The following is a 51386-nucleotide window of genomic DNA, read 5'->3' as shown; positions in this document are numbered from 1 at the left end:
GACATCGAGGTGTAGCGGATGCGGGTCGGGAACAGTTCGACCAGCATGGCGGCAATCGGGCCGTAGACCATGGTGACGTAGAGCACCAGGATGAACAGCAGGCCGATGACCGCGGCCACCTGCGGACGGAAGACATCGAACGGGTGCGACATCTTCACGATGCCGGCGTCACCCGGCTTCGGATAGCCCGCCGCCTGCACCGCCGCGAGGATTGCGGGGTTCGACGTCTTGGCGTCCGTATACGGCACTTCCTTGTCGTTGATCAGGATCTTCACCGGCGAGCCGGCCGGGCCCGGCACCGTCGAGTATTTCACCGACGATTGGGCAAGGAAGGCGCGGGCGGTGTCGCAGGGCGCGCTAAAGACGCGGGTGCCGACCGGGTTGAACAGATCGCCGCAGCCGGCAGGATCCGCAACCACCTGCACCTTGACCGTCTCATAGGCCTTCTCCAGCGCCGGATTGGCGTTGGTCGTGATCATCTTGAAGATCGGGAACAGCGTGAGTGCGCCGATCAGGCAGCCGGCCAGGATGATCGGCTTGCGGCCGATCTTGTCCGACAGCGCGCCGAACACCAGGAAGAAGCCGGTGCCGAGCAACAGGGACCAGGCGATCAAGAGGTTGGCGGTATAGCCGTCGACCTTCAGGATCGATTGCAGGAAGAACAGCGCGTAGAACTGGCCCGTGTACCAGATCACCGCCTGGCCCATGGTCAGGCCGAGCAGTGCGAGGATCACGATCTTGGCGTTGCTCCAGGTCGCGAAGGCCTCGGTCAGCGGCGCCTTGGAGGTCTTGCCCTCCTCCTTCATCCGCTGGAACACCGGCGATTCGTTCAGCCGCAGCCGGATCCAGACCGAGATGCCGAGCAGCAGCACCGACACCAGGAACGGAATGCGCCAGCCCCAGTCGGCGAAATCCTTTTCGCCGGTGAGGGTTCGCGTGAACAGGATCACCAGCAGCGACAGGAACAGGCCGAGCGTTGCCGTGGTCTGGATGAAGGAGGTGTAGTAGCCGCGCTTGCCGGGCGGGGCATGCTCGGCGACATAGGTCGCGGCACCGCCATATTCGCCGCCGAGCGCGAGGCCCTGCAGCAGGCGCAGCGAGATCAGGATGATCGGCGCCGCGATGCCGATGGTCTTGGCGTTGGGCAACAGGCCGACGATGAAGGTCGACAGACCCATGATCAGGATGGTGACGAGGAAGGTGTATTTGCGGCCGACGATGTCGCCGACCCGGCCGAACACGATCGCGCCGAACGGGCGCACCAGGAAGCCCGCGGCGAATGCCAGCAACGCGAAGATGTCGCGGGTCGCCGGCGGATAGTCGGAGAAGAACTGCGCGCCGATGATGCCGGCCAGCGAACCGTAGAGATAGAAGTCGTACCACTCGAACACGGTACCGAGCGACGACGCGAGGATGACGAAACGCTCATCCTTTGTCATGCCGGCGGGCCGCGCCGAAGTTGCAGTCATAGTGGACATCTGGATTGCTCCCCCCGAAATATTGCTGCCATGCTCGCCCCCGGCTGGCGGGTGAGGCCCGAATAGGCCCTCGGCTTGAGATGAAGGTAACATCGCAGTGAAACCCGCCCCAATAAGACTTTTGGCCTTTTCAGGATCGAACCTATCTTCAGAAGGAAGAGCAGGATGGAACGCCTTCGCAGGCGTCTATTGCGGCGCACAAGCTGCGCGGGTTAACCGCGTTGGCATCTGGTATTATCAAGCGCTTGCGTGATACTGCCGCGCGGGCGAAAACCGAGCGACGCGGGTTTGCCTAAAGCCCGCTTGTGGGACTGAGATGACTACTGCTGCCAATACTCATCTTGTCATCGCCGACGACCATCCGCTGTTCCGCGATGCGTTGCGTCAGGCGGTGTCGAGCGTCGTGAGATCGGCCACGATCAGCGAGGCCGGATCGTTCGAGGACCTGACCGCGCTGTTGGAGCGGGACTCCGAGGTCGACCTGATCCTGCTCGATCTGAGCATGCCGGGGATCAGCGGCTTCTCCGGCCTGATCTATCTGCGGGCGCAATACCCTGCGATCCCGGTCGTCATCGTCTCCGCCAGTGACGATGCCGGAACCATCCGGCGCTCGCTCGACTTCGGCGCCTCCGGCTTCATCCCCAAGCGCTTCGGCGTCGAGACGTTGCGGGATGCCATCATGAAGGTGATGGAGGGTGACGTCTGGGTGCCACCGGACACCGATCTGTCGGCGGCCGGCGATCCCGACATGACGCGGCTGCGCGACCGGCTGGTCACGCTGACCCCGCAGCAGGTGCGGGTGCTGATGATGCTGTCCGAGGGGCTGCTCAACAAGCAGATTGCCTATGAGCTCGGCGTCTCCGAAGCCACCATCAAGGCCCATGTCTCGGCGATCCTGCAGAAGCTCGGCGTCGAAAGCCGCACCCAAGCCGTGATCGCCGCCGCCAAGATCGCCGGCGGCCAGTGGCGCCAGGGCACTCCGCCGACGTAGTCCCGAGCAACTCCAGCTGTGATTGCCGGGCTCGGGCCACGGCATTGCGAGCCGATGGGTGGCGCGAAAACGCGCCCGATGGCACGCTTCCGCGAAGCCATCCAGATCCCATTCAAACTGCGCATCGGTCGAAAACCGAGTATCCTGTCCGGCATCGGCCCGTGAGAGGCCGCGTGCTTTTGGGGAGAACGCCATGATTTCCGTCACTCGCGCCGCCGGACTATCTCTGGCTGCGGCAATCCTTCTCGGTACCAGCTCTTTCAATTGCGCTCAGGCCAAGCCCCTGATGATCGTCGGCCTGGACGAGAAGCTGTTGTGGGACGACGACGGCAAGCCGGTGCTGTCAGCGCCCGGCAAGGATCAAGTGCTGATCGTCGATCTCGCCGATCCCGAGAACCCGAAGATTGCGGCTTCTCTCCCATTGAAGAACTCGGTAGTCGGCCCCCCGGTCAACGTCGCGATCGATCCGACCGGAACGGTGGCGCTGGTCGCGGATTCGGTCGACGTGGTGAAGGAAGGCGACGCTCTGAAGCAGGTGCCGGATAACAAGATCTATGTGATCGATCTCAAGGCGACCCCGCCCAAGCTGGCAGCGACCATTGCCGGCGGAAAGCAGCCATCAGGCTTGAGCTTCAGTCCCGATGGCAAGATGGCGTTGGTTGCCAACCGCGGGGACAATTCGATCAGCGTACTTTCGGTCAACGGCACTGACGTCAAGATCACCGACACGATATCGATGCCTGACAGTGTCGCACATGTCGCGTTCGCGCCAGACGGCAAGCACGCGCTGGTCGCGCGTTTTCCCGGGCACAAGATATCGGTGCTCGATATCGCCGGCGACAAAGTCACCTACAACAAGATAGACCTGCCGGTCGGCCAATGGCCTTACAATGTCGCAGTGACCCCGAACAGCAAGATCGCGTTGACGTCGGACAATGGCAACTCAGGCGCGTCGGACGGCAGCGTCGACACGGCCAGCGTCATCGATCTCGAAGCGAAGCCGCCGCGCATCATCGATCGCGTGGTGGTCGGCGATGGACCGGAGGGGCTTGGCGTCAGTCCGAAGGGGGATCTCGCAGTCTCGGTGATCCTGCGCGGCTCGAACATGAAGAATGCGTTCTTCCACGAGAAGAACGGCAGCGTCTCGGTCCTGAAGATCGACGGCAAGAAAGTTACCAAGACCGGAGATATCGAAGTCGGCGGACTGCCTGAGGCCGCGGTCTTCACGCCCGACGGAAAATACATCCTGGTCGGGAACTACCTCAGCCAGGATTTCTCGATCCTCAAGGTCGACGGAACCAACGTTACCGACACAGGCAAGCGCTTTCAGGTGCCAGGGCACCCGGCGTCGGCCGGAATGGGACCGAACTGAACTGACGCCTGGCGATCTTGCTGGAGCATGTGATTTTCGGTTGAGCCGGCCACTCCGCGGCTGGCTTTACCTCTCGCGCTTACGGGAGGGAGCGCAGTGTCTTTGCGGCGCCTTTATGATGCGATTCGATCCAGTCGCATCATGATCCAAAGCGAGATGCGCGCCCGGATTGCGCCGCCGCGCGCTACTCCGCCGCCACCATCTGCTGGGTGCGCCATTGTCCGAGCAGGGCGCGCAGCGAGGCGGGTTTGACCGGCTTGTTCAGCACCGCGATGTTCTCCTCGCGCGCGGCGGCGCGCACCGCGGGGCTGCGGTCGGCGGTGATCAGAATCGCCGGAATGCCGTCACCGAAGCGGCGGCGGATCTCGCGGATCGCGGCGACGCCGTTGCCGCGGTCGAGATGGTAGTCGACCAGCACGCCGGTGACGCGGCCGCCGGCGGCCTCGATCGCGCTGATCGCGCCCTCGGCGTCGAGCACCGCGATCACCTCGGCGTCCCACGCCGTCAGCAGCGTCTTCATGCCGTCGAGGATGGCGGGATCGTTCTCGATGCAGACGATCAGCGAACCGCTCATCGGCGTCTTCGATAGCGGCGTCGCGGTGGTGACCGCCGCGGTATGGTTGACCGCGGTCGCGACCGGCACGGTGACCGAGAACGCCGAGCCGCCGCTGACATTGGCCGAGATCGCGATGCGGTGGTTGAGCACCCGCGCCAGCCGCTCGACGATCGACAGGCCGAGGCCGAGGCCGCGCGCGATCCGGGCGCCCTGCTCGAGGCGATGGAACTCCTTGAATATCTCGCCGCGCTTCTGCACGGGAATGCCGACGCCGGTGTCGAAGATGCTGATCTGGAGCGTGGCGCCGCGGCGGCGGCAACCGATCAGGACGCGGCCGCGCGGGGTATATTTGATCGCGTTGGAGATGAAGTTCTGCAGCAGCCGGCGCAGCAGCGAGCGGTCGGATTCGACCGGCAGCGAGCAGGCCACGAAGCGCAGGTCGAGGCCCTTGTCGCGGGCGATCGGCATGAACTCGATCTCCAGCGAGCGCATCAGGTCGGCCATCCGGAAGCTCGTGATCGCCGGCGTCATGGCGCCGGCATCGAGCCTGGAAATGTCGAGCAGCGCGCCCAGGATGTCCTCGATCGCCTCGAGCGAGTCGTCGATGTTCTCGACCAGGCGGGAATCCTCGCCGCCGTTCTGGCGCTCGACCAGGCTCGTGACATAGAGGCGCGCCGCGTTGAGCGGCTGCAGGATGTCGTGGCTGGCGGCCGCCAGGAAACGCGTCTTGGAGGCGTTGGCGTCTTCCGCGATGCCCTTGGCGAGCGCGAGCTCCGAGTTCAACCGCGTCAGCTCCTCGGTGCGGTCGCGCACCCGCTTCTCCAGCGTCGCGTTGGCGCGCTCCAGCGCCTCCGCCGCCTCGAAGCTCGGCGTGACGTCGGAGAAGGTGATGACGAGCCCGCCGCCCGGCATCCGGTTGGCACGCACCTCGATCACCAGATGGCGGTCGGTGAAACGTTCCAGATAGGGCTCGCCCTCGGTGGTGTAGGCGCGCAGGCGGGCCTGCAGCAGGCTGTCGCCGTCGCCGGACGCGGGCGGACTGATCGCGCCCATGAATTCGAGGATCTCGGACAGCGGGATGCCGAGCTGCACCAGATGCTGCGGCAGCCCCAGCAATTCGGAGAACTGGCGGTTGGAACAGATCAGCTGCAGATCGGCGTCGAACACCGCGATGCCCTGGCGCACGTGATTGAGCGCGGTCTGCAGGATCTCGCGGTTGAAGTGCAGGGCGGCGTGGGAATCGTCGAGCAGTTTCAGCGCGGCCTTGGCCGACACCGTGCGCCGTTGCAGCAGCAGCGACATCACGAGGCGCGAGGACGCCGCCCCGATCGAGGAGGCGATCAAGCGCTCGGCATGCTGCAGCAGCTCGAAATCGGCCGGTGCCGACGCCAGCAGCACGATGTTGCGGTCGACGGCGAAGGAGGCGAAGGCCTCGCGGGTCCGGTCGGGGCCGAGATATTGCGTCACCGTGCTCTGGATGTCCTCCACCGTCACCGTGGTGCGCCAGCGCCGGAAGCTGGGCGCGATCGGCGCCAGCGCGTTGGGCACGAACACGTCGGCCTGCAACAGCTCGATCGAGGACGGCGCGCGCGCCAGCGAGAACAGCACATAGGTGAGGATGTTGAGCGCAAGGCTCCACAGCACGCCGTGCAGCAGCGGTGGCAGGTCGGCGTCGAACAGCGCCTGCGGCCGCAGCGCCTCGATCCCGAACGGCCCGTGCTGCAGCAGCATCAGGCCGGCGGTCGAGGTTTCCAGGAAACTCGGGATGAACAGCGTGTAGAGCCACGTCGCGAAGCCGACCAGCATGCCCGCCATGGCGCCGCGGGCGGTGGCCCTGCGCCAGAACAGGCCGCCGAAGAACGCCGGCGCCAGCTGGCTGATCGCGGCAAACGACAACAGGCCGATCGCGACCAGCTGGGTGTTGCCGAGCGCGCGATAGTAGAAATACGCCAGCACCATGATGGCGAAGATCGAGAAGCGGCGCGCCTTCAGCAGGAAATCGCCAAAGTCCTTCTGGCCGGCGCTGGCATCGTCGCTACGCGGCAGGACCAGCGGCAGCACGATGTCGTTGGAGACCATGATCGACAGCGCGACGCATTCGACGATCACCATCGCGGTCGCCGCCGACAGCCCGCCGACGAACACGGCGAGGCTGAGCAATTGCGAATTGCCCTCGATCGGCAGCGCCAGCACGAACATGTCGGCATCGACCGCGCCGAACGGGAAGATGACGAGGCCGGCGATCGCGATCGGAATCACGAACAGGTTGATGGCGATAAGATAGAGCGGAAACAGCCAGCGCGCCCGGGTGACTTCGGCGGGCGTCGAATTCTCGACCACGCTGACATGGAACTGGCGCGGCAGCAGCATGACCGCGCAGAACGACAGCAGCGTCATGATCAGGAAATTGCCGATCGACGGCACATATTCGATCGCGCGCACCGCCTCCGGCGTCTTCAGGGCGCGCTCGTAGAGCTCGACCGGAGAGAACATCCAGAAGGTGACGAAGGCGCCGGCGGCGATGAAGGCGACCAACTTGACGATGGATTCGGCCGCGATCGCCAGGATCAGGCCGTGCTGGTGCTCGGTCGCGTCGGTGTGGCGGGTGCCGAACAGCACCGCGAACACCGCCATCGCCAGCGTCACCATCAGCGCGATGTCGCCAATCACGGGGATTTTCGAGAACGCCTGGTCCTCGCTCAGGATGGTCTCCAGCGACGCCGCCACCGCCTTCAGCTGCAGCGCGATGTAGGGCACGGAGCCGATGATCGCGATCAGCGCCACGGTCGCCGCCACCGCCTGGCTCTTGCCGTAGCGCGCGGCGATGAAGTCGGCGATCGAGGTGATGTTCTGCGACTTGGCGAGCGCGATCACCCGGCGCAGCAGCGGCGTGCACAGTCCGACCATCACGATCGGGCCGACATAGATCGCCAGGAAGTCGATGCTGGTGCGGGTGGCGAAGCCGACCGAGCCGAAGAAGGTCCAGGAGGTGCAGTAGATCGCCAGCGACAGCGGATAGATCCACTGGCTGGCACGGCCGCGCTCGCCCGGCGACGTGCGGTCGCCGCGGCTGGCAATGAAGAACAACAATCCGATGTAGGCGAACGCCGTGGCGATTACGCCCCAGTCGTGCAGCATCGCTGCTTATCTCCGTCCAGGCCGGGGAAGGGGCCGGATACCGGATTATATAACGCAAAGGGCCGGCCGCGCGATGCACGGCCGGCCCAAATTCGGGGTCGGAAACGAATAGGGTTACTCGGCGGCCAGCGACTTCTGGCGCAGCGGCAGGCCGAGCCGGTCCCAGACCTGGAGCAGCGCCTCGGCCAGCGCGTCGATCAGGCCGTCGTCATGGTAGGGCGAGGGCGTGATGCGCAGCCGCTCGGTGCCCTTGGCGACCGTCGGATAGTTGATCGGCTGGATATAGATGCCGTGGTCCTCGAGCAGCAGGTCGGAGGCGCGCTTGCACTTCTCGGGATCGCCGACGAACAGCGGCACGATATGGGTGTCGCTCGACATGACAGGCAGGCCGGCGGCGGTCAGGATCGCCTTGGTGCGGGCGGCGCGGTCCTGGTGGCGCTCGCGCTCCCAGTTCGAGGTCTTCAGGTGCCGGATCGCAGCCGTCGCGGCCGAGCAGATCGCCGGCGGCAGCGCGGTGGTGAAGATGAAGCCCGGCGCATAGGAGCGCACCGCGTCGATGACCTCGGCGCGGCCTGCAATGTAGCCGCCGAGGCAGCCGAACGCTTTTGCCAGCGTGCCCTCGACGATATCGATCCGGTGCATCACGCCGTCGCGCTCGGCGATGCCGCCGCCGCGCGGGCCGTACATGCCGACCGCATGCACTTCGTCGAGATAGGTCATGGCGCCGTATTGCTCGGCGAGATCGCAGATCTTGCCGAGCGGCGCGACGTCGCCGTCCATCGAATAAAGGCTCTCGCAGACGATCAGCTTCGGCCGGTCGGGACCGGCGGCGATCAGGAGCTCCTCGAGATGCGCGACGTCGTTGTGGCGGAAGATCTGGCGCTCGCAGCCGGCCTGGCGCACGCCCTCGATCATCGAATTGTGGTTCAGCGCGTCCGAAAGGATCAGGCAGTTCGGGATCAGCTTGGCGAGCGTCGAGATGCCGGTCTGGTTCGAGACATAGCCCGAGGTGAACAGCAGCGAGGCTTCCTTGCCGTGGAGGTCGGCGAGTTCCGCCTCGAGTTGCACCAGCGGGTGATGGGTGCCCGCGATGTTGCGGGTGCCGCCGGCGCCGGTGCCGACCCGGGTCGCGGTCTCGACCATGGCACCGACCACCTTGGGGTGCTGGCCCATGCCGAGATAGTCGTTGGAGCACCAGATCACGACGTTGCGGCTGCCTCTCGGCGAATGCCAGGTCGCGTGCGGGAAGCGTCCCGCGATCCGCTCGAGGTCGGCGAACACCCGGTAGCGCCGCTCGTCGTGCAGGCGGTTGAGGGCGGCATTGAAAAACTGGCTGTAATCCATCGGCAAACCCAGAAAGCGGAACCTGACCGGAATGATTGCTACTTCTTAGAGCTTTTCCAGCTCTAATGTCCATGCATTGACCCACATCTGGGCATGCGCCGCAGTTGGGCAAATTGCCCTAGCCGGGGCCGTTCGGCTTGATTTCGGTCAAATCGCTGGGCGATGCCTTGCCGCCCGGCCGGGTTCAGGTCGTCTTGAAGCGCAGCATGCCGTCGGCGTGCATCTCGGCCGTCAGGCGGCCCTCGACCAGCATGTAGTTGACATGGGCGACCAGCTCGCCGGCGGCGAAGCCCATCTGGTGCTCGTCCAGCACGTGCTTGTGGAACACCACCGGCACCAGCTCCTTGGAGGTCTGCGGCACCTCGCGGCAGGCCTCGGCGATCAGCCGGCAGCGCTCCTCATGGTGATCGGCGAGCTGCTTGATCCGGGTCTTCAGCCCGTAGAACGGTACGCCGTGGCCGGGCAGCACCATCACGTCGTAGGGCAGGGTGGTGGTCAGGCTCGCCAGCGACGCCAGATATTCGCCGAGCGAGTTCTGCTCGGGCTCGACCGCCCAGACGCTGACATTGGGCGAGATCTTGCTCAGCACCTGGTCGGCGGACAGGAACAGCTTGTCGGCCGCGCAATACAGCATCACCTGGTCGAGCGCGTGGCCGCCGCCGGTAATCACCTTGAAGCGCCGCGTGCCGATCACGACCTCGTCGCCATGGGTAAGGCGGTGATAGGACGGCGGCAGCACCGACACGCGCTTCAAATAGTCCTGGCCGCGGCCGAGCAGTTTCTCGGTCAGGTCCTCGTCCATGCCGTGGCGGCGGAAGAACAGCCGCTGCGCGTTGCGCCGCTCCTCGGTGCCGCGATTCTGGTGATAGACCGACTGCAGATATTCCACCTGCGACATGAACAGCGGACAGCCGAAGCGCTCGGTGATCCAGCCGGCGAGACCGACATGGTCGGGGTGCGAATGCGTCACGATCAGGCGGGTGACCTTGACGTGCTTCAGCGGCCCCTCGAACAGCGTGGTCCAGGCCGCGATCGATTCCTCGTTGCCGAAGCCGGCATCCACCATGGTCCAGCCGTCGCCGTCGGCGAGCAGATAGATGTTCACATGGTTGAGGCGGAACGGCAGCTTCAGCCGCGCCCACAGCACGCCGGGAGCCACCTCCACGACCTGGTCGTGGCCGGGATGGTTCTCCCAAGGGTATCGCAGTGCCTCCGCCGAGGAGTGCACGGGGTCGGTCTTCGTATGCATGCTACCGGCTTAGCGGCACACGGGCCGCCGCGCCAGCCGAAAAATCAGATAGTCGTCCGGAGAATACGCTGGGAAGTCGCCGGAATTCCGTAGCCCGGATGAAGCGAAGCGCAATCCGGACAAACCTCCCCTTGAAAAGGGGAGGTCGCTTTGCTCGCAGAGCGAAGCGGGTGGGGATCTGCTCTCTCCACATGGAGCGTCGCCTGCGGCTGAACCCCCATCCCGACCTTCCCCCTTTCAGGGGGAAGGGGAAGACAAATCGTGGTCCCGGATTTCGCGGAGCCTGTCATCGGGCGCGCGTTCGCGCGACCCGTTGGCTTCATCCGGGCTACGGGATATCGTTGCTACGCCGCGCGGATGTTCGACAGGAAGCCGTCGATCTCCGAGCGCAGCACGTCGGCCTCGCGGCGCAGTGCGTCGGAGGCGCTCAGCACCTCGCCGGCGGCGGTGCCCGCCTCGGCCGAGGCGGTCGAGACGCCGACGATGTTACTCGACACCTCGCTGGTGCCGCCCGCCGCATGCTGGATGTTGCGGGCGATCTCGCGGGTCGCCGCGCCCTGCTGCTCGACCGCGGCGGCGATCGCGGTGGTGACGTCGTTGATCTCGCCGATCGTGCTCGAGATGTTGCGGATGGCGGAGACGGCCGTGGTCGTCACCTCCTGCATGCTGACGATCTGCTGGCGGATTTCCTCGGTCGCCTTGGCGGTCTGGCTCGCGAGGTTCTTCACCTCGGAGGCGACCACGGCAAAGCCGCGGCCGGCCTCGCCGGCGCGCGCCGCCTCGATGGTGGCGTTGAGCGCGAGCAGATTGGTTTGCGAGGCGATGGTCTGGATCAGGTCGACCACGACGCTGATGCGTGCGGCATTGTCGGCGAGCCCCTGCATCGTGCTGTCGGTGGCGCTGGCTTCCTCCACCGCCTTGCGGGCGATCTCCGCCGAGGTGACGACCTGGCGGCCGATCTCCTGGATCGAGGACGACAGCTCCTCGGTGCCGGCCGATACCGTCTGCACGTTGACCGAGGTTTCCTCGGCGGCCGACGCGACGGCGTTGACCAGCGCGCTCGACTGGTCGGCGGTCGCCGACATGCTCTGCGCGGTCGATTGCATCGAGTTCGCCGCGGTCTGCAGGCTGCCGAGCGCGCTGCGGACGTTGGATTCGAACGTGACGATCTGCGCTTCCATGCGCGAGGCGCGCTCCGCCTTGGCGCTGCGGTCCTTGTTCTGGTTTTCCGTGAGCTCGCGGCTCTCGACCATGCTCTCGCGGAACACCTGCAGCGCGTCGGCCATGACGGCGATCTCGTCGCGCTGGCGGCTCTGCGGGATCTCGGTGTCGAGGTCGCCGTCGGACAACAGCTGCATCGAGCGCTGCAGGCCGCGGATGCGGCGCAGGATGTTGCGTCCGACATAGAGCCAGACGAACAGGAACGAGCCGACCAGCGTCAGGGCGCCGAGGCCGATCATCACCATGGTCGCGAGCGAGATCTGCTGCCGCGCCTGGAAAGTCGAACTGTCGGTCTCCTTCTGCACCGCGTCGACCAGCTGCTGGACGCTGATGCCGAGCCCGACATTGAGCTTGCGCGTCTCTTCCAGGATGGTCTGGCCGTAGTCGATCGCGTCGAGCTCCTTCTGGCGGATCTTGAACACGCCGGTCTTGCCTTCGCCGAGCACCAGCAGCCTCGAGGCGGTGTCGCGCACCGCAACGATCGCGGGATTGTTCGGCAGGTCCTCGAGGTTGGACTTGACGCGTTCGCGCCCGGCCTTGAACTCGGCCTCGATCGCATCGAGGGTTTCGCTGGAATTGGCCGACAGCGCCGCGGTCATGTCGGCGGCCATCAGATTGCCGGCGGCGAGCACGTTGCTGATCTGGCCGACGGTGCGGGCCGCTTCGGTGGCGTCGTCCGCGGACACTTCTGCCGCGGCGAGGATGGCGTTGAGGCGGGTCTGCGCGTCGAGCATCGCCGGACTTGCGGCGGAGACGAACGCCGCCTGCGCCTTGCGCAGCGCGTTGTACTGCTTGTCGCGCAGCGCGCCGACCTCGAGCCGCTCGCGCGCCGCCGAGATCAGGCTCTTGGTCGCCTCGTCGGTGTTCTTGACGTTCTCCTGCAGCGCGCTGACCACGGATTTGTCGGCGCCGAGCTCGATGATCTCGCCAAGCTTGGCGTTGGTAAGCCGCGCGACGTCCTGCACCTTCTTGGTGCGATCGTTCAGCGCGTCCTCGCTCTGCACGGCGAGCAGGCCGGGACCTTGCGCCGCGAGCGAGGCGCTTTGCGCGGCAAGTTGCAGGCTCGCGGCAAGCCGCGGAATGTCGCGGCCGGAGAGATCGGTCATGGTGCCGCCGAGCTGATGCAGCACGATGCCGGCCCCTGCGCTGATCACCAGCGCCATGCCTGCGATGACAGCGAACGCTGCGAACAGGCTGCCCCTGACGCCCATCTGCGGCAGATGGATACGCTTGAGATTTGATTTGCCGAGCTTGAACCGAAACGCCATTGCCCCTGTGCCCCCTGGCCCACTACGCTTGGCCACTATCCTTGGCCACTACTCTTGGATGTTTCCCCGGCGCGGGAGTATCGGTGCGGCCGGTTAACAAAATCGGGAAAATTGCGGCGATCTGTGGGATTTTTCAGGGCTGCCGCGCAGCAGGCCGTCCTGGTTCGCTGTGCGGAATCGATGCACGCGATCGGACGCAAAAAGGCCGGCGTGAGCCGGCCTTTTCCACTATCGGTTGTGGGCAGTATTCTCAGTAGCGGCCGTAGGCGGGGCCGCCGAGGTTGCCGAGATTGAAGCGGTAGTTGAGGCCCGCCTTCACCGTGTGCTCGTCATTGTGGAAGCTGCCGACCGGCACCAGCGCACCAGGCGCGGTGAAGCGGCTGTCGCCGAAGTCGTAGTACTGGTATTCGACCTTGGCCGACCAGTTCGGCGCGAACATGTATTCGGCGCCGCCGCCGATGGTCCAGCCGTTGCTGTGGTTGTCGCTGAGCGTGAAGCCGACCGGCGCGCCGCCAAGCGTCACCGTTTCGTTGTTGTCGGAATAGGCGTAACCGCCCTTCACATAGATTAGGCCCGGACCCCAGGTGTAGCCGACGCGACCGGTGATCGAGCCGATGCCGCGCTGGTTGTTGTTGTAGACGTAGCCGCCCGGGAAGATCGCGTTGAGCTGATGGCCGCCGACCCAGGAATACTGGCCTTCGAGGCCGATCACCCACATCGGCGACAACTGCCAGTCGTAGCCGCCCTGCACGCCGCCCATGAAGCGGGCGTCGGAGTCCGACAGCGCGAGGCCGTTGAAATTGTTGTTCTGGGAGAACACGCCGCCGAGATGGCCGCCGAGATAGAAGCCGGTCCAGTTGTAGAGCGGCGCGGCGTAAACAGGCGCGGGCGCCTTCTGATAATAGCCACGGTTAAAATCGGCGGCGTTGGCGGTCGCGCCAAAGGCAGCGACGGCAGCCGCGGCGGCTGCGGTTGCGAGCAGGAACGTCTTCATGGGGGCAGTCTCCGGACAAGTCATGAGGCGCAGCGTGAATGGGCGCCATCCATGGCGGATGGGTTAGACCGCATTTGAATAAAATGCAGTCACCCGAATGCTGCTCGGAGCGTTAAGTCGCAGCCTTTGCGGCGAAACGTTTTGTTGTGCCTAACGAACGCTTAAGGTGGAATGAACCAAGGCTTTAACGCGGTGCGCGCGGCGCGCATTTCCCGTTAACCAAGCCGTCGGCTAGAGCATGATCCGGAAAAGTGCGAAGCGGTTTTCCGAGAAGATCATGCTCAAACAAGGAGCTAAAGCGCGATGATGATTCAACCTAATCTCATCGCGCTTTAGGCCAGTCGCTTGCGCACGTCGTCGCGCATCTGCTCGCGGAACGCCTGGCGACGCGCGGCGCGATCCCTGACCGGAACGTCGTGGCGATCGAACACGTCGAACTTCTCCAGGATCGGATAGCGCTCGCTCGCCATCGCCAGCACGCGCAGCAGGGCGGCAACCTTCGGGGTCGGGCCGGTGACTTCCCACCTGCGCAGCTTCTCGGCGCCGCCGGCAGCCGACAGCCCGCACAGCTTCGCCATGTCAGCCGCCGTCAGCTCGCGGCCGAGCGCCTCGCCGAGATGTTCGCGCAATTTCTTCAGTTCTGGGCCGGTCACGCTGGGTCCGCTCCGCGATGGCAAAATGTGAAGTGAGTCACATGACGTGCTCGAGGTGCGGGCTATACACCGCGCATGCGACTTCTAGAGCTTTTTCCGTTCCGATTGAATCGGAACGGGGCCCTGGATTCTTGTTTTGACGCGTTTTCATCACGCGAACCGGTACCCGCTTCGCTCGAAAACGCTTCTGAAGGAAACCATCATGCACGGCATCATCGAAGGCCTCAGCCCCGAACACGATCAGATCGATTGGAAATGGGTCGGCAGTGTGTTCGCGTTCTACGTCGTGCTGACGATCGGCGGGGCGGGCGTGCTGCTGGCGCATTGATCCAGCGCACGCGGGTGCACCGCGTGCCTACGACTGCCATCGTTTGCGAAGATCCTGGTGCTGCCAGACAGGATTGAACTGTCGACCTCTCCATTACCAATGGAGTGCTCTACCACTGAGCTACGGCAGCATGCCCGGGAAAAGTTGAATCGGCCCCAAGGGCCCGTCCAAGCGGGCGGTTCTTGCCACAGGCCTCCCTTTGGCGCAAGCGAAACAGCGCCCCTGTCGCCCTTGAAATCGGCACAAATCGACGGCCTCGCCGATGATTTTGGCCAATTCGGCCGATTTCGGCCGGATTGGGTTCCCGATCTCGCCGAAACTATCCCGATCCGCGCTTGCCGCCGAATCATATCGCCGCAACTGGCCGACCGGGCAGGGTGCGCGGGCATCCGCCATTGGCTATGCTCGCCTCGCGCAGGGCGACGGCGGTTCGAGAGTTTTGCATGACAGGCGATCAGGACAGAGGCGGCGGGCAGGCCGGAGCCCGTGTGAAGGATTCACGACAGGATCGTCTCAAGCTGGCGCTGCGCGAAAATCTGAAGCGGCGGAAATCGCAGGCGCGCGGTCGCGAGGATGTGGCTTCCGAACCAGCCGATGGCTCGGTAGATGACGCTGGCGGAAACGAGCCGCGCCGTTAACCCGGTTCGTGCGCATTGTTATAAGGAAGCGGGTCGCCGAGATGGCTGTAGACGAGACGACGATCGATCGGCTGAGCGCAACCGCCTACGCCTTCCCGCGCCATGAGCAGACCTTTCCGACCCTGACCGCGCACGAGATCGAACGGATGCGCCGCTTCGGCGAGCCGCGCGCATACCAGGACGGCGAGGCACTGTTCGAGACCGGCAAGCCCGGGCCCGGCATGTTCGTGGTGCTGTCGGGCAATGTGTCGATCACCCAGCGCGACGGGCTCGGCCATGTCGCGCCGATCATCGACCAGGGACCGGGGCAGTTTCTCGCTGAGATCGGCCAGCTCTCCGGCCGCCCGGCGCTGGTCGACGGCCATGCCGATGGGGTGGTCGAGACGCTGCTGCTGCCGCCCGACCGGCTGCGTGCGCTTCTGGTTGCGGAGGCCGATCTCGGCGAACGCATCATGCGCGCGCTGATCCTGCGCCGCGTCAGCCTGATCCAGGGCGGCGCCGGCGGGCCGGTGCTGATCGGCCCCGCCTCGGTCGGCAACATGGCGTCGCTGCAGAATTTCTTGGCGCGCAACGGCCAGCCGCACCACTTCCTCGACCCCGAGACCGACAAGGATGCCGCCGACCTCGTCGCGCGCTATTCGCCGACGCGCGCCGAGCTGCCGCTGGTGGTCTGTCCCAACGGCACGGTGCTGCGCAATCCGTCCGAGACCGCGCTTGCGATGGCGCTCGGCATGATCGGCAACAGCGCGCATGAAAAACTCTACGATGTCGCCGTGGTCGGCAGCGGCCCGGCCGGGCTTGCCACCGCGGTCTATGCGGCGTCGGAAGGCCTGTCGGTCGCGGTGTTCGATTCCCGCGCTTTCGGCGGCCAGGCCGGCGCCAGCATGCGCATCGAAAACTATCTGGGCTTTCCGACCGGCATCTCCGGCCAGGCGCTGGCCGGACGGGCCTTCAACCAGGCGCAGAAATTCGGCGCCGAGATGCTGATCCCGGTCTCGATCAAATCGCTCGACTGCACGAAAGCGTCCGGCGCATTCGTGCTCGACACCGCGTGCGGGCATACGCTGCGCGCGAAATCCGTGGTGGTCGCCAGCGGGGCGCGCTATCGCCGGCCCGAGATCGACAATCTCGATGCCTTTGAAGGCCGCGGCGTCTGGTACTGGGCCTCGCCGATCGAGGCGCGGCTCTGCGCCCAGCAGGAGGTCGTGCTGGTCGGCGGCGGCAACTCCGCGGGGCAGGCGGCGGTGTACCTGTCGGCTCACGCCCGCAAGGTCAACATGATGATCCGCGGCGGCGGGCTCGGGGCCAGCATGTCGCGCTATTTGATCGAGCGCATCGAGGCGACGCCGAACATCGAATTGATGTTCAACACCGAGGTGATCGGGCTCGACGGCGCCGAGACGCTGCAGCGGGTGCGCTGGCGCAGCCGGCTCGCGCCCGACGAGTTCACCATGGATATCCGCAATCTCTTTTTGTTTGTCGGCGCCGATCCGGCGACCGGCTGGCTCGAGGGCTGCGGGGTGCAGGTCGACCGCGGCGGCTTCGTGATGACCGGCGTGCAGACCGGCGAGGGCGCGCGCGCCGTGCCGCTGCTCGAGACCACGGTGCCCGGCGTGTTCGCGGTCGGCGACGTCCGCTCCGGATCGGTCAAGCGCGTCGGCGGCGCGATCGGCGAGGGCGCGCAGGTCGTCGCCGCCCTGCACGGCTATCTCGCCGACGCGGGCAGTCCGACGCTGTAAGGACGATTGATGCGGCAAACGCCAACGTTTCCCCGTCATCCCCGCGCAAAGGCTTCGCCTTTGCGCGGGGATGACGGGTTAGAGAGGCGCACAAGGTAAGAGGTCGCGAATGTCAAAAGGCTGCACCCATATCGCCGGCATCCAGGACGTCACGCCGAGCGCGCTCGGCTGCGAGGAATGCCTGAAGAGCGGCAGCCGCTGGCTGCATTTGCGCATTTGCCGGACCTGCGGCCATGTCGGCTGCTGCGACGATTCGCCGAACCGGCATGCGACGGCGCATTTCCACGCCACCGGCCATCCCGTGATCGAGGGCTACGATCCGCCGGAAGGCTGGGGCTGGTGCTATGTCGACGAGGTGCTGTTCGACCTGTCGAAGCGCAAGACGCCGCATAACGGACCGATCCCGCGCTATGATTGATTCAGCTTCGCACAGGGCGCACGATGCCGCATCGTGTGACATACGTGCGAAAATTTTCAGCAATCGCCGGCGCCGGCAAAATTTTTGATGAGATGTCGGCCGTCCTGCCATCGAAGCATGTAGCAATTTTCCGTCACGCATCGTAACCTCGCATGCGGGTCTCAGCGGGGAGTGCGCCACATGACGACATTGGTGCTTGTGCACGTCATTATCAGCCTGATTGCAATCGTCGCCGGCGTGCTCGTGATGTTCGGGCTGCTCGGCTCGCGTGCGATGCCGGGGCTGACCGCGATCTTCCTCCTGTTCACGATCCTGACCAGCGCCACCGGCTTCGTGATCCCGCCGCTGGTGACCGAGAAGCTGCTGCCCTCCCACATCATCGGCGGCCTCTCGCTGGTGCTGCTCGCGATCGCCTGCATTGCGCTGTATGCGATGCAACTGAGAGGCGCCTGGCGCCCGATCTATGTCGTGACCGCGATGGTCTCGCTCTATCTCAACGTCTTCGTGCTGATCATCCAGAGCTTCCTCAATGTGCCGGCGTTGCAGGCGCTGGCGCCGGCCGTGCCGCCGAACCCGCCGTCCGGGCCGGTGTTTGCGGCGGTGCAGGGCATCGTGCTGGTGTTCTTCGCCGTGGTGATCATCGGCGCCTGGCGCCGGTTCAGGCCGGTCACGTTCGCCTGATCTGACGCGCGCGACATCATTTCGCGGCGACACGCGGCATAAAACACGATGCACGATCGTGCGGCGTCGGGCGCTCATGCCTGACGCGCCGAGAACCGATACATTTGGCAGAAGAGGAGCGATCAAATGCCCACCATCACCACCAAAGACGGCGTCGAGATCTTCTACAAGGATTGGGGCTCGGGGCAGCCGATCGTGTTCAGCCACGGCTGGCCGCTGTCGTCGGACGACTGGGACGCGCAGATGCTGTTCTTCGTGGGGCACGGCTTTCGCGTCGTCGCCCACGACCGCCGCGGCCACGGCCGCTCCGCCCAGGTCGCCGACGGTCATGACATGGATCACTACGCCGACGACCTCGCTTCCGTCACCGCGCATCTCGACCTGAAGAACGCCGTTCATGTCGGCCATTCCACCGGCGGCGGTGAGGTGGTGCACTACATCGCCCGTCACGGCGAGAGCCGGGTGGCGAAGGCGGCGATCCTGAGCGCGGTGCCGCCGTTGATGGTGCAGACGGCGAACAATCCCGGCGGCCTGCCGAAGTCGGTGTTCGACGGCTTGCAGGCCCAGCTCGCCGCCAACCGCTCGCAATTCTACCGCGACCTGCCGGCCGGGCCGTTCTACGGCTACAACCGGCCCGGCGCAAAACCGTCGGAAGCCGTGATCCAGAACTGGTGGCGGCAGGGCATGATGGGCGGCGCCAAGGCGCATTACGACGGCATCGTCGCGTTCTCGCAGACCGACTTCACCGAGGATCTGAAGAAGATCAACGTGCCGGTGCTGGTGATGCATGGCGACGACGACCAGATCGTGCCCTATGCCGACTCCGCCCCGCTCTCGGCCAAGCTTCTGAAGAACGGCACGCTGAAGACCTACAAGGGTTTTCCGCACGGCATGCCGACGACGGAGGCCGAGACGATCAACAAGGATCTGCTGGCGTTCATCAGGGGCTGAGGCGCGGGGCTGCGTGCTGCACCGCGCCGGTCTAACGCGTCCTCGGCGAACAGGATTCGCTCTGGACGTCCACCAACTCGTCATGCCCGGGCTTGTCCCGGGCATCCACGTTTTGGTGCTACGTGAAGAAAGGCTTGATGGCCGGGTCAAGCCCGGCCACGACGATATGTCGGAACTCCGTCGACGCTGTATGCAACTGCCGGGCGGCGAAGGCGCCGTTTGGGCGGAGCCGGTTCCTCCCAGCACGAATTCCATTGGCCGTCTGGTACCTCCCGGGCCGCGAGGCGTTATAACCACCGTCATGTCCCCGCCCGCGCCGCTGAAACTGATCGCCCTCGATGCCGATGACCTCGCGGTCATCTCGGCCCATGTGCAGGACGCCCGCGTCCAGCCCTCCGACATCGTCTGGCGCCAGGACGAGAAACGGCTCGTGGTCGGCCTGAACCGGCTGGACTGGGAGCAGACCCTGTCGGGCGGCACCTGCTCGCGCCGGCTGATCGCCGCGCTCAGGTTCGACCGGGTGCTGGCATGCAAGTCGCGCAATATCGACCTGGAGGCCCCGGAGGCCACCCTGGAACTGCTCGGGATCGAGTTCTATGCCTCCGACCCGCCGGGCGGCAGCGCGCTCCTGATGTTCGGCCATGGCGGAGCGCTGCGGCTGGATGTCGAGTGCCTGGAGTGCGAATTGACCGATCTCGGCACCGACGATCTCGGCGTGGCGCCGGGGTAGTTATGCCGTCGTCCCGGCCTGGTGCGCAATTGCGCCCCAGGCCGGGACGACAGCAATTTCAGCTCCCCCCAAGGGTTGACGGCCATTATCCGCCGCGCCATTGAGCAGGGACCCGAATTCCTCCTAAGAAAGCCGTCATGCCCGTTCGCCTGGACCGACAGAGCGCCGATTTCGAGCAGCGATTCCGCGATTTCCTGGCGGCCAAGCGCGAGGTGTCGGCCGACGTCGAGCGCGCCACCCGCGCGATCGTCGACGACGTGGCGGCCCGCGGCGATGCGGCGCTGCTCGAGGCGACCAGAAAGTTCGACCGCCTCGATATCGACGCAGCGGGCCTGCGCATTACCGCAGCCGAGATCGACGCCGCGGTTGCGGTCTGCGACCCCAAGACCGTCGAGGCGCTAAAATTCGCGCGCGACCGGATCGAGACCTTTCACCGCCGCCAGCTGCCGAAGGACGAGCGCTTCACCGATGCCGCCGGCGTCGAGCTCGGCTGGCGCTGGAGCGCGGTCGATGCGGTCGGGCTCTATGTGCCCGGCGGTACCGCGGCCTATCCGTCCTCGGTATTGATGAATGCGGTGCCGGCCAAGGTCGCCGGCGTGCCGCGCGTGGTGATGGTGGTGCCGGCGCCGGACGGCAAGCTCAACCCGCTGGTGCTCGCCGCCGCCCATCTCGGCGGCGTCTCCGAAATCTACCGCGTCGGCGGCGCCCAGGCGGTGGCGGCGCTGGCCTACGGCACCGCGACGATCGCGCCGGTCGCCAAGATCGTCGGCCCCGGCAACGCCTATGTCGCCGCGGCCAAACGGCTGGTGTTCGGCAAGGTCGGCATCGACATGATCGCCGGTCCCTCCGAGGTGCTTGTCATCGCCGACGACACCGGCAATGCCGACTGGATCGCGGCCGATCTCCTGGCGCAGGCCGAGCATGACGTCAGCGCGCAGTCGATCCTGATCACCGACAGTGCACGGCTCGCCGCCGACGTCGAGCGTGCGGTCGAGGCGCAGCTGGCGACCTTGCCGCGCGCCGAGATCGCCCGCACCTCGTGGAACGATTTCGGTGCCGTGATCAAGGTGGCAAAACTCGACGACGCGGTCGAGCTCGCCAATGCGATCGCGGCCGAGCACCTTGAGATCATGACCGCGGACGCCGAGGGCCTGTCGAACAAGGTCCGTAACGCCGGGGCGATCTTCCTCGGGGCCCACACCCCGGAGGCGATCGGCGATTATGTCGGCGGCTCCAACCATGTGCTGCCGACCGCGCGCTCGGCGCGGTTCTCGTCGGGCCTCGGGGTGCTTGACTTCATGAAGCGAACCTCGATCCTGCGGTGCGGGCCGGATCAGTTGCGTGCGCTCGGGCCCGCCGCGATGACGCTCGGCCAGGCCGAGGGTCTCGATGCCCATTCACGTTCCGTCGGATTGCGCCTCAACCTCTCATGAACAAGCCACCAGACGACGAGGATTCCAACAATCGCATCGTCGCGGTGACGCTCGACGAGGAATCGATCGGCCGTTCCGGGCCCGATATCGAGCATGAGCGCGCGATCGCGATCTACGATTTGATCGAGCAGAACCTGTTCGCGCCCGAGGGCGCCGCCGGTCCGGGGCCCTACACCCTGCATATCGCGATCACCGGCAACCGGCTGATGTTCGATATCCGCAAGGAGGACGGCGCGCCGGTGGTCGCGCATCTTTTGTCGCTGACCCCGTTCCGCCGCGTCGTGAAGGACTACTTCATGATCTGCGACAGCTACTATCAGGCGATCCGGACCGCGACGCCGGACAAGATCGAGGCGATCGACATGGGCCGCCGCGGCATCCATGACGAGGGCTCGCGCACGCTGCAGGAGCGGCTCAAGGGCAAGGTGCGCGTCGATTTCGAGACCGCGCGACGGCTGTTCACGCTGATCACTGTGCTGCACTGGAAGGGTGAAGGCGCATGATCCCGAAAAGTGGATACCGGTTTTCGGATCAGATTATGCGCCAGAAGAAGAGGCGCATGATCGGTGACGCGATGATTGACGGGGGCGTGCCCCGATCGAAAAAAGCCTGATCGCATGGAAGCGCCGCGCGCGCGCAACCCCCAGGCCGTGCTGTTCGCATGCGGCCTGAACAGCGTGCGGTCGCCGATGGCCGAAAGCCTGCTGCAGCAGATGTTTCCGCAAGGCCTCTATGTGCGCTCGGCCGGGGTGAGGAAGGGTGAGCTCGATCCGTTCGCGGTCGCCGTCATGGCCGAGCTCGGCCAGGACATTTCCAGCCACAAGCCGCAAACCTTCGAGGAGCTCGAGGACTGGGAGGGGCTGAACTTCGATCTCATCATCACGTTGGCTCCTGAAGCCCATCACAAGGCGCTCGACCTCACCCGGACGCTCGCGGCCGACGTCGAATACTGGCCCACCGTCGATCCGACCGGCACCGAGGGCTCGCGCGAGCAGAAGCTGGCCGCCTATCGCGAGGTCTGCGACGGTCTCCTGCTGCGCATCCGCCGCCGCTTTGCCAAGGCCGGCGCGGCAAACCTGTGAGGCTCCGTGAGGTGACGGGACCAGCGTGTTCCGATTCGCAGAACCGCCGCTTGTCGCCAGACTGACAAACAGCTGTGCTTATGGGGCCTTGTCTCCAGGCGGGGGCGCGATTCGCGGCCGGTTCCAAGGTTGTGCATCCATGCCCCATCCGATAGGTTCCGCCCGCGTCCGTCCCCCCGATTCAGCCCAAAAGCCCGCATGCTAGGCCGTCCCAAATTCGTTCTTGCTTCCGGTTCGCCGCGGCGGCTGGCCCTGCTCAACCAGGCCGGCATCGAGCCCGATGCGCTGCGCCCGGCCGATGTCGACGAGACCCCGCGGCGGGGCGAGTTGCCGCGCGCCTGCGCCAACCGCCTGGCGCGCGCCAAGGCCGACGCGGCGCTGAAATCGGTGCATCTTGACGACGACCTGCGCGGCTCCTTCATCATTGCCGCCGACACCGTGGTGGCGGTCGGCCGCCGCATCCTGCCCAAGGCCAATCTGGTCGACGAGGCCGCGCAGTGCCTGCGGCTGCTGTCGGGCCGCAATCACCGCGTCTACACCGCGATCTGCGTGGTGACGCCGCGCGAGGCATTCCGTCAGCGCCTGGTCGAAACGCGCGTGCGCTTCAAGCGGCTCAGCGAGGACGACATCCAGGCCTATATCGGCTCCGGCGAATGGCGCGGCAAAGCCGGCGGCTACGCGGTGCAGGGCATTGCCGGATCGTTCGTGGTCAAGATGGTCGGCTCCTACACCAATGTGGTCGGCCTGCCGCTCTACGAGACCGTGACCCTGCTCGGCGGCGAGGGCTTTCCGATCCGCCACGGGTGGCTCAACTCCGTCGCGGTGTGAGGTATCCACTTTCGCGCATCGAAGATGCGATACGGGTGGGGCTCTTTCCGCCTGAACGACTCGCGGTGAGACCCCACCCCAACTGCTCCACATCGTCATAGCCGGGCTATGGAACGAGACCGATAGCCGGACGCGATAGCTTGCCGCAGGGGCGCGCTGCCAAAATATCGAAAACAACCCCATGCAAAGGAGCCGGCGGCCCGGGCTTCGCCACGGCAGCTTGACTCGTCGGGCAAATCAGCGGCATTCTTCCATTATCCAGAAATCGCGGAGACGCCCTACGCTCCGAGGCTATCGCCCTGCGCTTGCGGGCGAGGTCGCCGTCTCGAGCCACGAGGCCAAGCACCTGCGCGGCCGGCGAAGACGCATATGCGATTGCCCTACCCGCAAGCCGAGAGGGAGCGCAGCGGAACATGCGGCCGCCTCCGCAATTGCCAGATGATATAGACTTCGTCCCAGCCATGACTGACCAAGCCCGAACGCCCAAGGCCATACCTTCTGCCACCCCGCGCGCCTGCCCGATCTGCGGCAAGCCCGTCGAGCAGGCCTTCCGCCCGTTCTGCTCGCCGCGCTGCCGCGACGTCGACCTCAACCGCTGGCTGACCGGCCGCTATGTCGTTCCCGGCCGCGAGGACGACGCGGAAGACCCGGAATAGCCAAGATTTCCCAACAAGTTGGGGAAAGAGTGCCGGGCGGGCCGCGCCCGGCGAAGCGTTTCGCGAAGCCGGGTGGACACGACGCTCCGACCTCTCTATAAACCGCCCGCTCGCTCCGGCCTTTTCGGCCCCGCGGGTATGCCCAGGTAGCTCAGTTGGTAGAGCATGCGACTGAAAATCGCAGTGTCGGTGGTTCGATCCCGCCCCTGGGCACCATTTCCGTTTGACAAGCGCCCGGTGCTCCCCGCTGCGCCTCAACCCGCGTACAGATAGTTCGGCAGCCACAGCGTCATGCCCGGCCAGAGATACATGATCACCATGCACAGGATCACGATCAGCATGTAGGGCATCATGCCGGCGAAGATCTGGTTCAGCGTAACGTGCTTCGGGGCGACGCCCTTGAGATAGAACGCCGACATCGCGACCGGCGGAGACAGGAACGCGGCCTGCAAGTTCACGAACACCAGCGTGCCCCAAAGGATCGGATCGATGTTGAAGTGCTTCAGCATCGGCAGGAAGATCGGCACAAAGATGATGATAATCTCGGTCCATTCGAGCGGCCAGCCCAGCACGAAGATGATCACCTGCGACAAGATCATGAACTGCACGGGCGTCATGTCGAGCGAAAGCACCCAGCTTTCCAGCAGCGCCTGACCGCCGAGAATGGCGAACACCGCCGAGAACAGCGCCGAGCCGACGAACAGCCAGCACACCATCGCGGTCGTCTTTGCGGTCAGGAACACCGCTTCCTTGGTGCGCTTCCAGTCGAGCGTGCGGGCGTGGAAAGCGAGGATGAAGGCGCCAGCGGCGCCGACGCCGGCGGACTCGGTCGCGGTCGTGATGCCGAACAGGATCACCCCCAGTACCACGACGGTGAGGATGCCGAGCGGCATCACCGACGACGTCAAGAGCTTCAACACTTCGAAACGTTCGCCGTCCATGCGCAAGTAAGAGCGCGCCGTCCACGCAGCCAGCACGGCGGCTGATATCGCGAACCAGATGTAGAACTGGGTGTCCGGTCCCTTTCCGGCGGCCGACAGCTCCTTCGGCTCGACCGGGCTGCCGAGCTGCTGCAGGCCTTCGACGGCTCCGCTCGCGGCGCCGGGCTGCTGGTGGATCACGACGTACCACCAGACCGTGCCAAGCGCGGCTGCGGTCATCAGCAACGGCACCAGCGAAATGAGGAAGTTCTGCACGATCGCGCCATAGCCCATCGGCTTGCCGTCGATCCGGAGCGTCTTCGCCTTTGCGGGCGAGAGCAGTGCCTTGAACAGGCCGACGAACAGGTTCGGCGAATACAGCGTCGCGAAATTTCTGATCCATTCGGGCACGTTGACGCGGGTCTGTTCCTCCGGCAGCGGCGGGGCGATCTTCGGGTTGATCATCGCCCAGCCCACGACATAGACGAGGTAGAGGAACGCCAGGAAGAAGCCGGGAAGCATCGCCGCCGCATAGAGCTTGACCACGGACTGGCCGGCGACCGCGGCATAGACGATGATCATCACCGAAGGCGGGATCAGGATGCCGAGCGTGCCGCCCGCGGTGATGACCCCGGAGGCGAGCTTCACGTCATAACCGGCGCGCAGCATCGGGTTGAAGGCGATCACGCCCATCAGCACCACCACCGCGCCGACGAGCCCGGAGGCGATGCCCCAGAACGTGCACACGATCAGGGTCGCAACCGCGAGCGAGGCGGGCAGGCGGCGGAAGGCGAGCTGGATCGAATAGAACATCTTGTCGACGAGGGCGCCGCGCTCCATCACATAGCCCATCAGCACGAACAACGGGATGGAGATCAGCACGTCGTTGGTCATCGCGCCGTAGGTGCGCTGGACCATCAGCTCGAAAACCTTGTTGTGCGTCCAGTTCTGCGACGGGTCGTAGAAGGCGATGAAGCCGAAGAACATGCCAAGGCCCATCAGCGTAAACGCCGTGGCAAAGCCCATCATGATGACGACGACGATGAGCGTCAGCATCAACAGGCCGAGCGCGGGATCGCTCATGTGTTCAGGTCCCCGCCCATGCCGCGCTGCCGCGCAATTTCATCGATGCGCGCGGCGCCCTCGATGGCGAGCTTGCGCGATTCCTCGTCCACGAATTCAGAGTGCGCGAGCTGCTCCCCGATGACGTCGGTCTCGGCGACGTCGGCAAGCCGGCTCGGCCATTCGCCGGTCTTCAGGCACACGATGCAGCGGATGATCTCGCCGATGCCCTGCAGCATGATCAGCGCGCCCGCGATCGGGATGACGGTCTTGAAGTGGTATACCGGCGGGCCGTCCGCCGTGACGTTGGAATGCTCGTTGATGTGCCAGGAGTCCGCGGCGTAGAAGTAGCCGGCATAGATCAGCGCGGCGATGCCCGGGATGAAGAAGACGAAGTAGAGAACGAGGTCGAGCGCGGCCTGCGTGCGCGGGCGCATCGAGGAGTACAGGAAGTCGCCGCGGACATGGGCGTTCTGCGCCAGCGTATAGGCGCCGCACAGCATGAACAGCGACCCATACAGCATGTTCTCGGCGTCGAAGATCCATGCCGTCGGCATGTTCACGGCATAACGCTTGAATACCTCGATGCAGACGACGCTCATCAGGACGATCATCAGCCAGGCGGTCGCCTTGCCGACCCAGGTGGAGATGCCGTCGATCGTGTGCAGCAAACGCTGTACGCTCATGTGATACGGTTCGGCATAAGAAACGATCCCAACATAGCACAGCGCCCCGTCGGGGGGCGGACGGCGCCTTGCCGGCTTTAGCTCGCCATCAGAGTTTCTTGGCCGCGGCGTTTGGCCCGAAATAGTGATCGTAGGCCATGCGGCGGCTCACCACCGTGTCCTGCTCCCACTGCGTCGCGCGCTTGGCGAACTCGATCTGCGACTGCACGATCTCCTTGAACAGGGGATTTTCCGCCGCCTTCTTCTTCACCACGCCATCATAGATCTCGAGCTGCTGCTTCAGGATGGCGTCGGGCGTCTTGTAGAACTTGACGTTGTCCTTGGTCTGCAACTCGACGTAGTCCTTGGAGTAGCGGTCGATCGCCTTCCACGACATATCGGCCGAAGCCGCGTCCACCGCGTTGGCGATGATCGCCTTCATCTTCTCCGGCAGCGCGTTGTACTTGTCCTTGTTGAACGTGATCTCGAACTGCTCGGCGTTCTGGTGATAGCTCTGCAGCATGCAGACCTTGGAGACGTCGGGGAAGCCGAGCACGCGGTCCGAGGTGGCGTTGTTGAATTCCGCCGCGTCCAAGAGGCCGCGGTCCATGGCAGCCACGATTTCGCCGCCGGGCAGAGCGTTCACGGCTGCGCCCATCCCTGAGTACACGTCGATGGAGATTCCGACGGTGCGAAACTTCAGCCCCTTGACGTCGTCGGGCTTGGTGATCGGCTTCTTGAACCAGCCGAACGGCTGGGTCGGCATCGGACCGTAGGGGAACGAGACGACATTGGCGCCGATCGATTCATAAAGTTTTGCGAGCAACTCCTTGCCGCCGCCATAGCGGTGCCAGGCCAGCAGCATGTTGGCGTCCATCGCAAAGCCCGGTCCCGAGCCCCAGAGCGCCAGCGCCGTCTGCTTGCCGTAGTGATAGACCAGCACGCCATGGCCGCCGTCGAGCACGCCCTTGGAGACGGCATCGAGCAGCCCGAAGGCGGGCACGACAGCGCCTGCCGGCAGCACTTCGATCTTGAGCTCGCCGCCGGTCATGTCGTTGACCTTCTTGGCGTAGTCGAGGGCGTATTCGTGGAAAATGTCCTTTGACGGCCAGGTACTTTGCCAGCGCATGCTGATCGGCCCCTGGGCGCTGACGACGCTCGGCGCAGCTACCGTCGCGGCGGCCCCCGCAGCAGCGACCTTGAGAAAGCCGCGGCGGCTCGAAGTGCTGCCCTTGTTTGATTTGGTCATGGCTGCCTCCTCCCCTTTGAAATAGCGGTCCTTTGCGGATCGGCCCTTTTTTATTGGAACAAGTCAAAGTCTTGCGCAGGGGTTTGGCAAGAATGTTCGGAATGATGCGACGCTACGACGCGGACTGCAGTGATGACGCGCCACACGAGGACCGACCACGGAGGCGTAGCCGCCTTTCGGAAGAGCAGATCATCGGAATTTTGAAAGAGCATGAGGCCGACGTTTCGGCCGCCGATCTGCCGCAAGCATGGCGTCAGCGACGCCAGCATCTACAAATGAAGAGCGAAGTTCGGCGGGATGGAGGTGTCGGAGGTCAAGCGGCTGAAGACGCTGGAGGACGAGAACACGGCTGAAGCGGTTGCTGGCCGACGCCATGGTCTGGACGGCATGTGTGGTCCACCCCGTCCATGCATGGTGTCGTGACGTCGTGGGTGACGATTTCAGTTGCATGAATGTATCCGGCCTCTCGCGAGTGGACTGCTGTTGCAGAGATCCCGGCACGCGGTTCATGCGCTGACGCCTTAAATTATATAGTTATTTCAATAGCATATGAGTTCAAATTTTTATTCCGAATGGCGCACCAATCCCCCGATGCGATCGTAGCCAGCCATCCCTCCACGCAGACGCTCGTCCCGGCGTAGCCCGAAGGGCGAAGCCGGATGGTTCGATTCCGCCCCCGGGGCACCAGAATTCCTACGCCCAACCTGTCGGTGGCTCGATTCCGCTCCCTGCACGAGATGTAGCGGTATTGGCGCAATGTGACACCTCTGTGTGAGTAGGATTTTGAGTAGGGCAGATTTTCCGCCGGGGCCGCCTACTCACGAAAGGGGTGGCGGGTCGATTCCCCTTTTGCAATCGAGCGGTCGCAGATTTTCTAGCGCATGCTTCAATGAGGGGCATGTACAGGTACGTCGTGTGCAGTCACTCGACAGCCGACGGATTCCAATTTGTCTTCACGCCCGCGAAAGAGCCGAGGCAGCACGATTTATTGCCCCGATGATCGTAGCGATCCAACCCACAAGGCCAAACACATTCAAATCCTTTCATGATTGCCCCTGGTGGCAAATCGAGCCGCCATGCATCGTACAACGTCTTCGACGACGGCTCCAAATCCGCTACAGAGCTACTTTCAGATAGGGTGCGGTCAAGCTGCCTTTTGCGTCGGCAACTTCACGCGGAACGCCGCCGGCGATAACGCGACCGCCGTCTTCGCCGGCCCCGGGGCCGAGATCGATGACCCAGTCCACCTGCGCGATGACCCGCATGTCATGCTCGACGACGACGACGGTGTTGCCGGCGTCGACAAGTCCCTGCAGTTGACGCATCAGGCGGTCAACGTCGGCGGGATGGAGGCCGGCAGTCGGTTCATCGAGCACATAGAGTGTACTGCCGTGCTGCGCACGCTGGAGTTCGGTCGCCAACTTGATCCGTTGCGCTTCGCCGCCAGAGAGTTCCGTCGCCGGCTGGCCCAACCGCAGGTAGCCAAGCCCGATCTCCCGCAACACGGTGAGCGGCCGCAACACCTGCGCTTCGTCGGTGAAGAACTGGCAAGCCTCGTCGACGGTCATCTGAAGCACTTGCGCGATGTTGCGGCCATGCCATTCGATCTCGAGCGTCTGCGGATTGTAGCGGCTGCCGTTGCAGGTCGAGCAGGGCGCATAGACGCTGGGCAGAAACAGCAACTCGACCATCACAAAACCTTCGCCCTCACAGGTCGGACAGCGCCCTTGCGCGACGTTGAACGAGAATCGACCTGCGCTGTAGTGGCGCTTTCGCGCCATGGGCGTGGCGGCGAAAAGCTGGCGTACATGATCGAACAGGCCGCTATAGGTTGCCAAATTCGAGCGCGGCGTGCGCCCGATCGGCTTCTGGTCCACCTGGACAAGGCGGCGGATGTGGTCCATGCCGCCAACAATGCGCCCTTCGGCGGCCGCCTGCGTCACCGCAAGCAGAGGATCAAGCTCGTCCTCGTCCGACGCGGCGAGCGGCCGCCCGAGTCGTTCGCTCACCAGTTCAGGGAGCGCCTGGCTCACGAGACTGGATTTGCCAGAGCCCGAAACGCCGGTGACCGCCGTAAAGCAGGCGACCGGAAATGCGACATCGAGACCATGCAGGTTGTTGCGCGTCACACCTTCCAGCCGCAGCCAGCCCTTGGGCGGTCGGGGCGTGCGCTCGACCGCAGCCGGTTTGCCGAACAGATAGCGGCGGGTGATCGAGGCCTCGACGTCTGCCAGCCCCGCAGGCTTCCCGCTATAGATGACGCGGCCGCCCTTCTCACCGGCTCCCGGGCCCACGTCCACCAGCCACTCGGCACGGCCTATGAGATCGAGATCGTGCTCGACGACGAACAGCGAGTTGCCCGCGGCCTTGAGGCGTTGGAGGATGGCGAGCAATGCCTCGCCATCCGCCGGATGCAGCCCGGCCGAGGGCTCGTCCAGCACATAGACGACACCGAACAGGTGCGAAGATAGCTGGGTCGCAAGTCGCAGGCGCTGCAGCTCGCCCGACGACAGCGTTGGCGTGCTCCGGTCCAGCGACAGATAGCCGAGCCCGAGATCGGTGAGCGGCGCAAGGCGCTCGAGCAATTCCGAAGCCAGACGTTGGGCGGCGATACGCTTTTCTTCGGAAAGATTCGGGGTGCGGCGGATGTCTGGCGCACTCTTGTGCGCCGATCCGCCTGCGGCGACCCGGCGCTCGATCGCAGCACTACGCGCCTTTTTGTCGAGGACGCCGGCGTGCGAGTATTCTTGCGCGCCCGTCTGCTCGCCGCGCGCAACGGGCGTCAGCAATTCCGCCAGTTTCAAGAACGACAGCTTCCCGAATTCGGAAATATCGAGCCCTTTGAATTTCACCGACAGTGCCGCGCGCGTCAGCCGCTTGCCGTGGCAGGTCGGGCATTCCTGGCCGATGATGAACTGCGTGACACGCTTTTTCATCAAGGGGCTTTTTGTGTTGGCGAACGTATCCAGCACATAGCGCCGGGCACCCGTGAACGTGCCCTGATAGCTCGGTTCAAAGCCGCGCTTGATCGCGACGCGCGTTTGCTGCGGCGTGAGGCCTGCATACACCGGCACGGTCGGTTGCTCGTCCGTGAACAGAATCCAGTCGCGGTCCTTTTTCGGCAGATGGCGCCAGGGCGTGTCCACGTCGTAGCCAAGCGACACCAGAATATCGCGAAGATTCTGTCCGTGCCATGCGGGCGGCCAGGCGGCGATTGCGCGCTCGCGAATCGTCAGCGAGCTGTCCGGCACCATCGTTTTCTCGGTCGCGTCGTAGATCCGGCCGAGTCCATGGCAAGTGGGGCAGGCCCCTTCGACGGTGTTCGGCGAGAAATCCTCGGCATAGAGCATCGGCTGATTCCGCGGATACTCGCCGGCGCGGGAATAGAGCATCCGCACCAGGCTCGACAGTGTCGTCACGCTGCCGACCGACGAGCGCGCGTTCGGCGAACTCCGCTGCTGCTGCAAGGCAACCGCCGGCGGCAATCCGTCGATCGAGGTCACGTCCGGAACGCCGGCCTGGTCGATCAACCGGCGTGCATAGGGGGCGACCGATTCCAGGTAGCGGCGCTGCGCCTCGGCATAGAGAGTGCCGAATGCGAGCGATGACTTGCCGGATCCGGATATGCCCGTAAACACCACGAATGCGTCGCGTGGAATGTCGACGTCGACATTCTTCAGATTGTTTTCGCGCGCGCCTCGTACCCTCACACAATCGGATCGCTCTGCAAGTTTGTCCCGAGCGGCGGTCAATACCGGGTCCGGATCTCCGTTCATGTCACGCCTTTCCGGGGCGGCATCCCGTTTGGGTGGTCGCTCGTCTTTTCGTGCTCATTCGAAAGATAACGGCCGATAAGAGACTTGAGGCGATCAAAAAAGAAACTGGAGGCACTGTAACAGGGAGCGATACGCGAAATACTGCCAGACGCGACGATTATTGCGGTTAACTGTCGCTCCGCGTTGTCGGAGATCCAGCCGATGAACCGCGTTTCACCGCCCTCCGGAATGCCTTCACCGCCGAGGCGCCATTTAGACAGGGGCTTCCGAGCGCCCGTAACCTGTCGCAGCTGCAAAGTGGTTGAATTTCGAGCGGAGGGCTCGTAAATTATAGTGTAATTTCAATGATATAAGAGTTCATAGTTTTATTCTGGAGGCGCACCATCCCCTTGACGCTACCGTAATCTGCAATCGCTCCACGCAGGCGCTCGTCCCGGCGTAGCCCGGAGGGCGAAGTCGGATGGTTCGATCCCGCCCCTGGGCACCATCCCCTTGATGCTTCCGTAATCGGCAATCGATGCGCTGACAACTCGCGCGCGAACGCGACCTTCGGCCGCGCCGCCGATGTCGCCGCGACCGACAGGAGATGAGCCAGGCGGCCCTTGCAGGCCGCCTGGCTGAGAGCAGACAAGCCTATTGGCAGAGATGCTGGAGTCCGTCGGACCCCTTGAAAGTGGTACCGGGCCTGCAGACGATCCCATTGTGCGAGGCGTAGCTGTTCCAGTCGCCGTTCCACGCGTAGTAGTCGCCATATGCGGCGGGTCGATCGTAGGTGTCGTATGCCGCGTAGGAATTGCGCCAGCCGCTGAAGGGAGCGGTCGCGATCGCCGCGGCTGTTCCGACGGCAGCGCCCGCCACGCCGGCGGCTGCCCCCACCGGTCCCACCGGTTCGCGATAGGCGGTTCGCCGCTGATAATAGCCTCGCCTGCTGTCGTACGGGCTCCCGGCTCCTCTATTGAGGCAGTTGGCGTTGGCGAACTGAGATGAACAGGCGGCCGGGTTGGAGAAGACCGCTTGCGCCGACGCGGGGCTCGAAACTGCGGACGCCACTATCACGGCCGCGCCAATGATTCTCAGGTTCATCATGCGTTGCTCCCTAGATTGGTTTGCTTGCGACAGGGCTCGCTAAAGCCACACCGGAACGTTCCCGGTTTTTCTCGCATCCAACCAAATGCAACCTCAGGAAGAGGTTCCTGCGCGCCTCGCACGACGCATCAAATCGACGTGACTGATGGACGATTGAAGGATGACTTCAGCGAAGCTGCACAGGCGCGGCGTAGTGCCGACTGAAGATGGGCCGAGCGACACGACAGGAATCAAAATGCCGCTCCCCGTCGGCGAAGGCGCAAAGCTGCGTTCGATGATGACGCCTTCGCATATACGGGGAAGTCTTCGCAAATACGGGAAAGTCCGGCCTTTGTATCAATTGGTAGAAAAGCGCTATGGGCGAGCGCGATGACGATCCTGATCGGTTTCGGTGATCAGGATCGCGCGGACTTCGACGCAGAGCGGCCCATTGCGGAGCGACGCCGCCACAGACCTCGTTGCCGAACTCGTTCGCGCAATCCGGGCCCAAGTTGATCAGGCGGTCCGCGATCTCGAACTCGGCGGAGATGTGATTAGCCCGGCATCGCGGACGCGGAGATGCCTAACAGACCCTCACACTCTGCTGGACATACGCGTAACCGTTCCACACGTTTCGCGTCTGATAGCAGGAGTTATAGGCCGTCGCGGCTCCGATGGCTGCGCCAGTCGCCAAACCGGCCGCGGCAGCTCCGGGGCCCCAACCGCCTCGATAGTAACCGCCACCGCGGTAATAGCCGCCGCCGGCCCAACGCGCGCGGCCGCCGTGCCAGCCGCCGGCATGCCATCGCGTGCCGCCGCCGTGCCAACCAGGCCGCATGCCTCCGCCGTGGAAGTGAGCCGATCGAGCGCCGGCTCCCCCGCGCCGGGCCTGTGCGTCATAAGGAAGTATCATTGCTGCCGATGCGATGAAGCTGAGAACCAGCAAAGCCTTGGTTGGTCGCATGTCCGGACTCCTTGCAAGGGTGTCCCGATCAATCCCGCTGAACGTGCTTCGTTCCGTTGGTTCAACTACGTGCCACGCTGGCACGAAATGCATAAGGCGGTGGTTGCAGCAGAGCATGGCAGCAGGCCTCTCTGCGACGCTGAACATCTCCTCATGCCCGCTCTTCGAAGACGTTCGACCGCAATTAAAGGAAAACATCAACCTCCAGGATGGACGGTCCGCGCGATCGCGCGCTTGAGCATCGGAACCGCTTCTGCGAAGTTCCGGCAAGCGCGAGGTGGGAACCTCGCCGATTGCCAGCTCGTTTGGCCTGGCGGTGCTTTTCCGGAGTGGCCAATTGACACTGTACTGTGCGAGCAATTCCGCGCCTGAAGGAGGCTTCAAGCATGGCCAGGAAATTCAAGGTCGGCGATCACGTCAGCTGGAATTCCGAGGCCGGCCGCGTCTCGGGCACCATCATCGCGGTTCACACCAGCGATTTCGACTACAAGGGGCACATGCACCGCGCCTCGGAGGCCGATCCGCAATACGAAATCAAGAGCGACAAGACCGATCACGTCGCGGCCCATAAGGGCAGCGCGCTGCATCATGCCTAGTAAAGACGTGGCGCTTCCGTTCTTCACGATCGGTCATTCCACCCGCAGCCTCGAGGATTTCATCGCTCTCCTCGGCACGGCTGCGATCGAGCGCATCGTCGACATCCGAACGGTGCCGCGGTCGCGCACCAATCCGCAGTTCAACAAGGATACGCTGCCCAAGCCGCTCAAGGCCGCGGGCATCTCGTATGAGCATCTGGCCGATCTCGGCGGGCTCCGCGGCAAGGCGCGAAGCGTGGCGCCGTCCGTCAATGGATTCTGGAGCAACGAGAGTTTTCACAACTACGCCGACTATGCGTTGTCGACGCAGTTTCATGCGGCGTTCCGGCATCTGCGCGAGGAAGGGCGGCGGCAACGCTGTGCGATGATGTGCTCGGAAGCGGTGTGGTGGCGCTGCCACCGCCGCATCGTCGCCGACTATCTGATCGCGTCCGGCGAGACCGTCGTCCACATCATGGGGGAGGGGCGCCTCGAGCCCGCCCGCCTCACCGAAGGCGCCGTCATCCAGGGCGACGGCACGGTGGTCTATCCGGCGACGGGTGAACTGGATTTATGAAAGGGGCGAGGCTTCCCGCTGCACCATCGCGCCGCGCCCACTCACTCCACGCTGCGCTTCCAGTAGCCGGTGCCGAGCTTGCCGGTGATCACGGCAGTTGAGTCGCGGATCTCGTAGGAGCCGCCGTCGCTGTAGTTCCTCAGTCCTCGCAGAGCATGCAGCGTCCAGCGGCCGTTGGCGAAGCTGACGGTGCCTTCGTGCGGACGCGCGGCGCGGGAGGGCTCGGCGTGGAATTGGTAGGTGCCGTCGGTCATGATCCGCCAGATCCAGCGCGACTGGCCGCGACCATCCGGCACCATGATCTCCCAGGTGCCGACCAGCGCGGGATCGATCGCGCCGGCTGACGTCGTCGATGGCGCCGACAATGCGGCGGCCGCCGGCGCGATATTCGTCTGTTTCGCGGCGGCGGCGTCGGCCGGCGGCGCGGCAACGAGATAGATCGCCTTGCGCGACAGCGAGCCGTACACAAACGGCTGCTGCGCGTTGCGCGTCGCCTCCATCACGTCGTCGCGGACGTTGCGGAACATGAAGGTGACCTCGACGCCCGGCGTCTCGATGTTGCGCAGCAGCGCCGCGGCGAACGGGCTGTTGCGGCCGTCGCCGTCGAGCGCAATGGTGCCGTCGCGGGCGGCATAGGCGACCAGCACGTTGCCGACCGGCTCGATGCGGCCGAGCCCGCTGCCGGCAGCGGCGCGGGTGGCGAGTGAGCGGCTCATCTTCGTCGCGAACGGATTGTTGCGGCAGGCATCGAGGATGACGAGGCCGAGACTTCCGGTGTTGGAGACCTGCAGCATCACGCTTTGCAGGCTGATCGCTTCATTGGCGGCGTCGGTATCGCGCTTCAGTTCGGCATCGATCGGGATCAGCCAGTTGTCGCCGTTGATCTCCATGCCATGGCCGGCGAAGTACACCGCCGCCATGTCGGCGCCGGCGGCATTGCGCCCGAATGCGATCAGCCCGCGCCGCATCTCGTCGAAGCCTGCATTGGTGATGAGCGTCACGGCAAAGCCGAGGCGCTTCAGCGCGGCGGCGATATCGCCGGCATCATTCGGCGGATTGGACAGCGCCGGCACGCTTTTGTAGGTGCCGTTGCCGATCACCAGCGCCACCCGCTTGCCGTCGGCTGCAGCCGGCGCGGCGAAGCCTGCAAGCGCCGCGGCAACGGCCAGTCCCGAGACAAACGCGCGGCGGTTCATGCTGGCCCCGATCGGAGGTGACGGGTGCAGCGTATCGCAGCCGTCGCGAGGTGGCCACGGAAATGGCAATCAAGCGTAGCCCGGATGAGCTCCGCGATATCCGGGGAAGACCGTTGGTGCGGGCCCCGCATGTCGCTGTGCTCATGCGGGCTACTAGCTGCGCGTGGATCAGGCCGCCTGCTTCGGCGTCCAGACGCCGGCGGGCACCGGCTCGGCCGGCAACAAGCTGGCGCCGGCGGCGCCCGCGATCGACATCGTGATCTCGTGGATGTCCTGCACCGACCGCTGCATCGAGAAGCGCGGATAGAGCTCGCGCAAGGTGGTCGCGGCCGCCGCTTGCGCCGCTGAGGGATCGGCCAGCACGGCCTCGACGGCGGCGGCGATGCTCATCGTGTCCTGGCCGAAGCTGAAGCGGGCGAGATGCGGCATCTCCGCGGCCGAGAAGCGGTTGGCGTCGAACACCGGCACGGTGCCGGCGCCGAGCGCGAAGAACACCCGGTCATGCACCGACAGATCGATATTGGGATTGAGCGAGACCGCGGCGAGGTAACTGCCGAGGCCTTCGCGCATCGCATCGAAGGTCATCGCGCCGAGCACGCGGGCCGGACGCCCGCTGACGGCGAGATCGCTCCAGCCGCCGCCGATGAAGTCGACCGGATAGTCGGCGAGCACCGCACCCACCTCGCGGGTGCGCACGCCTCGTGTGTAGTTGTCGAGCCGGGTCAGGATCACGTTGAACAGGTCGCCGCCGGGCTTCAGATAGACCAGATGCTGCTCGGCGACGTCGACGATGATCTTCGGAAACGCGCCGCAGGTCTTGCCGCGCGCCTCGGCGATTGCGTCGAACAGCAGCGCGAACAGCTTTGGCGGCATCGTCTTGCGCCAGCCGCGCTCGAGCGCCACCGGATTCCAGCCGGACTTGGCGAAGATCAGCCGGCCGTTGCGCTTCTCGGGCGGCAGGCCGCCGAAGAAGCCGGGATCGGGAATGCCCATATGGGTCGCGAACACGGCGCCATTGGCCCCCAGATGATCGCGGTTGAATGCGGCGTGGTCCGGAAACACGTAGCCATGCGCGGTGTAGCGGCTCTCGAGTCCGTGGCGCCGGGCGAAATAGCAGGGATGATCGCAGAACCAGGTGAAGACGGGGATCTGGGCCACGTCCCAGAACAATCTGCCGTCCTTGGTGTGGATATCCAGCCCGATGCCGGAGAAGCCGAGCGCCATGGTCTCGGCGCGCCGCGGCAGCAGGGCGTTGAGCCGGGCCGAGAAATCCGGCGCCAGCAGATCGAGCATCTTGACCTCGTGCCCGAGCCGGTCGAGTTCGGCGGCCGCCATCGCCAGGATGCCGCGCAGTGAATCATAGGTGGTGTTGCTGGAATACAGGACGCAGATCACGGACATGGGACCTCCGCGCTTGATGGGGTTGCTGCTCGCGCGGGCATTTCCGTCGCCCTGCATGCTGCCAGTTGAACGGCCGAGTCGGCCGTTCCGGGCTCGGAATTATCCTGATGGGCGGATTTATTTCGCCGGAAACCGCCGTGCCGTCACGTTGAAGCTCCGTCGGGCGCCGCCGCGATCCGACATGAGGGGCGAGAGCGCATGCAGCTAGATGGCTTCGACGTCGTCGTGGTGGGGGCCGGCTTCTTCGGCGCTGTGATCGCCGAGCAGGTGGCGAGCAGGCTCGGCCGCTCCGTTTGCGTGCTCGACCGCCGTCCGCATATCGGCGGCAACGCCTATTCGGAGCTCGACCCCGACAGCGGCGTCGAGGTGCATCGCTACGGCACGCATATCTTCCACACCAATTCCGAGACCGTCTGGCGCTATCTGCACCGCTTCACCGAGTTCACCGGCTACCGTCATCGCGTCTTCACGGTGGCGAACGGCCGCGTCTATTCGATGCCGATCAACCTTGCGACCGTATGCGCGGCGTTCGGGCGCGTCATGACGCCCGAGCAGGCCCGCGCCGTGATCGCGGCGGAGGCGGCCGCGCACGGCGCCGCGGGGAGGCATGGTGCCTCCGGGATCGGCAGTCTCGAGGATAAGGCAATCGCCTCGGTCGGCCGCACGCTCTACGATCTCTTGATCCGCGGCTATACGCAGAAGCAGTGGCAGACCGACCCGCGTGAGCTTTCGGCCGACATCATCGGCCGCCTGCCGGTCCGCTTCACCTTCGACGATCGCTACTTCGCCGACCGCTATGAGGGCATGCCGCTCGACGGCTACACCGCGATATTCCGCCGGATGCTCGATCATCCCGCGATCGACGTCCGGCTCGGCGTCGACTATTTCGACGTCGGCGATCGCATCAATCCGCGGCAGCTCGTGGTCTATACCGGCCCGATCGACCGCTTCTTCGGCTATGCCTGCGGCCATCTCGGCTGGCGTACCGTCGACTTCGCGCGCGAGGTGCACGACGTCGCGGACTACCAAGGCGCCGCGGTCATCAACTATGCTGACGCCGAGGTGCCGTTCACCCGCGTCCACGAGTTCAGGCATCTGCATCCGGAGCGCGCGCATGCGGAGGCGCGGACGACGATCTACCGCGAATATTCCCGCTTCGCGGGCCGGAGCGACGAGCCGTATTATCCGATCAACACCGCCGCCGACCGCGCCATGCTCGCGTCCTATCACGCCATGGCGGCGTCGCGGCCGAACGTCATTTTCGGCGGCCGGCTCGGCTCTTACAAATATCTCGACATGCACCAGGCGATCGGCGCGGCGCTGAAGACGTTCGAGCACGAGGTCGAGCCGTTCTTCGTTCGCGAAGGCATGCACCCGCGTGACGCGGCCGCGCGCCGCGAAGTCTTGTCGCCCTCGCCGGCGTGATCTAATCCTGCGAGCTGCGGGCAACGAACGCCATAACAAATCGCCCGCGGTCCCCCGGTGAGGAAACAATGAGAAAAACCGTCATTGCCGCGGCTGCCGCCGCCATAGGTCTTGCTTTCAGCGTCGCCGACGCCGCGCCGCTCCCGGAAACGTCGGCGCACCAGGTCGGTTTCTCGGAGCAGGGGCTGGCGCGGCTCGATGACTTCTTCGCGCGCGAGATCGCGGCCAAGCGCGTACCCGGCGCCGTGGTGGCGATCGCGCGCGACGGCAAGCTCGTGCATTACAAGGCGTATGGCCAGCTCGATCCGGTGAAGGGCACGCCGATGCCGATCGACGCGGTGTTCGCGCTGGCGTCGATGACCAAGCCGATGGCGGCGGTTGCTGGGTTGACGCTGATGGAGCAGGGCAAGCTGCCGCTGCAGGCCAAGGTCGCAGAGTTCTATCCGGCGTTCGCCGACATGAAGGTCGGCGTGCAGCAGGCCGACGGCTCGCTGAAGATGGAGCCGCAGGCGCAGCCGATCTTCATCCACGATCTCTATCGCCACACCTCCGGCCTGATGTATGGCGGCCGGCCCGACAGCTCGAGCGCACTGGCGCGGCTCTATCCCGACGGCACCGCGCCGGCGGTCGAGGGCGATACCCAGGCCTTCATCGAGCGCATTACCCAGCTGCCTCTGGTGCATCAGCCCGGCACCGAGTTCGAATATGGCTTCTCGATCGACGTGCTCGGCGCCGTGGTCGAGAAGGTCTCCGGCCAACGGCTTGGCGATTATCTCGCGGCCAATGTCTGGAAGCCGCTCGGCATGAAGGATGCGACGTTCCACCCGGCCGATGCACAGCGCGCGCGGCTGGCGCGTCCGTTCCCGAACGATCCGCTCACCGGCAAGCCGCAAGCCATCAAGCTGCTCGATACGCCGACCAGGTTCGATTGCGGCGGCGCCTGCTCGTTCGCCACCGTCGGCGACTATCTGCGCTTCGGACAGATGCTGCTCAATGGCGGCGAGCTCGACGGCAAGCGCATCCTCAGCCCCAAGACGGTGCAGCACATGACGTCGAACCATCTCGGGCCCGAGATCAAGAACAACGTCGCCGCGGTCGAACCGCATCGCGGCGGCTTCGGCTTCGGGCTGTCGGTCGCGGTGCGGACCGGCGAGGGGCTGTCGTCGGTGCCGGGCAATCCCGGCGAGTTCACCTGGAACGGCGCCTACGGCACGCAGTTTTTCTGCGATCCGAAGGAGCGCCTTGTCGTTGTGGTGGGAACCGCGGCGCCGGGCGAACTGCGCAAATATTATCGTGAGAATGTGCAGGACATCGTCTACGGCGCGATGGTGAAGTGATCGGCCTCGACGTTGTAGAAAAGCCTAGCGTCACGTGGAACGTGGAACAGCAAAAAGGCCCGTCGCTCAAGCTGAGCGACGAGCCTCAAATTCGCGTGGCTACCAGCGCCTGTAGACGCCGGTCAGCGTACCATTGTTGTTCCCTTCAGGACCCACGTCACCCTGGGTCGAGCTCGGCGTTGGATGGTTGGTGCCGTTGAATGAACCGTACCAGCCCGGCTCCGCCGGAGAGTACATCACATCAGGCTGCACGGCCTGATAGCGGGGGCCGCCGTAATATCTCGGACCAGGGTTCCCGTAAGGATAGTAGCCTTGTGCGAACGCGCCTGCCGTTGTTGCGATCAGGGACGCCGCGGCGAGGGACAATATCTTGGTCTTTCGTTGCATTCACACTCTCCTTGCTGGTGTCCCGACCAACGACCGCCATGGAGCGGCGTTCCTGATCTGCCATGCATCTCGCAAAGGCAAATCTGCGCGAGCGTGGGATCAGGTTCTTGTGAAGGGGCTTGCGCTCCGGAAAGGCACTGCCGGGCTCTGCCCGGCAGGATACATCCGTCGCCGGCCCGCGTTATGCTTCCATGTCTATAACGGCGCATGCGCGAGCGGCGCCTCGAAAAACCGGGACGGTTCGGAAAAGGAAGCCCGCCACTGCGGCGGGCAAGGTCCAGGGAGGAAAACGCCCTGACAAGGGAGCGTGCAGCCAGTCTCCCCGATTCGTGCGCGGCTGCGAAGATCGTATAACTACTGTCATCAGGACCGGCATTATGCGAATGCTGCTGGGGCCGCGGCCGGTCGGCAAGGGAATGACAAGGCGCGCTAACACGGCGCAAATACAGGGGAAGTTCATGAGCACGTCTGGAGTTTTTGCCCGCGTCGTCGCGGCGATCGGGGCCGGCGCCTTGGCGTGGCGGCGGATGCAGGGCGCGCAGCCCGCGCCCGCCTGGGGCAGCGCGCCGCAGATCCCGCAGGCCAAGCCCCAGGGCGCGATCCCGACGCTCAAAATGCCGACGGCGCGGGGCTGGGACAAGGACCAGAAGCCGGTCGCCGCGCCCGGGCTCAAGGTCAACGCCTTTGCGGCCGGGCTCGATCATCCGCGCTGGATCAACGTGCTGCCGAACGGCGACGTGCTGATCGCGGAGGCAACGCAAATCGCTGGCACGCCGCGCAGCGTCTTCCACTACGCGATGCAGGCGACGATGCGGCGCGCCGCGGCGCTCGGCGTCAGCGCCAATCGCATCACGCTGCTGCGCGACCGTGACGGCGACGGTGTCGCCGAAAGCCGCGGCGCCTTCATGGAAGGATTGAGCCAGCCGTTCGGCATGGCGCTGGTCGGCGACACCTTCTATGTCGGCAACACCGACGGCGTGGTGGCGTTTCCCTATGCCGCTGGCGCCGATCGCATCACCGCGCAGGGACGCAAGCTCGTCAGTTTCAAGCCCGACGGGCACTGGACGCGCAGCCTGCTGCCGAGCGCCGACGGCAAGAAGCTTTATGCCGGCGTCGGCTCGCTCAGCAACATCGCCGAGAGCGGTTTTGCGGTCGAGGAAGGCCGCGCCGCGATTTATGAGCTCGATCTCGTCGCGGGCACCAGCCGCATCTTCGCCGGCGGCCTGCGCAATCCGGTGGGCATCGCGTGGGAGCCGACCACCAATGTGCTCTGGACCGTCGTCAACGAGCGCGACGGCCTCGGCGACGAGACGCCGCCGGACTATCTGACCTCGGTGCGCGACGGCGGCTTCTACGGCTGGCCCTATTGCTACTGGGGCAAGACCGTGGACGATCGCGTGCCGCAGGATCCGGCGATGGTCGCCAAGGCGATCCAGCCGGACTACGCGCTCGGCGGCCATACCGCCTCGCTCGGGCTGTGCTGGATGCCGCAGGGCACGCTGCCGGGATTCCCCGACGGCATGGTGATCGGCCAGCACGGCTCGTGGAATCGCTCGACGCTGTCGGGCTACAAGGTGGTGTTCGTGCCGTTCGCGAACGGCCGTCCCGCGGGGCCGGCGCGCGACATCCTGTCGGGCTTCCTCGCGCCCGACGAGAAGGTGTCGTACGGCCGCCCGGTCGGCGTCGCGCTCGGCCCCGACGGCTCGCTGCTGGTGGCCGACGACGTCGGCAACGTGATCTGGCGCGTCACGGCGGCGTAGGCGCGGCGACCTCAGACGGATCTGATCTCGCCGCCATCCATGCGCAGCACGGTGCCGGTCATCCAGCGTGCCGGCGGCGACACGGCATAGGCGACGAGGTCGGCGATCTCCTCCGGCGTGCCGAACCGCCTGATGCCGGCCTGCCCGAGGAAGCCGGCCTTGGCGGCGTCCAGATCTACCTGCTTTGCCGCCGCGGCCTTCTCCAGCATCGCGAGGCGGCGTCCGGTCATCACGGCGCCTGGAGACACGCAGTTCACCTGCACGCCGTCGTCGATGCCGCGCTCGGCGAAGGCTTTTGCAAGTGCCTCGATCGCGGCGTTGATCGTGCCCACCGCCGCGGCGCCGACGCGCGGCAGCACGGCGGCATTGCCTGAGGTGAAGATGACAGCGCCTTGCGACGCTTTCAGCGCGTCCCAGGCGCGGATCGTCAGCCGCCTGCCGCCGTGGAATTTGAGCGCGAGGCCGGCGTCCCATTGCGTATCGGTCATCTCGAACAGATCGAGCCCAGGCACAGCGCCGGCGACATTGACCAGCGCGTCGATGCGGCCGAAGCGATCCAGCGTGGCCTTGACGACTTCATCGGCGGCATCAGGCCTGGCGAGATCGAGCTCGAGCGCCAGTGGTGTGCCGCCGCTGGCTTCGATCTCGTTGCCGACCTCGCGCAGCTTCTCGCCGCTGCGCGCGACAAGCACAATGGCGGAAAAATCCCGCGCGAGCCGCAGCGCTGTGGCGCGTCCGATGCCGGAGCTTGCGCCGGTCACGATGGCGACGGATTGGGTCATGTGTACTTCCTTGGAGTGGTCGGCGCGACTGAGTGCATGTGAGCCCGTCATTGCGAGGAGCTCGCGACAAAATTGCATAGCAATTTTGCGCTGAAGCGACGAAGCAATCCATCCTTCCGTTGTGCGGAGCTATGGATTGCTTCGCTTCGCTCGCAATGACGCGGATGGAGTTGTGGGTGCGGACATCCTTGAGTCAGCGGCTAAGGAACTCGCGGATGACCTGCGCGATCTCGTCGGCATGCGTCTCCAGCGCGAAGTGGCCGGTGTCGAGGAATTTGACGACCGCCTTCGGATTGTCGCGCCTGAAGGCCTCGGCGCCCGGCGGCAGGAAGAACGGATCGTTCTTGCCCCAGACCGCGAGGAACGGCGGCTGGTGGGTGCGGAAGTAAGTCTGGAAGGTGGGGTAGAGCGCGACGTTGCTCTTGTAGTCGCCGAACAGATCGAGCTGCACGTCGTGGGCGCCGGGGCGCGCCATGTAGTAATTGTCGAGGTTCTGCCCGTCCGGCGACACCGCCGCCGGATCCGAGGTGCCGTGGGTGTACTGCCAGCGCGTGGTGTCCGGCGACAGGAAGGCGCGCAGCGCGTCGCGGTTCGCCGGCGAGGGATTCTGCCAATAGGCCTTGATCGACGTCCAGCCGTCGCTGAGGCCTTCCTCATAGGCGTTGCCGTTCTGCGAGATGATCGCCGTGATCCGCTCCGGATGCTTGACCGCGATGCGGAAGCCGGTCGGCGCGCCATAATCGAACACATAGACCGCGAAGCGATCGAAGCCGATCACCTCGGTGAAGCGATCGATGACGCCGGCGATGCGCTCGAAGGTGTAGTTGAACTTGTCGCGCGGCGGCATGTCCGACTGGCCGAAGCCGGGCAAATCTGGCGCCACGATGTGGAATTTGTCCGCGAGCTGCGGGATCAGATCGCGAAACATATGGCCCGCGCTCGGGAAGCCGTGCAGCAGCAGCAGCTTCGGCGCGCCGGCCGAGCCGGCTTCGCGATAGAAGATGTTGAAGCCATCGACATCGGCGGTGCGGTATTTGACCTGAGACATCTGTCACTCCTTGTGATCGTGATGTGTGGTGTGGTTTTGCGAGTTCAGGACTTGGCCTGCCCGGCGACCGCGCCGACCGCCTCCCGGATGATGTCGGTGACGAGCTTCGGCGCGGTGACGATCGGGGTGTGATCGACGGGATGTGAGCGCACGGTCGCCTGCATCCGTGCCGCCATGCTGCGCTGTGTCTCGGGCGCGATCATCCGGTCGTCCTCGGCAATCAGGAACCAGGTCGGGACGTCCTTCCAGAGGGGGCGGCCGACAGGCACGGTGATGCAGGCCGGCGAGATCGGCCGCTGCACCGCGGCGAGCACCGCGAGGTCCTCGGACCGCGCGCCCTGCGCGAAGGCCGCTGCGAAAGCGGGCTCCGGCAGCCAGATCAGGCCATTGGCGTCGGGCGCGAGCTTGGGCGCGAACGGATGCGGCGGCAGCCGGTAGAACACGTCGGCGACCGTCTCGCCTTCATCCGTCGCCAGCGCCGCGACATAGACCAGTGCCTTGACGCGCGGCGAGCGGGTCTCGGCGATCACGGCGCCGGCATAGGCATGGCCAACCAGCACCACCGGGCCCGCGACGCGGTCCAGGGTGCGGTTCAGCGCGGCGACGTCGTCGGCGAGCGAGGTGAGAGGCAGCGGCGCCGCCACCGCCGCGATGCCCTCGGCGTCGAGCGCCGTGATCACCCGCGCCCAGCTCGAGCCGTCGGCCCACGCGCCATGGGCAAGCACCACGCTGACATTCTCGTTCGACATTGTCCGCTCCCTCGTTTCAGGCCGGTGTCGGCCGTAACCCTTAAAATGCAGTTTGATAGGTTATCTCGCTTATGGCTCATGACGCGTAACTTGTCAAATGCATTTTATCAGGTTACTGTTTCGTGACTGACGAAGCCGTCAGGAAGCCGTCAGGAGGCCGTCACCGTGCAATCCCATCCGCCCGCGATGTTCATCGCAGATAGCCTGGGCCTCGATTTCATCAATTCGATCGCGACGCCGGTCGATACGCCGGTGGACTGGATCGCCGATGGCGACGGCCTGCTGCGCTGGCTCGCGCAGGCGCAGCTGGTGCCGCCCGATGTGCTCGACGAGCTCAAGGCGCGCGCGACGCCTGGCGAGCTCGACAACGCCGCCGGTCAGGCCCGCGATTTGCGCGAATGGTTCCGCGGCTTCGTCCGCAAGCATATGGGCCGGCCGCTGACGCCGCGGGCGCTCAAGGAGCTCGAGCCGCTGAACCGGCTGCTGGAAAGCGATCAGGCGTTTAGCCGGATCGTGGCGCATCGCCAAAAGGACGGCGGTGATGGCCATGACGGTTTCGCGCTGGAGCGGACGCGGCGCTGGCGCTCGGCCGAAACATTGCTGCTGCCGATCGGGGAAGCGATGGCCAGGGTCGTCTGCGAGGAAAGCTTCTCCGACATCAAGGCGTGCGAGGGCCCGGCCTGCACGCTGATGTTTGCCGACCACACGCGGGCGCGTGCGCGCCGATGGTGCAGCATGGCGATCTGCGGCAACCGCGCCAAGCAGGCAGCGCACCGCAGCCGGATGAAGGACAGGGGCTGAGACCAGCAAAAGACTAAGCAACGGAGACCAACAAAATGGCGGCACTTCCCTTGATTGTGTTCGACGTCAATGAAACGCTGCTCGACCTCGAGACCATGGAGCCGGTGTTCGCCCGCATCTTCAACGACAAGAGCGCGATGCGGCTGTGGTTCGCCAACTTCATCATGTACTCGGCCTCGCTCACGGTGGCCGGCTGCTACGTGCCCTTCACCGATATCGGCGCCGCGGTCATGAAGATGCTGGCCGACACCCGCGGCATCAGGATCGACGAGTCCGACAAGCAGGAGCTGACCGAGAAATTCTCCACCATGCCGCCGCACGGCGAAGTGCCCGGCGCGCTGCGCAAGCTGCGCGCGGCGGGTTTCCGCCTGTTCACGCTGACCGACAATCTGCTCGCGGTGCAGACCCGGCAGCTGACCCATGGCGGCATCGTCGATCTGTTCGAGCGGCGCTTCTCGGCCGATGGCGTCAAGCACCACAAGCCGTCGCGGCAGGCCTATGCCTATGTCGAGAAGGAGCTCGGGGCAAAGCCCTCGGAGTTCTGCCTGATCGCCTGCCACACCTGGGACACGCTGGGCGCGGTCGCCGCCGGTTGGGAGGCCGCGCTGATCAAGCGTCCCGGCAACGATGTGCTCGGCGTCGGCCCGCAGCCGCAGGTCGTCGGCACTGATCTCGACGATGTCGCCGATCAGCTGATCCGCCGCTACGGCGCCAAAGGGTAACGGCAGCTGACGGATTCTCGCGGCGGAGGAGAGGGCAAAACTCCCCTCCAGGCCCGATCGTTCGGAAGCGCATAAAACCGGAATGAAATCCATAGCGGTTCTCAACCATGCCCCTTGAGCTTTCCTCAACTTCCGCGGCCGATGCTGCGCGCGCCACAGGGATCGAAGGAGCTCACAGCATGCCGGCCAAGGGACGAGCGACCGCGACCAACGCCACCGCGCAAGGGCGCGAGGATATCCTTAACGCGCGCGCCATCAGCACGTTGGGCGCCGGCGTCGTCAGCGCGATGAGCGCGGTCGGCGCCGCCGTCATCAAGAAGAACAAGCCGGCACTCGGCAAGAATGCCGATTGGTTCTGGCACATGTTCGCGAAATGCGAGGCCAGGGCCGCGCGCGTTGCCGAGCAGGCCGCGCGCGATCCGGAGGCCTGCGGCGATGCGACCTTCATCGAGGTCTATGCCGCGCAATTGCCGAAGCTGATGACAGCGGCGCTTGAGAGCCACGAGAAGGCGCTCAAGGCGAAGTGATGCAGCGACCATGGAGTCCCGCAACGGTGCTCGTCCCGCTGTCGTTCCCTCTTGGCCTCTCACATGCGCCAAGGTGGCAAGTAGCGGCAACTCTCGCCGATCAGACGGTCTTGCGGGTCAGGCGAAGCCGTCACGCGCCATCGCGCTGACCGGCCCTACGGCCCCGATCGGGCAGCCAGCCTGATCCGCGCCAGCTTTTCTGCGACGGGGGCATGGCGATTTGGTCGGTCTTGGCGTAAAGCACCCCAAATCGTCATGCGGCTGTGCCGCCTGCCGGGTATGCAGCTCCAGGTCGTCCCGCTCGACGTTCTGCGCCCGGACCAATCAAGGTTTCCCATCTCGTGCCCTTTCCGACCACAAGTCCGCCGCTCGCCCGCGCCTTGGCTGAGCGCAACTACGATCAGCCAACCCCGGTCCAGCTCGCGGTGCTCGCCGCCGACGCCGTCGACCGCGATCTCCTGGTTTCGGCCCAGACCGGCTCGGGCAAGACCGTTGCCTACGGCTTGGCCATGGCAAAGGACCTGCTCGACGGCGCCGAGCGGTTCGAGCCGGCTGCCGCCCCGCTGGCCCTGATCGTCGCGCCGACGCGCGAGCTCGCCTTGCAGGTCCAGCGCGAGCTTGCTTGGCTTTATGAACACGCCGACGCCCGCGTCGTCTCCTGCGTCGGCGGCATGGACCCGCGCCGCGAGCAGCGCGAGCTTGCCGAGGGCGCCCACATCGTGGTCGGGACCCCCGGCCGGCTGTGCGACCATTTGCGGCGCGGCCGTCTCGACATTTCGGAACTCAAGGTCGTGGTGCTCGACGAGGCCGATGAAATGCTCAATCTCGGTTTCCGCGAGGATATGGAATTCATCCTCGAGACCACGCCGGACACCCGCCGCACCTTGCTGTTCTCGGCGACGTTCCCGCGCGGCATCGTTGCGCTCGCCAAGCAGTATCAAGAGCAGGCGTTCCGGATCGAGGTCGCCGGTGACGAGGGCGGCCATGCCGATATCGAGTACCGCGCCATCCGGGTGGCCGCCGACGACGTCGAGCACGCCGTCGTCAACGTGCTGCGTTTCCATGAGGCGCCGAGCGCGCTGGTGTTTTGCAACACCCGCGAGGCCGTCCGGCATTTGCAGGCGGCGCTGCTCGAGCGCGGGTTCTCCGTCGCCGCGCTGTCGGGCGAAATGACCCAGAACGAGCGGACCCAGGCGCTGCAGGCGTTGCGCGACGGACGTTCGCGGGTTTGCGTCGCGACCGACGTCGCGGCGCGCGGCATCGACCTGCCGAGCCTCGATCTCGTCATTCACGCGGATCTGCCGAAAGACCCCGAGGTCATGCAGCATCGCTCGGGCCGCACCGGCCGCGCCGGGCGCAAGGGCGTCAGCATCCTGCTGGTGCCGCCGGCACGGCGGCGGCGCGCCGAATTGCTGCTCGATCTCGCCGGTATCGATGTGGCCTGGGGCTCCGCGCCGCAGGCGGAGGAGATCCGCAAGCTCGACCATGATCGCCTGCTGCAGGATGCGGTGTTCTCCGAGGAGGCGACATCAGATGATCAGGCACTGGCGCAGGCCTTGCTCGCCGAACGCGCGCCCGAGGCGATTGCCGCGGCGCTCGCCCGGCTCTACCGCGCGCGGCTGCCTGCGCCCGAAGACATTCTCGATCCCGGCGAGGGACGCGGTCGGGACCGTGACGATCGCCGCGGCGAGCGCGCCTCGCGCCGCGATGATCGTGCCGCCGGGCCGCGATCGAAGGCCGGCAAGTCCTCCGCGCGTCATGGCATGGAGGAGGCGACCGTCTGGTTCCGCGCTGCGATCGGGCGCCGGAAGAATGCCGAAGCCCGCTGGCTGCTGCCGATGATCTGCCGCCGCGGCGGCATCGACAAGCGCGACATCGGCGCGATCAAGATCATGGACACGACCACCGAGTTCGAGATCGCCGCGCGGGTCGCGGAGTCCTTCGCGGTCAAGATCAAGCGTCCGGACAAGGAAGACAGCATCCGCATCGAACCGCTGGCCGACGCTCCGCAGGGCGAGGTGCGCGAGAAGCCGGCGCGCAAGCCCAGGCACGATCCTTGGCGCGACAAGGACGACGGCGGATACAGCGCGCCGCGCGCCGACGAGCCGCGCGACGAGGGGGCAGGAAAGCGGCGCGGCAAACCGGATCGCGAGGCCAGAGCGTTTTCCAGCGAAGGCGCGAGCGGTTCGCGTCAGGACTACGCGTCAAAAAAGGAATCCAGGGACTCGTTCCGATCCGATCGGGACGGAAAAGGCTTCAGGCCGAAATCCGGCGACGAGCCACGGTTCGGGAAGAAAAAGAAGCATCCGGGCAAGTCCAGTCACGCCGGACGCACGCAGTGGCCGGACGTGTCGGCGAAGCCGAAGTTCGGCAAGAAGCCGAAGAAGAAGCGGCGGGGTTGAGGTGGCGTGAACGCGGCTGCCGTGCGGTCAGAATGCGATGTGTGTCTCGACGTCGCAACAAACTCGGTGTCGTCCCGGCGAAGGCCGGGACCCATTACCCCAAATGCTCATTGTTGCGCGACGCTGGGGCCACAATTCCGTTCACAATCACATGCGGTGGTTATGGGTCCCGGCCTTCGCCGGGACGACGATGCGGAGAGATTGCGCGACGAACTTTGATTGGACGTGCGGCCAGTGTCTTCGCTGCCGACTCCGATCCTACGCCACCAGCGCGATTTTCGGCGCGGTTGCGAGCACCGACTGGTTGCGGCCGTTGGCCTTGGCGGCGTAGAGCGCCTTGTCGGCGGCCTCGATCAGGTCGGACCATTGCTGGCCCGCGGTCGGCCGCATGCTGGCGACGCCGATGCTGACTGTCGTGATCAGTTCGCCCGCGCACCATTGCTGGACCTTGTGGCGGATGGTCTCGGCCAGGTTGAAGGCCTCGAGCGCGGTCATGTTGGGCAGCAGCACCGCGAATTCCTCGCCGCCGAAGCGCGCCGGGCAATCGCCGGCGCGGCGCACCGCGTCCGAAATGCAGATCGCGATCCCGACCAGCACCTGATCGCCGGCCTGATGCCCATAGGTGTCGTTGTAGGCCTTGAAATGATCGGCATCGATCATCAATAGCGCGACCGGCTGGCCGTAGCGGCCGGCACGGCGCCATTCGCGCTCGATCTCGCCGTCGAACTTGCGCCGGTTCTTCAGGCCGGTGAGGGCGTCGGTGGTCGCCATCTCCTCGAGCTTGTCCTCGGCGTCGGCGCGGCGGACGATCTCGCGGGCGAGGACCAGCGTTGCGCTGAGCACGAACAGGATCAGAAACGCCATGATCGCGCCGATGCGAATGGCCTCGGTGCGCCAGAGGTTGAAGACGGCCTCGAGCGGCTTGCCGACCACCACGTAAAGCGGCCCGGAGCTGCTGCGCCTGACATAGAGCCGCGGCGTGTCGTCGACCGGGCCCTTGCCCGAGAAGGCGCCGCCCGCCTTCAGGTTCTCGGCCTTCCAGTCCAGCTGCTCCGCGAGGTTCTTGCCGATCACGTCGAGATCGAACGGCGTCCGCATGATGATGGTGCGGTCGTTGCGCAGCACGGTGATGGTGTCGCCCGGCATGAGGTTCAGCCGCCCGAACAGATCGTGGAAATAGCTGAAGCGGATCGAGCCGACCACGACGCCGAGGAAGCGGCCCGCGTCGTCGACGATGCGCCGGCTCAGCACGATGGCGTAGGCGCCGCGATGCAGCATTGGCCGGCTGATGTAAAGGCCGGCATCGGGATTGTCGCGTTGGACCGTGAAATACTCCTCGTCGCTGCGGTTCTCCGGCCGCGGATCGAGGCTCGCCGCGTCAATGGTCAAATTGCCCTTGATGTCGAACACCTGGATCGCGCCGAAATGTTTTGCGGTCGCGGCGTGGTCGAACAGGATCAGCTGGCGCAGTTCCTTGCTGATGTTGCGGATCTCCGGCATCTCGAGATTGCTGGCGACCGCGCGCAGCGACAGGTCGTAGAGCTCGATGTTGCGGCTGACGTCGGCCTCGATACCCGACGCCAGATTCTCCAGGGTGCGGCGGGCCAGCTCCTCCTCGCCGCGGCGCATGTCGAACATCACGCCGGCGCAGACCGCGGAGAAGCCGAGGACGGTCGCAACCGACGAGGCGATCAGCAGCCTTGCCGAGAGCCGCCAGCGCCGCCTTGCGTCCTTTCCGCGCCGAAATCGCATGTCCCGCTCCAAAGCGCCGTCATGCATCGGGAATTGTTGTTGTCGCCTTAAATGGCGACAGCAGCCGCCGAATGGGTTAACGGGTGGTTGCCGGACTTTTGTCATCGAGGACGTTGTGAACGACTACGACGCATTGCGGGATTATCTGAAGAAGCAGCATCTGCCCGAATTCGTGCTGACCTTCGAGGAGATCGAGGCGATCATCGACGCGGCGCTGCCGCGCGCCGCGCACCGGGCGTCGTGGTGGGAGACGTTGCGCAGCCCGCAGGAGAAGATGCCGCAGCGCGAGGCCTGCCTCGAGGCCGGCTACATCGCCACCCGCCAGGCCGACGGCAAGAGCGTCAAGTTCAAGCGCATGCCCAAGCCGCGCTAAGGCGCGATCCTGTAAGGTCGGACAGTCATCGCGGAGAAGGTGCGCTCCCTCTCCCGCTTGCGAGGGCTTTGCGCAAAGGCGAATCTGCGATTCTCTAAGACCGATCTGAAGGGGGAGGCGGGG

The 51386-nt window shown here is 65.2% G+C and carries 43 protein-coding genes, 2 tRNA genes and 1 pseudogene; 26 read left to right on the top strand and 20 right to left on the bottom strand.

Features of this window, described 5'->3' with window-relative positions; translation table 11 throughout:
* The coding region (locus IF803_RS32770) for an MFS transporter (RefSeq protein WP_461194946.1) at positions 1 to 1478 on the bottom strand (1478 nt) is incomplete at its 3' end.
* A gap of 316 nt (positions 1479 to 1794) precedes the next feature.
* Between IF803_RS32770 and IF803_RS32765 the strand changes: the two genes are divergently transcribed.
* Positions 1795 to 2469: a response regulator gene (locus tag IF803_RS32765; RefSeq protein ID WP_461194945.1), complete on the top strand. Its 675-nt coding sequence runs from the start codon at positions 1795 to 1797 to the stop codon at positions 2467 to 2469.
* 193 nt (positions 2470 to 2662) lie between these two features.
* The gene (locus IF803_RS32760; RefSeq protein WP_461194944.1) at positions 2663 to 3841 is read left to right on the top strand and encodes a beta-propeller fold lactonase family protein; all 1179 of its coding nucleotides are present in this window, start codon (positions 2663 to 2665) and stop codon (positions 3839 to 3841) included.
* A gap of 184 nt (positions 3842 to 4025) precedes the next feature.
* Here IF803_RS32760 and IF803_RS32755 read toward each other — a convergent pair whose 3' ends face one another.
* From IF803_RS32755 to IF803_RS32730, 6 genes are all read right to left on the bottom strand, one after another.
* Complete coding sequence (locus tag IF803_RS32755; protein ID WP_461194943.1) at positions 4026 to 7535, bottom strand: PAS domain-containing hybrid sensor histidine kinase/response regulator; 3510 nt, start codon at positions 7533 to 7535, stop codon at positions 4026 to 4028.
* 114 nt (positions 7536 to 7649) lie between these two features.
* A complete protein-coding gene (gene hemA, locus IF803_RS32750) occupies positions 7650 to 8879 on the bottom strand; it encodes a 5-aminolevulinate synthase (protein WP_411780124.1) in 1230 nt (409 codons plus the stop codon).
* A gap of 184 nt (positions 8880 to 9063) precedes the next feature.
* Positions 9064 to 10128: an MBL fold metallo-hydrolase gene (locus IF803_RS32745; RefSeq protein ID WP_026191925.1), complete on the bottom strand. Its 1065-nt coding sequence runs from the start codon at positions 10126 to 10128 to the stop codon at positions 9064 to 9066.
* Positions 10129 to 10472: 344 nt separating this feature from the next.
* On the bottom strand, positions 10473 to 12617 hold the full coding sequence (locus IF803_RS32740; protein WP_461194942.1) for a methyl-accepting chemotaxis protein: 2145 nt from the start codon (positions 12615 to 12617) through the stop codon (positions 10473 to 10475).
* Between the two features lie 250 nt (positions 12618 to 12867).
* The gene (locus IF803_RS32735; RefSeq protein ID WP_461194941.1) at positions 12868 to 13611 is read right to left on the bottom strand and encodes an outer membrane protein; all 744 of its coding nucleotides are present in this window, start codon (positions 13609 to 13611) and stop codon (positions 12868 to 12870) included.
* Positions 13612 to 13943: 332 nt separating this feature from the next.
* On the bottom strand, positions 13944 to 14264 hold the full coding sequence (locus IF803_RS32730; protein ID WP_461194939.1) for a hypothetical protein: 321 nt from the start codon (positions 14262 to 14264) through the stop codon (positions 13944 to 13946).
* Between the two features lie 202 nt (positions 14265 to 14466).
* On the opposite strand from IF803_RS32730, the gene IF803_RS32725 reads away from it, so the two are divergent.
* Positions 14467 to 14592: a hypothetical protein gene (locus IF803_RS32725; protein WP_259245041.1), complete on the top strand. Its 126-nt coding sequence runs from the start codon at positions 14467 to 14469 to the stop codon at positions 14590 to 14592.
* 55 nt (positions 14593 to 14647) lie between these two features.
* On the opposite strand, the gene IF803_RS32720 is transcribed toward IF803_RS32725, so the two are convergent.
* A tRNA-Thr gene (locus IF803_RS32720) sits at positions 14648 to 14722 on the bottom strand.
* 313 nt (positions 14723 to 15035) lie between these two features.
* On the opposite strand from IF803_RS32720, the gene IF803_RS32715 reads away from it, so the two are divergent.
* From IF803_RS32715 to IF803_RS32660, 12 genes are all read left to right on the top strand, one after another.
* Positions 15036 to 15230, top strand: coding sequence for a hypothetical protein (locus IF803_RS32715; protein WP_176731428.1), 195 nt, complete (start codon positions 15036 to 15038; stop codon positions 15228 to 15230).
* 41 nt (positions 15231 to 15271) lie between these two features.
* Entirely contained in the window at positions 15272 to 16969 is a 1698-nt protein-coding gene (locus tag IF803_RS32710; RefSeq protein ID WP_461194937.1) for an FAD-dependent oxidoreductase, read from the top strand.
* Between the two features lie 109 nt (positions 16970 to 17078).
* Positions 17079 to 17387 (top strand): UBP-type zinc finger domain-containing protein, encoded by a 309-nt coding sequence (locus tag IF803_RS32705; protein ID WP_461194935.1) that lies wholly within the window; start codon positions 17079 to 17081, stop codon positions 17385 to 17387.
* 180 nt (positions 17388 to 17567) lie between these two features.
* Positions 17568 to 18068: a hypothetical protein gene (locus tag IF803_RS32700; RefSeq protein ID WP_461194934.1), complete on the top strand. Its 501-nt coding sequence runs from the start codon at positions 17568 to 17570 to the stop codon at positions 18066 to 18068.
* 126 nt (positions 18069 to 18194) lie between these two features.
* Positions 18195 to 19019, top strand: coding sequence for an alpha/beta fold hydrolase (locus IF803_RS32695; RefSeq protein WP_461194932.1), 825 nt, complete (start codon positions 18195 to 18197; stop codon positions 19017 to 19019).
* Between the two features lie 301 nt (positions 19020 to 19320).
* Positions 19321 to 19749, top strand: a complete 429-nt coding sequence (locus tag IF803_RS32690; RefSeq protein WP_028333715.1) for a DUF2948 family protein — start codon at positions 19321 to 19323, stop codon at positions 19747 to 19749.
* A 137-nt stretch (positions 19750 to 19886) separates the two neighbouring features.
* Positions 19887 to 21182 (top strand): histidinol dehydrogenase, encoded by a 1296-nt coding sequence (gene hisD / locus IF803_RS32685; protein ID WP_461194930.1) that lies wholly within the window; start codon positions 19887 to 19889, stop codon positions 21180 to 21182.
* Positions 21179 to 21685: a UPF0262 family protein gene (locus tag IF803_RS32680; protein WP_016841326.1), complete on the top strand. Its 507-nt coding sequence runs from the start codon at positions 21179 to 21181 to the stop codon at positions 21683 to 21685. The genes hisD and IF803_RS32680 overlap by 4 nt, the downstream gene beginning before the upstream one ends.
* Before the next feature lie 114 nt (positions 21686 to 21799).
* A complete protein-coding gene (locus tag IF803_RS32675) occupies positions 21800 to 22264 on the top strand; it encodes an arsenate-mycothiol transferase ArsC (protein WP_304497425.1) in 465 nt (154 codons plus the stop codon).
* A 198-nt stretch (positions 22265 to 22462) separates the two neighbouring features.
* Entirely contained in the window at positions 22463 to 23092 is a 630-nt protein-coding gene (locus tag IF803_RS32670) for a Maf-like protein (RefSeq protein ID WP_018269043.1), read from the top strand.
* Positions 23093 to 23553: 461 nt separating this feature from the next.
* Positions 23554 to 23748 (top strand): DNA gyrase inhibitor YacG, encoded by a 195-nt coding sequence (gene yacG, locus IF803_RS32665; RefSeq protein ID WP_028338928.1) that lies wholly within the window; start codon positions 23554 to 23556, stop codon positions 23746 to 23748.
* 140 nt (positions 23749 to 23888) lie between these two features.
* Positions 23889 to 23964 (top strand) — tRNA-Phe (locus IF803_RS32660).
* Positions 23965 to 24002: 38 nt separating this feature from the next.
* Here IF803_RS32660 and IF803_RS32655 read toward each other — a convergent pair.
* From IF803_RS32655 to IF803_RS32645, 3 genes are all read right to left on the bottom strand, one after another.
* Positions 24003 to 25751 (bottom strand): TRAP transporter large permease, encoded by a 1749-nt coding sequence (locus IF803_RS32655; protein WP_461194928.1) that lies wholly within the window; start codon positions 25749 to 25751, stop codon positions 24003 to 24005.
* Positions 25748 to 26416 (bottom strand): TRAP transporter small permease subunit, encoded by a 669-nt coding sequence (locus IF803_RS32650; protein ID WP_461194927.1) that lies wholly within the window; start codon positions 26414 to 26416, stop codon positions 25748 to 25750. The genes IF803_RS32655 and IF803_RS32650 overlap by 4 nt, the downstream gene beginning before the upstream one ends.
* Positions 26417 to 26504: 88 nt before the next feature.
* Positions 26505 to 27644 carry a TRAP transporter substrate-binding protein gene (locus tag IF803_RS32645; protein WP_304497422.1) on the bottom strand — a complete coding sequence of 380 codons (1140 nt, stop codon included), beginning with the start codon at positions 27642 to 27644 and terminating at the stop codon, positions 26505 to 26507.
* A 104-nt stretch (positions 27645 to 27748) separates the two neighbouring features.
* On the opposite strand from IF803_RS32645, the pseudogene IF803_RS32640 reads away from it, so the two are divergent.
* A pseudogene (locus IF803_RS32640) lies at positions 27749 to 28023 on the top strand (transposase); the annotation flags it as partial.
* Between the two features lie 736 nt (positions 28024 to 28759).
* Here the strand turns inward: IF803_RS32640 and IF803_RS32635 are convergent.
* Positions 28760 to 31420 carry an excinuclease ABC subunit UvrA gene (locus IF803_RS32635; protein WP_461194926.1) on the bottom strand — a complete coding sequence of 887 codons (2661 nt, stop codon included), beginning with the start codon at positions 31418 to 31420 and terminating at the stop codon, positions 28760 to 28762.
* Positions 31421 to 32053: 633 nt separating this feature from the next.
* Positions 32054 to 32506, bottom strand: coding sequence for a hypothetical protein (locus IF803_RS32630; RefSeq protein WP_028338923.1), 453 nt, complete (start codon positions 32504 to 32506; stop codon positions 32054 to 32056).
* 1329 nt (positions 32507 to 33835) lie between these two features.
* On the opposite strand from IF803_RS32630, the gene IF803_RS32625 reads away from it, so the two are divergent.
* Positions 33836 to 34045 carry a hypervirulence associated TUDOR domain-containing protein gene (locus tag IF803_RS32625; RefSeq protein ID WP_461194925.1) on the top strand — a complete coding sequence of 70 codons (210 nt, stop codon included), beginning with the start codon at positions 33836 to 33838 and terminating at the stop codon, positions 34043 to 34045.
* Positions 34038 to 34601: a DUF488 domain-containing protein gene (locus tag IF803_RS32620; protein WP_461194924.1), complete on the top strand. Its 564-nt coding sequence runs from the start codon at positions 34038 to 34040 to the stop codon at positions 34599 to 34601. Before IF803_RS32625 ends, IF803_RS32620 begins: the two co-directional genes overlap by 8 nt.
* 41 nt (positions 34602 to 34642) lie before the next feature.
* Here the strand turns inward: IF803_RS32620 and IF803_RS32615 are convergent, their stop codons facing one another.
* Entirely contained in the window at positions 34643 to 35797 is a 1155-nt protein-coding gene (locus IF803_RS32615; protein ID WP_461194923.1) for a caspase family protein, read from the bottom strand.
* A gap of 168 nt (positions 35798 to 35965) precedes the next feature.
* Positions 35966 to 37198, bottom strand: a complete 1233-nt coding sequence (locus IF803_RS32610) for a hypothetical protein (RefSeq protein WP_461194922.1) — start codon at positions 37196 to 37198, stop codon at positions 35966 to 35968.
* Between the two features lie 198 nt (positions 37199 to 37396).
* On the opposite strand from IF803_RS32610, the gene glf reads away from it, so the two are divergent.
* Together glf and IF803_RS32600 are read left to right on the top strand one after the other, a co-directional pair.
* Entirely contained in the window at positions 37397 to 38623 is a 1227-nt protein-coding gene (glf, locus tag IF803_RS32605; RefSeq protein WP_461194920.1) for a UDP-galactopyranose mutase, read from the top strand.
* 68 nt (positions 38624 to 38691) lie between these two features.
* On the top strand, positions 38692 to 39960 hold the full coding sequence (locus tag IF803_RS32600; RefSeq protein WP_461194918.1) for a serine hydrolase domain-containing protein: 1269 nt from the start codon (positions 38692 to 38694) through the stop codon (positions 39958 to 39960).
* Positions 39961 to 40059: 99 nt separating this feature from the next.
* Here the strand turns inward: IF803_RS32600 and IF803_RS32595 are convergent, their stop codons facing one another.
* A complete protein-coding gene (locus tag IF803_RS32595) occupies positions 40060 to 40347 on the bottom strand; it encodes a hypothetical protein (protein ID WP_075969423.1) in 288 nt (95 codons plus the stop codon).
* Positions 40348 to 40805: 458 nt separating this feature from the next.
* On the opposite strand from IF803_RS32595, the gene IF803_RS32590 reads away from it, so the two are divergent.
* A complete protein-coding gene (locus tag IF803_RS32590; RefSeq protein WP_461194916.1) occupies positions 40806 to 42107 on the top strand; it encodes a PQQ-dependent sugar dehydrogenase in 1302 nt (433 codons plus the stop codon).
* A gap of 11 nt (positions 42108 to 42118) precedes the next feature.
* On the opposite strand, the gene IF803_RS32585 is transcribed toward IF803_RS32590, so the two are convergent.
* The 3 genes from IF803_RS32585 to IF803_RS32575 all read right to left on the bottom strand — a co-directional run bounded on the left by IF803_RS32585 (position 42119) and on the right by IF803_RS32575 (position 44686).
* On the bottom strand, positions 42119 to 42889 hold the full coding sequence (locus tag IF803_RS32585; protein WP_461194915.1) for an SDR family oxidoreductase: 771 nt from the start codon (positions 42887 to 42889) through the stop codon (positions 42119 to 42121).
* Between the two features lie 193 nt (positions 42890 to 43082).
* Positions 43083 to 43937 (bottom strand): alpha/beta fold hydrolase, encoded by an 855-nt coding sequence (locus tag IF803_RS32580; RefSeq protein WP_461194914.1) that lies wholly within the window; start codon positions 43935 to 43937, stop codon positions 43083 to 43085.
* 44 nt (positions 43938 to 43981) lie between these two features.
* Entirely contained in the window at positions 43982 to 44686 is a 705-nt protein-coding gene (locus IF803_RS32575; protein ID WP_461194913.1) for an alpha/beta fold hydrolase, read from the bottom strand.
* A gap of 186 nt (positions 44687 to 44872) precedes the next feature.
* Between IF803_RS32575 and IF803_RS32570 the strand changes: the two genes are divergently transcribed.
* From IF803_RS32570 to IF803_RS32555, 4 genes are all read left to right on the top strand, one after another.
* Positions 44873 to 45487, top strand: a complete 615-nt coding sequence (locus tag IF803_RS32570; protein WP_461194947.1) for a CGNR zinc finger domain-containing protein — start codon at positions 44873 to 44875, stop codon at positions 45485 to 45487.
* 35 nt (positions 45488 to 45522) lie between these two features.
* Positions 45523 to 46209 carry a haloacid dehalogenase type II gene (locus tag IF803_RS32565; RefSeq protein ID WP_461194912.1) on the top strand — a complete coding sequence of 229 codons (687 nt, stop codon included), beginning with the start codon at positions 45523 to 45525 and terminating at the stop codon, positions 46207 to 46209.
* Between the two features lie 179 nt (positions 46210 to 46388).
* Positions 46389 to 46736 carry a hypothetical protein gene (locus IF803_RS32560; RefSeq protein ID WP_028338911.1) on the top strand — a complete coding sequence of 116 codons (348 nt, stop codon included), beginning with the start codon at positions 46389 to 46391 and terminating at the stop codon, positions 46734 to 46736.
* Positions 46737 to 47077: 341 nt separating this feature from the next.
* Positions 47078 to 49138 carry a DEAD/DEAH box helicase gene (locus tag IF803_RS32555; protein WP_461194911.1) on the top strand — a complete coding sequence of 687 codons (2061 nt, stop codon included), beginning with the start codon at positions 47078 to 47080 and terminating at the stop codon, positions 49136 to 49138.
* A gap of 258 nt (positions 49139 to 49396) precedes the next feature.
* Here the strand turns inward: IF803_RS32555 and IF803_RS32550 are convergent, their stop codons facing one another.
* Positions 49397 to 50890 carry a GGDEF domain-containing protein gene (locus tag IF803_RS32550; RefSeq protein ID WP_461194910.1) on the bottom strand — a complete coding sequence of 498 codons (1494 nt, stop codon included), beginning with the start codon at positions 50888 to 50890 and terminating at the stop codon, positions 49397 to 49399.
* A gap of 115 nt (positions 50891 to 51005) precedes the next feature.
* Between IF803_RS32550 and IF803_RS32545 the strand changes: the two genes are divergently transcribed.
* Positions 51006 to 51263 (top strand): DUF7662 domain-containing protein, encoded by a 258-nt coding sequence (locus IF803_RS32545; protein ID WP_028338908.1) that lies wholly within the window; start codon positions 51006 to 51008, stop codon positions 51261 to 51263.
* Positions 51264 to 51386: the final 123 nt, after the last annotated feature.

It is taken from the genome of Bradyrhizobium sp. UFLA06-06 (genome assembly GCF_054820065.1).
Note: the sequence above shows the minus strand (reverse complement) of the source record. Positions and strands in the feature narration are given on the sequence as shown.

What these genes read in the sequence shown, in the direction of transcription:
- IF803_RS32690 (WP_028333715.1), top strand. Translation starts at nt 19,321, where the DNA reads ATGTCCCCGCCCGCGCCGCTGAAACTGATCGCCCTCGATGCCGATGAC.
- IF803_RS32745 (WP_026191925.1), bottom strand. Translation starts at nt 10,128, where the DNA reads ATGCATACGAAGACCGACCCCGTGCACTCCTCGGCGGAGGCACTGCGA.
- IF803_RS32580 (WP_461194914.1), bottom strand. Translation starts at nt 43,937, where the DNA reads ATGTCTCAGGTCAAATACCGCACCGCCGATGTCGATGGCTTCAACATC.
- IF803_RS32600 (WP_461194918.1), top strand. Translation starts at nt 38,692, where the DNA reads ATGAGAAAAACCGTCATTGCCGCGGCTGCCGCCGCCATAGGTCTTGCT.
- IF803_RS32650 (WP_461194927.1), bottom strand. Translation starts at nt 26,416, where the DNA reads ATGAGCGTACAGCGTTTGCTGCACACGATCGACGGCATCTCCACCTGG.
- IF803_RS32575 (WP_461194913.1), bottom strand. Translation starts at nt 44,686, where the DNA reads ATGTCGAACGAGAATGTCAGCGTGGTGCTTGCCCATGGCGCGTGGGCC.
- IF803_RS32760 (WP_461194944.1), top strand. Translation starts at nt 2,663, where the DNA reads ATGATTTCCGTCACTCGCGCCGCCGGACTATCTCTGGCTGCGGCAATC.
- IF803_RS32630 (WP_028338923.1), bottom strand. Translation starts at nt 32,506, where the DNA reads ATGATGAACCTGAGAATCATTGGCGCGGCCGTGATAGTGGCGTCCGCA.
- hisD (WP_461194930.1), top strand. Translation starts at nt 19,887, where the DNA reads ATGCCCGTTCGCCTGGACCGACAGAGCGCCGATTTCGAGCAGCGATTC.
- IF803_RS32645 (WP_304497422.1), bottom strand. Translation starts at nt 27,644, where the DNA reads ATGACCAAATCAAACAAGGGCAGCACTTCGAGCCGCCGCGGCTTTCTC.
- IF803_RS32705 (WP_461194935.1), top strand. Translation starts at nt 17,079, where the DNA reads ATGTCAAAAGGCTGCACCCATATCGCCGGCATCCAGGACGTCACGCCG.
- IF803_RS32615 (WP_461194923.1), bottom strand. Translation starts at nt 35,797, where the DNA reads ATGAACCGCCGCGCGTTTGTCTCGGGACTGGCCGTTGCCGCGGCGCTT.
- IF803_RS32675 (WP_304497425.1), top strand. Translation starts at nt 21,800, where the DNA reads ATGGAAGCGCCGCGCGCGCGCAACCCCCAGGCCGTGCTGTTCGCATGC.
- IF803_RS32590 (WP_461194916.1), top strand. Translation starts at nt 40,806, where the DNA reads ATGAGCACGTCTGGAGTTTTTGCCCGCGTCGTCGCGGCGATCGGGGCC.
- IF803_RS32700 (WP_461194934.1), top strand. Translation starts at nt 17,568, where the DNA reads ATGACGACATTGGTGCTTGTGCACGTCATTATCAGCCTGATTGCAATC.
- yacG (WP_028338928.1), top strand. Translation starts at nt 23,554, where the DNA reads ATGACTGACCAAGCCCGAACGCCCAAGGCCATACCTTCTGCCACCCCG.
- IF803_RS32610 (WP_461194922.1), bottom strand. Translation starts at nt 37,198, where the DNA reads ATGTCCGTGATCTGCGTCCTGTATTCCAGCAACACCACCTATGATTCA.
- IF803_RS32735 (WP_461194941.1), bottom strand. Translation starts at nt 13,611, where the DNA reads ATGAAGACGTTCCTGCTCGCAACCGCAGCCGCCGCGGCTGCCGTCGCT.
- IF803_RS32655 (WP_461194928.1), bottom strand. Translation starts at nt 25,751, where the DNA reads ATGAGCGATCCCGCGCTCGGCCTGTTGATGCTGACGCTCATCGTCGTC.
- IF803_RS32710 (WP_461194937.1), top strand. Translation starts at nt 15,272, where the DNA reads ATGGCTGTAGACGAGACGACGATCGATCGGCTGAGCGCAACCGCCTAC.
- IF803_RS32670 (WP_018269043.1), top strand. Translation starts at nt 22,463, where the DNA reads ATGCTAGGCCGTCCCAAATTCGTTCTTGCTTCCGGTTCGCCGCGGCGG.
- IF803_RS32695 (WP_461194932.1), top strand. Translation starts at nt 18,195, where the DNA reads ATGCCCACCATCACCACCAAAGACGGCGTCGAGATCTTCTACAAGGAT.
- glf (WP_461194920.1), top strand. Translation starts at nt 37,397, where the DNA reads ATGCAGCTAGATGGCTTCGACGTCGTCGTGGTGGGGGCCGGCTTCTTC.
- IF803_RS32715 (WP_176731428.1), top strand. Translation starts at nt 15,036, where the DNA reads ATGACAGGCGATCAGGACAGAGGCGGCGGGCAGGCCGGAGCCCGTGTG.
- IF803_RS32625 (WP_461194925.1), top strand. Translation starts at nt 33,836, where the DNA reads ATGGCCAGGAAATTCAAGGTCGGCGATCACGTCAGCTGGAATTCCGAG.
- IF803_RS32560 (WP_028338911.1), top strand. Translation starts at nt 46,389, where the DNA reads ATGCCGGCCAAGGGACGAGCGACCGCGACCAACGCCACCGCGCAAGGG.
- IF803_RS32620 (WP_461194924.1), top strand. Translation starts at nt 34,038, where the DNA reads ATGCCTAGTAAAGACGTGGCGCTTCCGTTCTTCACGATCGGTCATTCC.
- IF803_RS32740 (WP_461194942.1), bottom strand. Translation starts at nt 12,617, where the DNA reads ATGGCGTTTCGGTTCAAGCTCGGCAAATCAAATCTCAAGCGTATCCAT.
- IF803_RS32585 (WP_461194915.1), bottom strand. Translation starts at nt 42,889, where the DNA reads ATGACCCAATCCGTCGCCATCGTGACCGGCGCAAGCTCCGGCATCGGA.
- IF803_RS32680 (WP_016841326.1), top strand. Translation starts at nt 21,179, where the DNA reads ATGAACAAGCCACCAGACGACGAGGATTCCAACAATCGCATCGTCGCG.
- hemA (WP_411780124.1), bottom strand. Translation starts at nt 8,879, where the DNA reads ATGGATTACAGCCAGTTTTTCAATGCCGCCCTCAACCGCCTGCACGAC.
- IF803_RS32565 (WP_461194912.1), top strand. Translation starts at nt 45,523, where the DNA reads ATGGCGGCACTTCCCTTGATTGTGTTCGACGTCAATGAAACGCTGCTC.
- IF803_RS32725 (WP_259245041.1), top strand. Translation starts at nt 14,467, where the DNA reads ATGCACGGCATCATCGAAGGCCTCAGCCCCGAACACGATCAGATCGAT.
- IF803_RS32765 (WP_461194945.1), top strand. Translation starts at nt 1,795, where the DNA reads ATGACTACTGCTGCCAATACTCATCTTGTCATCGCCGACGACCATCCG.
- IF803_RS32570 (WP_461194947.1), top strand. Translation starts at nt 44,873, where the DNA reads ATGTTCATCGCAGATAGCCTGGGCCTCGATTTCATCAATTCGATCGCG.
- IF803_RS32550 (WP_461194910.1), bottom strand. Translation starts at nt 50,890, where the DNA reads ATGCGATTTCGGCGCGGAAAGGACGCAAGGCGGCGCTGGCGGCTCTCG.
- IF803_RS32595 (WP_075969423.1), bottom strand. Translation starts at nt 40,347, where the DNA reads ATGCAACGAAAGACCAAGATATTGTCCCTCGCCGCGGCGTCCCTGATC.
- IF803_RS32755 (WP_461194943.1), bottom strand. Translation starts at nt 7,535, where the DNA reads ATGCTGCACGACTGGGGCGTAATCGCCACGGCGTTCGCCTACATCGGA.
- IF803_RS32635 (WP_461194926.1), bottom strand. Translation starts at nt 31,420, where the DNA reads ATGAACGGAGATCCGGACCCGGTATTGACCGCCGCTCGGGACAAACTT.